Genomic DNA, 56,130 nt, shown 5'->3' with positions numbered 1-56,130 from the left:
TGGCGCTCGCCGCGTACATCGGTGACCCGCAACCGGATTGGGAGGTCGCCGTCGGGCGGCTCGGTCACGTCCTGCGGCACCATCCCGACGCCTTCGTGCCGAAGACGACGTACGCGATGGACTGGTACTACCCGATCCTGGGTGGCGCGGTGCGCGGACCGGAGGCCCGGCGCCGCATCGGCGCTCGGTGGTCCGACTTCGTGGTGGAGGGCCTCGGCATCCGATGCGTCGACGACCGGCCGTGGGTCACCGGAGCCGAGACGTGTGAGTTGGTCCTGACCCTCGATGCGCTCGGTGACGACGCCGCCGCGCTCGAATTGTTCGGCGCCATGCAGCATCTGCGCGACGACGACGGGGCGTACTGGACCGGCCTCGTCTACGCCGACGGCAAGCGATGGCCGGTCGAACGGACCACGTGGACGGCCGGCGCGGTCATCCTGGCCGCGGACGCGCTCGCCCGCGCCACCCCGGCGTCGGGCATCTTCCGCGGCGACGACCTCCCCACTGGGTTGTCCGGGGCGCACCGTCGGTGCGGGTGCGCCGGGGAGTCCTACCCCGCGGGCGTGCCCGGCTGACCCTCGGTGCGCACCAGTACCCGCAGCGACCCGACGGCGCGCACGTCGGTGAACTGCCCACTGGCGCGGGCGCGTTCGTAGATCAGGAACGGCGGGCGTCCGCCGTCGGCGGGGTCGGGGAAGACGTCGTGGATGACGAGGGCTCCGCCCGGCTGCACCCACCGCGCCCAGCCCTCGTAGTCCGCCGACGCGGCGGCCTCGGTGTGGCCGCCGTCGACGAACAGGAACGTCAGTGGCGTGCGCCAGAACGACGCGACGTCGGCCGACCGGCCGACGACGGCCACCACCACGTCTTCGAGATCGGCGTCGGCGACCGTGCGGCGGAAGGCACCGAGCGTGTCGAGCTTGCCCACGGCCGGATCGACCAGGGACCGGTCGTGGTACTCCCACCCCTCCTGATGCTCCTCCGACCCGCGATGGTGGTCCACGGTGACGATGCGTCCGGCCGTCGCGCGGGCCGCCGCGCCCAGATAGATCGTCGACTTGCCGCAGTACGTCCCGATCTCGACACCCACACCGGCGCCGAGGAATTCGCGCGCGGCGGCGTGCAGGGCGAGGCCCTCGTCGTCGGGCATGAAGCCGCGCGCCGCGCGGGCGTGGCGGAGGAGGTCGGACGGCATCTCGGCGTCGGGCGCCGCGGTCGGGGTCACTCGCTCAGCCTATCGATCAGCGCCAGCACCGCGGGCCGGTCCAGCTTCCCGCGCGGTGTCCGGGGGAGCGCGTCGGTCACGACCACTCGGGTCGGTCGCGACGGCACGTCCAACGACTCTCGGAGGTGTCGCCACAGGGCGGCGCGGTCGACCGGTCCGTCCGCGACGACCGCTGCCACCGGAACCGCCCCCATCCGGGGGTGCGGCGCACCCACGCAGGCCGCCTCGACGACCCCGGGGTGCGAGAGCAGCGCCCGTTCGACGTCCGCGGGCTCGACCTTCAGTGCCCCGCGCGAAATGGTGTCGGACACGCGACCGGACAGGAACAGCCAGCCGTCCTCGACGCGTCCGCGGTCGCCGACGTCGAACCACCCGTCGACGGGACCGCCCGCGGGAAGCGACGAGTCGTCGGTGAGATAGCCGTCGAACACCATGTCGCTGCGCACGTGCACCACGCCGTCGGCGACCCGCACGTCGACGCCCGAGACGACCCGACCCGACGACCCGACCGGGACCGCCTCGTCCGAGGCCGCGACCGACACCAAGGACAGCTCGGAGGCCCCGTAGAAGTGCACGATGCGCGCACCGGGTAGTCGTGCGGCGAGCGAGGCGCGCGCCGGTTCCGGCCAGAACGCCCCGGACGACAACACTTCTCGGACCGACCGCAGAGGGCCGCCGAGTCCGGCGACGACGTCGACGGCCAGGGTGGGCACCGTGTAGAGGTGGGTCGGATCGGCGCCCCCGCCGGGGGACAGTGGGCGCAGGTCCACCGCCGCCCCGCGGCCCAGCGCGTGCACCACCCCGTACAGGAAGTGCGTGTGGTCGAGCACGCCGGGCGTCGCGACGCGCGAGGCGGCGTCGATCGTGAATTCCTCGTCGCTGCGGTCGAGCGTCCGCGACCAGGACGACCGTGAGCGCACGAACACCTTCGGCCGACCCGACGTTCCCGACGTCAGCCCCGCCAGCAGCTCCGCGCTCTCCTCGACCGAGGGGAGCGCGGCGCCCCGGCCCCGCGCCGCATCCGACGGCGTCACCAGCGGACCGGCGTACCCGAGCCGTCGCAGACGCGCGTGCAGGCGCCGCGCGGCCACCACCTCCCGCGGCCCACCGACGGACAACACCGAGGCCAGGCGATCCGCGGTCAGGTGCCGGTGCAGCAGCAGGACCGACGACCCGGCCCGGATCGCACCCACCACCGCCGCCACCGACCCGACGTCCGACGACGGCAACACCGCGGTACGCCGGTGGCCGACCCAGCGCGCCGCGAGGCGGCCCGACGCCTCCCACAGCTCGCGGTACGTCGTCGACCCCGCCGCATCCACCACGGCCACCGCGTCGGGCCGGTTCCGCGCCCACCGCCCGATGCGGGCGTCGATCGGCTCACCGATCACCGTTGTCCCCGTCCCCGTCGTCATGGTCGTTCTCGACGCCGTCGTCCACTCCGTCGTCACGGTCGTTATCGACTCCGTCGTCCACGCCGTCGTCCACGCCTCTCGCGACGAGGCTGTCGCCCAGGGCATCGGCCGTCCGCAACGCTCGCACCACGACGGGCGTGGCCAGCGCCGCGATCGACCACTGCAGACCGCGCGCCTTCCGCGCCTCCGACACCTCCCGGACGATGTCGGTGAGCACCGGCACCAGGCGGATGGTCAGCGCGAGCAGCAGCCCGACCCGATCGGGGTCGACGCCGAGTCGGCGCAGCGGCCCGAGCGCTCGGCCGACGGTGTCGAGCATCGCGGTGACCCTCGTGGTGAGCGTCACCAGCCCGGCGGCCCCGACGGTCACCAGGAGGACGCCGCACACGACGGTCGCGCGGGCGGGCGTGGTCAGCCACACCTGGAACGCCGCGATGATCAGGATCATCCACAGCAACGGCCGCAGCTGCGCGAGGAGGACGCGCGGACCGAACCCCGCCACGGCGTACGCGGCGGTCACCCCCGCAAGCGCGACGGCGACGTCGACGGGTCGGCGGACGAGGATCAGGATCACGATCACCGCGGCCATGAGCAACAGCAGTTTGGCCCCAGCGGGCAGGCGGTGCAGGAGAGACGTGCCCGGCCGGTACAGGCCGATCATTCGAGCAGGCCCCGGTACGCCGGTATCGCCTCCGCCGGGGGTCCGTCGAACGCGATGCCCCCGTCGTGCACGACGACGACGCGATCGAAGCCGGCGAGTAGATCCAGGTGATGGGTCACCACGACGAGTTGCAGGTCGAGATCGGCCAGCACGCGGCCCACCAGTCGCGTGTTGCGCAGGTCGAGCAGGGTGGTGGGCTCGTCCGCCACCAGGATCTCCGGGCGCCGGATCACCACGGCGCCGATGGCCAGCATCTGCTTCTGCCCGCCGGAGAGCAGGTGGGCGGGGTGATCGGCGTGTCCGGCCAGGCCGAAACGCTCGAGCGTCTCGGCGACACGCTCGGCAACCTCGGCCTTCGACGCGCCGCTACGGCGCAACGAGAACGCGAGATCCTCCGCGACGGTCGGCATGACGATCTGGTTGTCGGGGTCGGTGAAGACGAAGCCCACCCGTCGTCGTACCGCGGCCCCCTTCTTCGCCACGTCGAGCCCGTCGACCACCACGCGTCCCGACGTCGGTGTCACCAGGCCGTTGATCATGCGGGCGAGCGTCGACTTGCCGGATCCGTTGGAGCCGACGATGCCGATGCGTCGCTCGGTGAGCGTCAGCGACACCTCGCGCAGCACGGACCGGTCGCCGTAGCCGTGCCGGACGTTCTCGAACCGGATCTCGCTCATGCCGTGTCCCGCGTCATGCCGTGTCCCCGTCACGCGTCGATCCTCTCGACGACCATGGCGATGCCCTGGCCGCCGCCGATCGCGCAGGCCGCCAGCCCGAGCGCCGAGGGGAGTCCGTCGCCACGCGTCATACGAGCAGCCAACCGTACGAGCAGCATCGCCCCCGACGCGCCCCACGGATGACCCAGCGCGATCGCGCCGCCGCCCTGACACACGCGGTCCGGATCGAGGCCCGCCCGATCGATCACGGCAAGGGCGACCGAGGCGAAGGCCTCGGTGATCTCGATCGTGCCGACGTCGTCGACCGTGCAGCCGGCCCGTCGCAACGCCGCGTCGATCGCCGGCACCGGCGCCAGGCCGGGAAGCGCCGGGTCCGCACCGGCGACGGCCCACGAGCGCACGGCCAGGCACGGGCCCTCGGCCCGATCGCGCGTCGTCACGGCCAGCACCGCGGCGCCGTCCGAGATCCCGCAGGAGTTGCCCGCCGTCGCCGTCCCGCCCTCGCCGAACGCGGCGGGCAGGCGGGCCAGCCGCTCCGCGGTCAGTCCCGCACGGATGCGGCGGTCCCGCGTCTCGCCGCGCACCGGCACGATCTCGGCGGAGAAATTCGCGGCCGCGGCCAGACTGTGCGAGCGGGCCGCGTACGCGTCCTGCTGCGCGCGGGTGATGCCCAGGACACGGGCCAGATCGTCGGCCGCGGGACCCATGTCGGGGTCGGGCGTTCCGGCCGGGGTGAACGGCGCGCGGGTGTACCGCGTCGGAGGTTCGTCGCCGACCGGCGGTCGGAAGCGCCACGGGGCGGTGCTCGCCGACTCGACGCCGCCGGCGAGAACGAGGTCCGCATCGCCGGCCCGGACCCGTGACGCCGCCTGTCCGACGGCGTCCAGTCCCGATCCGCACTGCCGGTCCACCGTGACTCCCGGGACGCGATGGCCGAGGCCGGCCTGCAGAGCGGCGACGCGGGCGACGTCGCCGCCGGGCCCGAGGCAGTTGCCGAGCACGACGTCGTCGATCGGGCCGAGGTGCGCCACCCGGCCGACCACGTCGTCGATCACCGCCGCGGCCAGATCGGCCGCGGTGACGTCGCGGAACGCGTGACCCGCGATGCCGACGGGGGTGCGACGCGCGGCGAGAAGGACGGGGTCGCTCACACCGCGGTCGTCGTGCGTCGCGGCGCGATCAGACCCGGGTAGGCGCGGTGCACACCCTTGGCGACCACGGTGGCGACGACGACCTTGATCAGGTCGCCGGGGATGTAGGCGCCGGTGGAGGCGATGGCCGCGCCGACGCCGAGATCGGTGCGCAGGAGAAGTCCGAGAACACCGAAGACGTAGATGACGACGATGCCACCGACGGCGTTGACGGCCAGCCCGGCCCACAACGGGTACCGGGGAACGATCAGCCGGGTCGCGGCACCGATGACGAACGCACCGACGACCCAGCCGACGAGATAACCGACCGTCGGCCCGGCGAAGACGCCCAGTCCGCCGCGGCCTCCGGAGAGCAGGGGCAGGCCGAGGGCGACGAGGGCGAGCAGCACGAGGACGGCGCCGGCACCCTTGCGTGCCCCGAGCACCGCGCCGGCGAGGATGACGCCGAGCGTCTGCAGCGTGATCGGGACGCCGCTGATGCCGACGGTGATGGCGCCCGGGAGTCCCAGGGCGGCGATGAGGGCGGCGAACACGGCGATCTGCGCGAGGTCACGGGCGGTCGAGCGGGACGAGGACACCGGGGCTCCTGTGGTGGTCGACGGACGACTTGAACGGTGTTCAAGTCGGCTCAACCTAGCAGGACCCGATCAGAGCGATGCGACGAGTTCGTCCAACGTGGCCTTGGAGGAGTACCGCGGATGCCACCCCAGCTCGCGCTTGGCCTTCGAGGTGTCCATGACCACGGACGTCCGGGCGACGTGAATCCACTCGACCAACGACGGAACGAACGGCAGTCGTCGCAGCGTCGCCGAGGCCGCGGTGCCCAGCACGGCCGGGACCCGGACCGGGATCGCGCCGAGAGCCGAGGCGACCGTCGACAACGTCACCGTCCCGTCGCCGGCGATGTTGAACGCACCCGGCGCGGCATCGGTGGTGACGGTGACGGCGATCGCCGCCGCGACGTCGTCGTGATGCACCAGTTGCAGCGGGTGGCCCGGATCGGGGAAGACGGGCCCCGGGACCTTGCCGACCAGCGTTCCGAGCGGGCCCGGCAGCGCGGATGCGAGCTGCCGCCACGGCATCGAGTCCGCGAGTGCCGGTGCCTTCGGGCCCGCGACGATGCACGGTCGGAGCACGAAGACCTCGAGGTCGGACCCGCCCGTCACCTCGGTGAGCACTCGTTCGAGTTCGGCCTTCTGCTCGGAGTAGTAGTGCTCCGCGGATCCGCGCGTGGGAGTGTCCTCGGTGAGCGGGGTGCGGTTGTCCGGGTGGTAGCCGTACGCGGCCACCGACGAGGTGTAGACCAGGCGCGTCGGGCGCGGCGCCGCCACCGTCGCCTCGAAGACGTTCCGAGTGCCCTCGAGGTTGATGCGGGCGCTCTCGGTACGCGAGCCCATGATGAGGAACGCGAGATGCACGACGACGTCCGCGTCGGCCACGAAGTCCTCGACCGCCGCACGGTCGAGGATGTCGCCCTGGCGGTACTCCGTCTTGGTCCACCCGTGCGCAGCCGGGTCGAACGGTCGACGGGCCATGCCCAGGATCCGCTCGACACCCGGGTCGCGCTCGAGTGCGTCGACGGTCGAGATCCCGATCTCGCCGGTCGGTCCGGTGACGGCCACGGTGATTCCCATGACCGAGACATGCCCCCTCACGAGCCGGTTCAAGCCCGGCCATCCCGAGTGCGAGGATCGCAGTCATGACAGACGTCGCGGAGGTCCTCGCGTCCCTGCGTCGGGCACCCGACGTCGAGGCCGACAATCTGACCGCCGTCGATGCGTCCGATCGCCTGATCCTCACCGAGGCCGACGCGGCGCTCGCCGAGGTGGACGGCGACCGCGTGGCGGTGATCGGCGATCGGTACGGGGCCCTGACCCTCGGCGCCGCGGCCGCACACGGACTCACCGGAATGCGGGTGCATCAGGATCCGATCACCGGCGAGCAGGCGACGGCGCGCAATGCCGCCCGGCTGGGCCTGGCGTCGGCGTACCGCAGTCACGGACTCGACGAGGCGCTGGTGCGGGGTGCACGCGTGGTCCTGCTGCAGTTGCCGCGCAGCCTCGCCGAGCTGACCGAGATCGCGGAAACCGTGGCGCGCTGCGCCGACCCGGCGGTGACGGTGTACTCCGCCGGCCGGCTCAAGCACATGTCGCGGTCGATGAACGACGTGCTCGCGCGCAGCTTCGGCGAGGTGATCGCCACCCGGGCCGCCCAGAAGTCACGCGGACTGATCGCGCGCGGACCGGTGCGCACGGACCCGCCGACGTACCCCGCCCGCACGACGGTGCCCGAACTCGGGCTGACCGTCGTCGCCCACGGCGCCGTCTTCGCCGGCGGCACCCTCGACCTCGGCACCCGCGTGCTCCTGCGACACGTCGATCGCATCGCGCCGGACGCCCGCCGGGTGGTCGACCTCGGCTGCGGCACCGGGCTGCTCGCGATCGCGGCCGCCCGCGCTCGGCCGAACGCGGAGGTGATTGCGAGCGACCGGTCCGCCGCCGCCGTGGCGTCCGCGCGAGCGACCGCCGACCTGGCGGGGGTGACCCTCACCGTGCGACGCGAGGACGCCCTGGCCGACGAACCCGACGCCGGTGTCGACGTGGTGCTGTGCAACCCGCCGTTCCACGAGCACACGGCCGTCCACACCGGCGGCGCGGAGAAACTCGTCCGCGCCGCCGCGCGGGTCCTGCGGCCGGGTGGGGAGATGTGGACCGTTTACAACGGTCACCTGCACTACCGAGGGTTGTTGGCGCGCACCGTCGGTCCGACGGAGATCGTGGACCGAACCCCGAAATTCGTCGTCACGCGGAGCGTGCGGGTGTGACGGTCACGCGCAGCGTGCGGGTGTAACGGTCACGCGCAGCGTGCGGGTGTGACGGGTCACTCGAAGAAGGACCCCGCGTCCTCGGGGGTGCCGTCGATCTGTCCTCGGTGCGACGCCGAGTTCTCCACCACGACGCCGTCGACGATCTCGGCGTCCTTCTCCGGGTCCGCCGCGTCGGTCCCGTCGCCGCCGTCGGCCCCGGCGATGTAGTCGTTCTCGTCGGGACTGTCGACGACGCGGTCGACGAGCTCTTCCGTCAGGTCGTCGTCGGGCGTTGCCGCGACGGGGACGTCGGGTGCGTCCTCGGGTTGGACGTCGGGGACCTCCTCGGCGAGCTTCTGGTCCAGGGACTCGCCCTCGCGCGCCTCGCGTTCCGTGGTGCCGAACTTGTCCGCCTCGGCCCAGGAGTCCGGCGGGGTCACCACGTCGTCGACGTCGTCGGTTCCGCGCACTTCGTCGGAATCCAGGCTCTCGCTCGGATCGAGGGTGTCGCCCGGGCCGTCTTCGATGCCGCCGTCTTCGATACTCATTCCCGTTCTGTTTCCGGTCGGCCGAGGGGCGAAACCCACGCCCCACTCGGGCTTCGACACGCCTCGGCGGGCCACGCCCTAGTACAGTCCGTTTTGTCCGATCGATGTCCGGCCGCCGGGAACTCTCCGGCGGGGCCGGGCGTTGAACGGTTCGACAGGCGACCGACACCGCCGCCGACGGCGAGCGGAGTCGATCCACACACGAAAGGGATGAGACACGGTGCGCACTTCCAGCAACCCGGTGTTCCGCAATCTGCCCAAGCAGACGGGGGGCGGGTACGCCTCCTTCGGTTCGGCCGCCGCCGGTGCCGGAGCGGCCACCCAGCAGTTCGGTCAGCCGGCCCCGCAGCCGTACACCACCGCGGATTCGCAGCGGGCCATGACGATCGACGACGTGGTCACCAAGACCGGTGTCACGCTCGGCGTCCTCACCGTGACGGCGATCATCTCCTACGTCATGGCGAGCAACAATCCGAGTCTGGCCCCGATGTTCGTCATCGGCGGCGGCCTGATCGGGTTCGTCCTGGTCCTCGTGGCCACCTTCGGTCGCAAGATGGACAACCCGGCGATCGTGCTCGCCTACGCGGCCTTCGAGGGCTTCTTCCTCGGTGCGCTGTCGCTGATGTTCACCTCGATCCAGTTCGGCGGCGTCGGAGGCAGCGCACTCATCGCGCAGGCGGTGCTCGGCACGTTCGGTGTGTTCTTCGGCATGCTGGTCGTCTACAAGACCGGTGCCATCCGCGTGACGCCGCGCCTGACCCGTATGGTCGTCGGCGCTCTCATCGGCGTCGTCGTGCTCATGCTCGGCAACCTGATCGCGTCGTTCTTCACCCCCGGCGGCCTCGGCCTGCGCGACGGCGGCACTCTCGCGATCATCTTCAGCCTCGTCTGCATCGGTATCGCCGCGTTCAGCTTCCTGCTGGACTTCGATCAGGCGGACCAGCTCATCCGCGCCCAGGCTCCGGCCAAGGCGGCATGGGGCGTGGCCCTCGGCCTCACCATCACCCTGGTCTGGCTCTACATCGAGATCCTGCGCCTGCTGAGCTACTTCCAGAACGACTAGCTCCACACGCACACCAGCCCCCGACCTCGTGGTCGGGGGCTGGTGTCGTCTCGGGGAGTCGCACGCCGGGCGACGGCGATGCCCGAGCCGTGGGCTCGACTCGCGCACCGGCGCCGGGTGCTAGCGGGGCACCTGAGCCTCACCATTCCCGGTCCCGGAGGCCTTCAACCCTGGTCGGGAACCGGGTGGTGGGACCGGCGCGTCAGCTGAGGCGCTCGAGCACCATCGCCATGCCCTGGCCGCCGCCGACGCACATGGTCTCGAGGCCGAACTGCTTGTCGTGCGCGCGGAGGTTGTTCAGCAGCGTCGCGGTGATCCGCGCGCCCGTCATACCGAACGGGTGACCCAGCGCGATGGCACCGCCGGACACGTTGAGCTTGTCCTCGTCGATCTTCAACTCTCGGGCCGACCCGATGACCTGCACCGCGAACGCCTCGTTGATCTCGACCAGATCGATGTCGTCGATCGTCTTGCCGGCCAACGCCAGTGCCTTCTTCGACGCCTCGATCGGTCCGAGACCCATGATCTCGGGTGACAGGCCGGAGACGCCGGTGGACACGATGCGCGCCAGCGGGGTCAGGCCCAACTCTTTCGCCTTGGTGTCCGACATGATCACGAGCGCGGCGGCGCCGTCGTTCAGCGGGCACGCGTTGCCGGCGGTGATGGTGCCGTCGGGACGGAAGACCGGCTTCAGGCCCGAGATCTTCTCGTACGTGGTGCCCGCACGGGGGCCGTCGTCGGTCGACACGACGGTGCCGTCGGGCAGGGTGACGGGGGTGATCTCGTTCTCGAAGTGACCCCGAGCGATGGCCTCCTCGGCGCGGTTCTGGCTCCGCACGCCCCAGTGGTCCTGCTCCTCGCGGGTGATGCCCGTGATCTGGGCGACGTTCTCCGCCGTCTGGCCCATGGCGATGTAGGCGTCGGGCAGCAGGCCGTCCTCGCGGGGGTCGGACCAGGTCTGTCCACCCTGCGCCAGCTTCTCGGTGCGGGCCTGCGCATCGGCGTAGATGGGGTTGTGGGTGTCGGGGAGGGAGTCCGAGGTGCCCTTGACGAAACGCGACACCGTCTCGACGCCGGCGGAGACGAACACGTCGCCCTCGCCCGCCTTGATGGCGTGCAGGGCCATGCGGGTGGTCTGGAGCGACGACGAGCAGTACCGCGTGATGGTGGTGCCCGGCAGGAAGTCGTATCCCAGCTGGATCGCGACGTTGCGGCCCAGGTTGAAGCCCTGCTCGCCGCCGGGGAGGCCCACACCCATGATCAGGTCGTCGATCTCGGTGGGGTCGAGGGCGGGCACCTGCGCCAGCGCCGCGGCGACCATCTGCGCGGCGAGGTCGTCGGGACGGATGTCCTTGAGCGACCCCTTCATCGCGCGTCCGATGGGGGAGCGGGCGACGGACACGATCACGGCCTCTGGCATGGGATTCCCTTCGTCTTCGAACAACTCGGTGGTGTAACGCGATAGTGGAACACGGTTCTGTTAGTCGAGACTAACCCGTGGCCCCCACCGCAGGACACGTCTGTTGGCCGCGGCGGTCAGACGGGACACCATCCGGCGCTGTTCCGCGACCTCCGACCTGGCCGGCAGCGTCGGCAGGGGACCACCCGACCACTCTCCCAAGGCGGCGGCGAGGACGGGCAGGATCTGACGCGCGGCCAGTTCGTATCCGGCCGCCGACGGGTGGAACCGGTCCGCGGAGAACAGGCGATCCGGGGCGGCCAGGAATTCCGGCGCCAGCAGGTCCGCGAGGGCGACGGGATGTCCGCCCGCGGCAAGGGTCGCCGACGTCTGGGCCCGTGCGAGCCGGTGGCCCCAGGTGCGGACGACGCTGCGCAGCGGCTGCGGGATCGCCGTCACCACCCCGAGATCCGGGCAGGTCCCCACCACGACGACGGTGCCCTCGGCGCGCAGGCGGCGCACCGCCGTCCCCAATCGCGCCGCCGACGCCGCGACGGCGTGCTTCTTGGTGACGTCGTTCGCGCCGATGAAGATCACCGCGGCGTCCGGCGGCCGGCCCGCCACCAGCATCGCGTCGACCTGCCCCTCGAGACCTTTCGACGTCGCGCCGGGAATGGCTTTCGTCGACAAGCGGATTCGCTTCCCGGTCTCGTCCGCCAGACCGCGCGCGACCAGCACGCCCGGGACCTCCTGCGGTGCGGTGCAGCCCATGCCCGCCGCGGTGGAGTCCCCGAAGATCATCAGATGCAGATCCGCGGCCACGCCGGGGCGCCACCGTTCCGGTCGCTCGTCGCCCGGCCCGTACACGCCGTCGGCCTCCGGCGGCTTCGCGGTGGTGCGGCCGATGACGGTGCGCGCGGCGGCGGCCTGGGCCAGTAGATGGCGGTAGGCCGCCCACGAGAGGGTCGTCGCGCCGGAACCGGCGACCACTGTGGCCGCCCCGGCACGCGCCGCCCCGCGCCACCCGCCGGTTCCGCTCCGCCTCGAACGCCCCGCCTGCCCAGTCACGTGTCCGATTCTAGGTGCGCGCCGGAGTCTGGGATGATGGCCACATGCGCATTGCGAACAGCGTCGTCGACCTCATCGGCAACACCCCGCTGGTGAAGCTGAACACCGTCGTGGCCCCGGGATCGGCCCTGCTGGCGGCCAAGATCGAGTATCTCAACCCGGGTGGCAGCTCGAAGGACCGCATCGCGGTGAAGATGATCGACGCCGCCGAGGCGGCCGGCGAGCTGAAGCCCGGCGGCACCATCGTCGAGCCGACGTCGGGCAACACCGGCGTCGGACTCGCTCTGGTCGCGCAGCAACGCGGCTACAAGTGCGTCTTCGTGTGCCCGGACAAGGTCGGCGAGGACAAGCGCAACGTCCTGCGCGCCTACGGCGCCCAGGTGGTCGTGTGCCCGACCGCCGTCGCGCCGGAGGATCCGAACAGCTACTACAGCGTCTCGGATCGCCTGGTGCGCGAGATCGAGGGCGCCTGGAAGCCCAACCAGTACGCCAACCCCGGCGGGCCGCAGAGTCACTACGAGACCACCGGACCCGAGATCTGGGCCGACACGGACGGCAAGATCACGCACTTCGTGGCGGGCGTCGGCACCGGCGGCACCATCACCGGCACCGGTCGCTACCTCAAGGAGATGTCCGGCGGGAAGGTCAAGATCATCGGCGCCGACCCCGAGGGCTCGGTGTACTCGGGCGGCACGGGTCGGCCCTACCTGGTCGAGGGCGTCGGTGAGGACTTCTGGCCGTCGGCGTACGACCCGTCGATTCCCGACGAGATCATCGCCGTCTCCGACGCCGACTCGTTCGAGATGACGCGCCGCCTCGCCCGTGAGGAAGGTCTGCTCGTCGGCGGATCCTGCGGCATGGCGATGGTGGCGGCTCTGCAGGTCGCGGAGCGGGAGGGGCCCGACGCCCTGGTCGTGGTGCTGCTGCCCGACGGTGGCCGCGGCTACCTCGGCAAGATCTTCAACGACAAGTGGATGAGCTCCTACGGCTTCCTGCGCACGCCCCTCGAGGGCGAGAAGGTCGAGCCGACCGTCGGCGACGTGCTGCGCGGCAAGTCCGGCGCGCTGCCGGACCTCGTGCATACCCACCCGTCGGAAACGCTGCGCGACGCCATCGAGATCCTGCGCGAGTACGGCGTCTCGCAGATGCCCGTCGTCGGGGCGGAGCCGCCGGTCATGGCCGGTGAGGTCGCCGGCAGCGTCAGCGAGCGGGATCTGCTCTCGGCCGTGTTCGAGGGTCGCGCGGCCCTCTCCGACGCGGTGTCGGAACACATGAGCGCCCCGTTCCCGTTGATCGGTGCGGGCGAGTCCGTCACCGCGGCCACCAAACAGCTCGGGGACACCGACGCCGTCATGGTCGTCGAGGACGGCAAGCCCGTCGGGGTCATCACCCGACACGATCTGCTCGGGTTCGTCAGCGCGGGCAGCTAGACACGCCACGAGCGACACACGACGAGGGAGAGACGAGATGACCGACAGCAGCGCGTCCACCGATCGGACCGCGTCGACGAACGCGGGGCAGGGATTCGCCACCCGTGCCGTGCACGCCGGATACGAGCCGGATCCCCTGACGGGCGCGGTCAACGTCCCCATCTACGCCTCGAGCACGTTCGCCCAGGACGGCGTCGGCGGAATGCGCAGCGGGTTCGAGTACGCGCGCACCGGTAATCCCACCCGGCGACCGCTCGAGGCGAACCTCGCCGCGCTGGAGGAGGGGCGATACGGACGCGCGTTCTCGTCGGGCATGGCCGCGACGGACTGCGCCCTGCGGACCGTCCTGCGGCCGGGCGATCACCTGGTGATCCCGAACGACGCGTACGGCGGCACCTTCCGCCTCATCGACAAGGTGTTCACGCACTGGAACATCGAGTACTCGGTGGCGCCGGTCTCGGACGTCGACGCCGTGCGCGAGGCCATCCGACCGAACACCAAGCTGGTGTGGGTCGAGACGCCGACCAACCCGCTCCTCAACGTCGGCGACATCGCCGCGCTGTCCGAGGTGGCGCACGGTGCCGGTGCGAAACTGTTGGTGGACAACACCTTCGCCTCGCCGTACCTGCAGCAGCCGCTGACCCTCGGCGCGGACATCGTCCTGCATTCGACCACCAAGTACATCGGTGGCCACTCGGACGTCGTCGGCGGCGCACTCGTCACCGACGACGAGGAGCTCGACGCCGGGTTCGCCTTCCTGCAGAACGGTGCGGGCGGCGTGCCCGGACCGTTCGACGCCTTCCTGACGCTGCGCGGCATCAAGACGCTCGCCCTGCGCATGGAGAAGCACAGCGACAACGCCGAGCGTGTCGTCGAGCTGTTCTCGGGACACCCCGCCGTCGCGTCGGTGATCTACCCGGGCTCGCCGGAGCACCCGTCGCACGACGTCGCCGCGCGCCAGATGCGCCGCTTCGGCGGCATGGTCTCGGTGCGGTTGAAGGGCGGCCGCGAGGCGGCCCTGGACCTGTGCAAGCGCACCGAGGTGTTCACGCTGGCCGAATCACTCGGCGGTGTCGAGTCGCTCATCGAGCATCCCGGCGCGATGACCCACGCCTCGACGGCCGGATCGCTGCTCGAGGTGCCGGACGATCTTGTGCGGCTCTCCGTCGGCATCGAGGACGCGGCGGATCTGGTGGCCGACCTGGAGAACGCGCTGGGCTGACGGCTCTGCAGGTCTCACGGCTCTGCAGGTCTGACGGCTCTAGAGTTCGGGTCATGGAACTGTTGACCCGAGAGGGGCTCGACCGCGCCACCGCGCGGCTGGCCCCCGTCATGCGCCGCACACCCCTGGTGGCCTCCCGTGTCCTGTCCGATCGCACGGGCCGTGAGGTCTGGCTCAAGTGCGAGAACCTCCAACGCACGGGATCGTTCAAGCCGCGCGGCGCGTACAACCGCATCGCCGGCCTGACCGACGCCGAGCGAGCCCGCGGGGTGGTCGCCGCCAGCGCCGGCAACCACGCGCAGGGGGTGGCCTGGGCGGCCGCCGAACTCGGGGCCGCGTCGACGGTGTTCATGCCGGAGGGGGCGCCGCTGCCCAAACTGGTGGCCACCCGCTCCTACGGAGCGCAGATCCATCAGGTCGGCTCCACGGTGGACGACGCGCTGGTGGCGGCACTGGAGTTCGCCGAGGAGACCGGGGCGGTGCTGATCCACCCGTTCGATCACCTCGACGTCGTCGCCGGCCAGGCGACCGTGGGTCGGGAGATCCTGGATCAGATGCCGTCGGTGGGAGCCATCGTCGTCCCCACCGGGGGCGGCGGACTGGTCGCCGGCATCGCGGCCGCCGTCGCGCTCGACGAGCGTACGGTGCCGGTGGTGGGTGTGCAGGCCGCGCAGGCCGCCGCCTGGCCGAGCTCGCTCGCGGCCGGGACGCCCACGCCCGCCGAACGGATGTCCACGATGGCCGACGGCATCGCCGTCGGCCGACCGGGCGACGTTCCGTTCGCGCACGTCTCCGCGCTCGGTGACCGCATGCTCACCGTCAGCGAGGACGCCCTGTCCCGGGCGCTGCTGCTGTGCATGGAGCGCGCGAAACTCATCGTCGAGGCCGCGGGCGCCGCCGCGGTCGCGGCCCTGATGGATCATCCGTCGGAAATTCCGGGTGACGGGCCCGTGGTGGCGGTGCTCTCGGGCGGCAACATCGACCCGCTGCTGCTCACCCATGTGGTGGCGCACGGGCTGCGCGCCGCCGGTCGCTACCTCACGGTGCGCATCGTGATTCCGGACCGGCCCGGCGGACTGCTCGGCGTGCTCGGTGTGGCTCGTGACGCCGCGGCCAGCGTGGTCGACGTCGTCCACGCCCGCACCGCGGGGCGTCTCGCTTTGGACGAGGTGGAGGTCGTGATGACCCTGGAGACGAGAGGACCGGATCACCGGGAAGCCGTGCTCGCGGCCTTCGCCACGGCCGGATTCGAGGTCGCGGTTCAGGAGTGACGGCCGTCCAGGAGTAGGGCGGGCCGAGCCGGGTCAGGCGGCGAAGACCGCGGCCGCCGCCTGCTCCGCCACCCGGCGCGCCACCTCGGCGGCCTCGCGGGTGAGGGCGACGCTGCCCGACGCGAGGGTGACGGCGCGGCGGTCGGTGCCGTCCGCGACGGTGATCTGCCAACCCTGGACAGGCTCGGGCCCGGCGGCGGCGACGTGATCGGCCATCGAGACCAGGACGCCGCACCCGAACCGGCGGGCGACGGTCTCGGCGACCCGCGCCACGGCCACCGCGGGTGCGGTGGCGGTGAGGTCGAGGGTGGCGAATCCGGGGAGACGCACTGCGGTGCCGTCGAATTCGACCTCGCGGAACGAGGCGTCACGGACCGGATCGACGGCGCCGTCGGTGGACTCGGCGGCCTCGAGGGCGATGCGCAGGTGGTCGGCGAGCGCAGCGCCGACGCGGACGGTGCGGCCGAAGGAGCGGTTGAGCCGCTGCAACTCCGACGTGGAACGCTCGGTGCTGAAGACCTCGCAGGCGGCGTCGAGCTCGGCCCGCGCGAACGCGGCGGCGTCGGTGACGCGCGTGGGGTCGGTGACGACCACGCGGACGTGGTGGCCGTCGATGTCGAACCCGGCGAATGCCTTCGTGGCGAGAGTCATGTGTTGTCGCACCTCCACAGATCGCATCGCTTCGGCGGTCACCGAGCGTTACACCGCCCGGGCGACTCGTGACTCGTCACAACCGGACCGTCGTCGTTCGGCGGTGTGCGGCCAGGATGGACCCGATGCCCGGGAAAACCCCGGGAACGCGAACCGGCCCCGTGTCCGACGGACACGGGGCCGGTGAGGCGCTCGATCGGGTGGGGCTCAGGAGTGGTAGGGCTCGGCGCTGACGAGCGTGACCTTCATGGTCTTGCCGTTGGGCAGCGTGTACTCGCGGGTGTCACCGACGGTGGCGTCGATCAAGGCGCCGCCGAGGGGGGAGTTGGGGGAGTAGACCTCGAGCTTGCCGTCACGGGCGCCCTCCTCGCGCGTGGCGATGAGGAAGGTCTCGGTGTCCGACTCGTCGCCGTCGTAGAAGACCTTCACCACGGAACCGGGAAGGGCCACGCCGGACCGCGTGGGCGCCTCGCCGACCTTCGCGTTGTTGAGCAGCTCCTGCAGCTGGCGGATGCGCGCCTCCTGCTGACCCTGCTCCTCGCGCGCGGCGTGGTAGCCACCGTTCTCCTTGAGGTCGCCTTCCTCGCGACGCTCGTTGATCTCGGCGGCGATGACCGGCCGGTTGGCGATGAGCTGGTCGAGTTCGCCCTTGAGCCTGTCGTGCGACTCCTGGGTCAGCCAGGTCACCTGGGTCTCGCTCATCTCGATCACTCCTTCGTTGTCAGACGGTGTCGGCCGGCGCCGGGACGGCGTCGGCGGCCGAGGACCGCCCACACGTGAAAAGCGAGCCCGCGCGTCGCGCGGGCTCGTGGTGACGGGCCCGTCCGGTCCGGTCGGCCGTCCCCGGTCTGTCGAGGACGGTGGCGGTGGGACCCGTCTATGCAGCAATACACGGCTCAACCCGTGAGCCGTGTACGAAACGAACCTACCACGAATCGGACCCGGGAGTTCCGTCGTCGGACACCGGACCGTCGCGTCGTCGTCACCCGCGGGTGAGGTACTCCGGCACCGTCAGGCTGCATCCGTACAGGTCGGCGAGCCCGGGCGGGGCCGACGTGATCACCTCCGTGCGGATGTCCTCGGTGCCGTTCGGCGACGCCGGGATCAGAACCTCGCGCCGCCCGGTCTCGGAGCCGTCGCGCGAACGGGATCGCACGATGCAGACGGCGGGCTCCGACGGGTCGTCGCGGGTGACCGACAGGCGCACGTCCACCCGATCGTCGGACACGATCTCGAAGGACACCAGGGTGCCGTCGACGTCGGGCGTCGTGAATTTCGTGTAGCCGAGGTAGGCGATCCCGACGCCGAGGGCGACGACCAGCAGGGTCAGCGTCACCGCGAGCACCCGCGACGGTGTGCGGCCGCGGTCCTCGGGGTACCGACCCTCGGGAAGGGCTCGACCGGTCGGGGGCGTGGTGCTCATCGACGACGAACCTACCGGCCCCCGCGCCCCGGACGAATCCGGAGGTGGGGAAGTGGGACAATCGGAGTGTGCGCCGGTCGGGGCACGGACGAACCATCGTGCGAAAGAGAGCTGACGTGAGCGGACTGCGATTGATGGCAGTGCACGCGCATCCGGACGACGAGTCCAGCAAGGGTGCGGCCACGATGGCGCGGTACGCGGCCGAGGGACACGAGGTGCTGGTGGTGACGCTCACCGGCGGTGAGCGCGGCGACATTCTCAACCCCGCGATGGACATCCCGGGTGTCCGCGAGCGACTCCCGGAGGTGCGCCGCGAGGAGATGGCCGAGGCCGCCGCCGTTCTCGGGGTGCAGCAGACCTGGCTCGGCTTCGTCGATTCCGGGTTGCCCGAGGGTGACCCGCTGCCGCCGCTTCCCGAGGACTGCTTCGCCCTGGTCCCGCTCGAGGTGTCGACGGAAGCTCTGGTGAGGGTCGTTCGCGAGTTCCGCCCGCACGTGATGACCACCTACGACGAGAAGGGTGGGTACCCGCACCCCGATCACATCCGGTGCCACGAGGTCTCGGTCGCGGCGTACGAGGCCGCCGCCGATCCCGAGCAGTTCCCGGACGCCGGCCCGGCGTGGGAGGTCTCGAAGCTCTACTACTCGCACGGGTTCATCCGTCAGCGCATGCAGCTCTTCCACGACGAACTGCTCGCCCGCGGGGAGGAGAGCCCGTTCGCCGAGTGGCTCGAGCAGTGGTCGAAGGACCGCGACGAGATCATGGGCCGGGTCACCACCCAGGTCGAATGCGCGGACTTCTTCGACGCCCGGGACGACGCGCTGCGCGCACATCGGACGCAGATCGACCCCAACGGCCGGTTCTTCGCCGTCCCCACCGAACTGCAGCGCAAGCTCTGGCCGACGGAGGAGTACGAGCTCGCGCGGACGCGAGTGCGGACCTCCCTGCCCGAGAACGACCTCTTCGCCGGGATCGAGGGCGCGTCGTGACCACCGCTCTGGGGTTCGCGATCCTGGCCCAGAACACCACGGGACCGGAGTTCGGCAAGGCGTCGCCCGTCGGCCTCGTGATCATCGCCCTGCTCCTGGTGGGCACGGCGCTGCTCGTGCGGTCGATGAACGGGCACATGAAGAAGCTGCCGTCGTCGTTCGAGCCGTCCGATCCGACCCCCGACCAGGCGGCCGACGAGGGCACCGACCGCGGCGGCATCGGCCCCGATCCGCGCGGCTGACCGGGTTCGAGGTGTCCGCACGGGGGAACGTCTCCGGCGTGGATCCCCGCGCGCGCAACACGCTGACCGAGTCGACCAGTCCCTACCTCCGCCAGCACGCGGACAATCCGGTGCACTGGCAGCAATGGACCGACGACGCCCTGGCGTGGGCACGCGAGCGGGACGTGCCGGTGTTGCTCTCGATCGGCTACTCCGCCTGCCATTGGTGTCACGTGATGGCCCACGAGTCCTTCGAGGACGAGGCGACGGCGGCCCTGATGAACGAGCACTTCGTCTGCATCAAGGTCGACCGCGAGGAGCGGCCCGACCTCGACGCGGTGTACATGAACGCGACGGTCGCGATGACCGGTCAGGGCGGGTGGCCCATGACCGTGTTCCTGACCCCGGACGGCGAGCCCTTCTACTGCGGGACGTACTTCCCGCCGACGCCCCGGCAGGGCATGCCGTCCTTCCCGCAGCTGCTCACCGCGATCACCGACACCTGGGTGACCCGCCGTGACGAGGTGACCACCGCGTCCGCCTCGATCGTGGCCGAACTGCGGCGCGGATCGACCGGCGTGCCGATGGGTGAGCGCGCCGTGGACGCCGCGCTGCTCGATCACGCCGTCGCCGGGGTTCTCACCGCCGAGGACACCGAGCGTGGCGGGTTCGGCCCGGCGCCGAAGTTTCCGCCGTCGGCCCTGGCGGAGGCGCTGCTTCGGCACGTCGAACGGACGGGATCGGACGCGGCGGAGGCCACGCTCGACCGCACCCTGGCGGCGATGGTGCGCGGCGGGTTGTACGACCAGCTCGCGGGCGGATTCGCCCGCTACTGCGTCGACGCGGACTGGGTGGTTCCCCACTTCGAGAAGATGCTCTACGACAACGGGTTGCTGCTGCGCGTCCTCGCCCACGCGGCCCGACGCGGCGACGCCCTCGCGGCCCGCGCCGCGGTGGAGACGGCGGACTTCCTGATTCGCGATCTCGGAACCGACGACGGGTGCTTCGCGTCGGCGCTCGACGCCGACACCGACGGCGTCGAGGGCCTCACCTACGTGTGGACGCCGGCGCAGCTGCGGGACGCGCTCGGCGATGCCGACGGTGCGGCGGCCGCCGAGCTGTTCGGGGTGACGGACAACGGAACCTTCGAGCACGGCACGTCGGTTCTGCAACTGCGTGCCGATCCGGCCGACGTCGCGTGGTTCGACGACGTGCGTGGACGCCTGGCGGCCGTCCGCGCGACGCGTCCGCAGCCGGGCCGCGACGACAAGGTGGTCACCGCCTGGAACGCCTTCGCCGTCACCGCGCTCGCGGAAGGTGGTGCGGCGCTGGGGGAGTGGACGTGGGTCGAGGCGGCGGCGCGGTGCGCGGAGACGTTGGTCTCGCGTCACGTGGTCGACGGCCGGCTCCGCCGCGCCTCGCTGGGCGGCGAGGTCGGTGCCGCCGCGGCAGTCCTCGAGGACCACGGGGCGCTGGCGACGGCGCTGGCCGCGCTGCACCAGGCCACCGGTGAGCGACGCTGGCTGACGGCCGCGCAGGACGTCCTCGACACGGCGCTGGCGCACTTCGCCGACCGGGAGCGGCCCGGCGCGTGGTTCGACACCGCCGACGACGCGGAGCAGTTGGTGACCCGGCCGTCGGATCCGCTCGACGGGGCGACGCCGTCCGGTGCGGCCCTCGTCACCGAGGCCCTGCTGACGGTGTCCGCGCTGACCGATCCCGAGCGAGCGTCCCGGTACTGCGAGGCGGCGGACCTGTCCCTGGCCCGCGCGTCGATCCTGCTCGAACGGGCTCCGCGGTCGGCCGGGCACTGGCTCGCGGTGGCCGAGGCGGCCGTGGCGGGGCCGCTGCAGGTGGCGGTCGCGACGACCGCCCCGAGCTCGACGCTGGCGGCCCTCGCCCGACAGCAGGCTCCCGGCGGCACGGTGGTGGTGGCGGGCAGCCCGGAGTCCACGCCGCTGCTCGCGGACCGTCCGACCGTCGACGGCCGCGACACCGCCTACGTCTGCCGCGGCTTCGTCTGCGACCGGCCGGTCACCGAGGAGGCGGACCTCACCGCCGCGCTCGGCGCCTGATTCCCGTCAGCGCAGCAGGACCAACCACACCGCGACGTAGTGGCAGATCGCCGCGATCACCGTCGCGGCGTGGAAGAACTCGTGGTGACCGAAGGTGGTGGGCCAGGGGTCCGGCCACTTGGTGGCGTACAGGATGCCGCCGACGCTGTAGAAGATGCCGCCGGCCAGCAGTAGGGCCATCGGCGCGATCCCGACGGCGTCGGTCAGGGTGCCGGCGACGGGCACGATCGCCCAGCCGAGCAGGAGGTAGAGCGGGACGCCGAGCCACCGCGGCGCCGCGGGCCAGATCATCTTGAGGGCGACGCCGGCGACGGCGCCGGCCCACACCACGATCAGCAGCACCTTGCCGGTCGACCAGGGGAGGCCGAGGACGGCGAACGGCGTGTAGCTCCCGGCGATGAACAGGAAGATCATCGAGTGGTCGGCGCGCTTCATCCACACGCGGCTCCGCGGCCTCGCCCACTGCACGCGGTGATAGGTGGCGCTGGTGCCGAACAGCCCGCACGTGGCGAGGGCGTAGACGGCCACGGCCGGGCCCGCGCCGGGGGGTCCCGCGGCGAGGGCCACCGAGACCAACACGATTCCGCAGATCACGGAGACGCCGAAGGCGTAGAGGTGGATCCAGCCCCGCATGCGGGGCTTGACCGGCAGCTCGTCGATCCCGAAAGCAGTCACGAACCTACGCTAGCGTAACTTCGCGAGGCCTGGCCGTGTCTCCGCTCACCGGAGCACCAGGTCGAGCAGGGCCCCGACGGCGCGCCGCCGAACCGCGCCGACCGGACCGGAGTCGGCCAGAGCGGCCTTCGCCGCGGACAGGCCGGGAGCGCCGGACACGCCTCCGCCGGGATGCGCGGACGCGCTCCCGAGGTACAGACGCTGCACCGGCGTCTCGGCGCGCCCCAGGCCCGGCGTTGGGCGGAACACGAGCTGCTGCTGGATCTGCGCCGTGCCACCGTTGACGGCGCCGCCGAACAGGTTGGCGTCGGAGCGGGTGAGGTCCGACGGGCGTTGCACGTGCTTGCCGACGATCGACGCCGCGAAGCCCGGCGCGTGCTCCTCCAGCACGGTGTCCACACGCGCGGCCAGGAGGTCTGCGGACGCGTCGTCGACGACCCCGCGGGGCAGGTGGGTGTAGGCCCACGCGCTCTCGGTGCCCGCCGGGGAGCGCGTGGGATCGGCCGTCGTCATCTGCCCGAACAGCATGAAGGGACGCTCCGGAATCCGGCCGGTCACGAGGTCGGCGTTCCACCGGACCAGGCCGTCGTCGTCGGCACCGACGTGGACCGTGCCCGCGCCGTTCAGGCTGGCCGACCGCCACGGGATCGGCGCGTCGAGCGCGTAGTTGACCTTGACGACGGGGGTGTCCCACTCGAACGTCTCGAGGTCGCGGTGGACACGCGCGGGCACCGCGTCGTGCGGGAGGAGCGAGCCGTAGAGCGCTGGGGCCGACACGTCGGCGATCACGGCGCGCCGCGCACGGTAGTGCTCGCCGCCCGCGGTCCGCACCCCCGTCGCCACCCCGCCGGAGACGTCGACACGCACCACCGGCGCGTCGTACACGACCCGCGCGCCGGGTCGTTCGGCCCGGCGTACCAGGGCGGCCGCCAACTCGCCGGCTCCGCCGACCGGCACGGGATAGCCGACGTCCTGGGCGAGCATGGTGAGCAGGTAGCCGAGGATGCCACTGGCCGGAGCGTCCGTGGGCACGTCGGCGTGCATGGCGTTGCCGAGCAGGAGGCACCGCGCCGCCTCGCTGTGGAACAGCTCGTGCGCCATGGCGCGAGCCGGCAGCAGAGCGAAGCGCAGGAAACGCAGCGTCTCCGCCGTCCCGAGCCGCCGGAACAGCTGGGTCGCCCCGCGCACCGGGGGGAACGCGCTGCCGAACAGCGAGTGCAGCAGCGGGTCGCGGACCCGATTCCACTGCTCGACCACCTGCATCCACGCGTCGCCGTCGCGGGGATCGTGCCGCGCCAGCATGGCCGCGGTGTCCTCCGGGCGGTGATGGATGACGGGCGCGTCCTCGTCGTCGGGCGAGCGCGGGTGCCCGTAGGCGCGCGGTGCGTGCGTCCACCGCAGCCCGACCCGGTCGAGTTCGAGCGCGAGCATCGCCGGCGACGAGACGCCCAGGGGATAGAACGCGCTGTAGAGGTCGCTGACGTAGCCCGGCGTCAGCTCGGCGCTGCGGATGGCGCCGCCCGGTGTCGACGACGCCTCCAGGACGACGACGTCCCACCCGGCGTCCGCGAGCGCCGCGGCCGCGACCAGCCCGTTGTGGCCGGCGCCGATCACGAGGGCGTCGGCGGTGACGACCGGGGTCACCGCGTCGCGCGTTCGGCGAGGAAGGCGAGTCGACGCAGGGCTTCGGTGTTGCGCGGGTACACCGCGAGATGTTGCACGGTATCGGGTACCCAATCGAAGGGCGCCGAGGCGGCGTGTTCGATCATCTCGATCCGGCACCCGGTCGGTGTCGGGTGCAGTCGGAGGATGATCTCCGCCCGCCCTGCCGGCAGGGCCCGCGCCTCCAGGATCAGCTCCCGGCGGTCGATCGTGCGGCGCACCACCGTCACGTCGTCGACCACGAACGGCCAGAGCCCGAACGAATGGTGGATCCGGGACCCGATGTGCGGCCATCGCGGATCGACCGCGCGGATTCGGGAGGCGCCGACGACCCACATGCCGTAGCTCCACCCGTCGGTCAGCACCGACCACACGGCATCGACATCGGCAGTGGTGTCGCGAACGACGGTCATGGGGCTCACTTCCTCGGGTGACGGGGGCGGTCGACGGTGTTCCTTCTCGACGGACCGACTACCCGGGGAGGCCGAGAAGAATCCGGTACGGGCGTAGGGTGATTCCTCGGTCGTGTGCCCCAGGTCGACGAAGACGGTGAGGAGTCGGGTGAAAGCTCGAGGTCTGCTGTACACGCTGTACGAGCGTCGTCTGGTTCGACAGCTCGACGGCGCGCAGCATCCCCGGCACATCGCGGTCATGTGCGACGGCAACCGCCGCTGGGCCCGCGAGAACGGCTTCACCGACGTCAGTCACGGCCACCGCATGGGTGCGCTGAAGATCGCGGAACTGCTCACCTGGTGCGACCTCGCCGGCATCGACATGGCCACCATCTACCTCCTCTCGACGGAAAACCTGCGTCGGGATCCGGAGGAGATCGACTCGCTGCTCGAGATCATCACCGACGTCGTCGAGGAGATTTCCGGGCCGTCGATGAACTGGAGCGTCAAGATCGTCGGCACGCTCGATCTGCTGCCCCCCGAGTCGGCGCGCCGGCTGCAGGAAGCCGCCGCGCGGACCGTCGGCCGGTCGGGCACCCACGTCAACGTCGCGGTCGGGTACGGCGGACGGCAGGAGATCACCGACGCCGTTCGATCCCTCGTCGCGGAGAAGCTCGACGACGGACTGGGCGGTCGGTCGCTGGTGGACTCGATCACCGTCGACGCCATCGATGCCCACCTCTACACGTCGGGCCAGCCCGATCCCGACCTGGTGATCCGGACGTCCGGCGAACAACGGCTGTCGGGGTTCCTGCTGTGGCAGAGCGCCTACTCGGAGATCTGGTTCACCGAGGCCTACTGGCCGGAGTTTCGGCGCGTGGACTTCCTGCGGGCGCTACGGGACTTCGCGCGGCGGCACCGCCGGTTCGGCGTCTGAGGCTCGTCAGAGCTTCCGCAGCCGAAGCCGATTGATCGCGTGATCGGAGTCCTTGCGCAGCACCAGCGTCGCGCGCGGCCGGGTCGGGAGGATGTTCTCCACGAGGTTCGGCCGGTTGATGGACTGCCAGATGTCCGCCGCCGCCATCCGGGCGTGCTCGTCGGACAGCCCCGAATAGTGGTGGAAGTGTGAGGCCGGGTCGGCGAACGACGTCTTGCGCAGCGCCAGGAATCGGCTGATGTACCACTGCTCGATGTCCTCGATGCGGGCGTCGACGTAGATGGAGAAGTCGAACAGGTCCGACACCATGAGCCGGGGTCCGGTCTGGAGGACGTTCAGCCCCTCGATGAGGAGGATGTCGGGCTGGCGCACCTCGGTGAACGCGCCGGGCACGATGTCGTAGGAGACGTGCGAGTACACCGGTGCCCGCGCCGATTCCGCGCCGGACTTCACCTCGGTGACGAAACGCAGCAGCTTGCGTCGGTCGTACGAGTCGGGGAAACCCTTGCGGTGCATGATGCCTCGACGGATGAGCTCGGCCGAGGGATAGAGGAACCCGTCCGTCGTCACGAGGTCGACACGCGGGTGATGCTCCCATCGGGAGAGCAGCGCCTGCAGGACGCGGGCCGTCGTCGACTTGCCGACCGCGACGCTCCCCGCGATGCCGATCACGAAGGGCACCTGGCGGTCCGGCGTCTGCTCGCCCAGGAACGTCGCGGTGGCGGCGAACAGACGTTGACGCGCGGCGACCTGCAGATGGATCAATCGGGACAGCGGCAGGTAGACCTCCGCGACCTCGTCCAGGTCGATCTGCTCGCCCAGGCCGCGCAGCCCGGTCAGCTCGTCCTCGGTCAGCACGAGGGGGGTCGCCTTGCGCAGCGTGCGCCACTGTCGGCGATCGAACTCCACGTACGGACTCGACTCGCTCATCCGGGACACGCTGCCTCCATTCACGAACGGTGCCGAAGGAAATAGTGCCGGGTGGCGGCGGTCGGGCGTAAGCCGGGTGGGCCGACGTAGTGTCGATCACCGTGGACGCCGACGACTTCGTGACCGAGTACCTCACGCTGGGACTGTCCTTCGACCGGCTCGAAGAGGGCTTTGTCGACGCCTTCACCGGTGATCCGGCGCTGCGCCGAGTGGTCGAGAACGCGCCGGCGCCGGACCCGCGCACCCTGGCCCGTCGGGCGACCGACCTGCGTGCCGCACTGCCGTCGGTCGACCTGTCGGCCGACCGCGCGTCGTTCCTCGACGCCCATCTACGGGCGCTCGAGTGCTCCGCGCGGAAACTGGCGGGAGACGAGATCGGGTTCGTCGACGAGGTCCGCGCCTACTTCGACGTCGACATCGCGCTCGGCGACCAGGACGACTACCGGGCCGCCCATCACCGTCTCGACGAGGTGCTGCCCGGAGCGGGCTCGCTGACCGAGCGCATGCGGGCCCACCGCGCGTCGGACGAGATCCCGCCGGAGCGGCTCGCTGCATGCGTGGAGGCGTTCTCGAGCGCCCTGCGGGACGAGGTGCGGCGCCGGTACCCGCTGCCCGACGCCGAGCAGGTCACCTACGAGGTGGTGGGGGACAAGCCGTGGTCCGGCTTCAACTACTACCTCGGCGACTACCGGTCGACGGTGGCGATCAACTCGGATCTGAAGCAACACATGGCGCACCTGCCGCGGCTGATCGCACACGAGTCCTATCCCGGCCACCACACCGAGCACTGCCGCAAGGAGGCCGGGCTGGTGGCGACGGCCGGTCAGCACGAGCAGACGATCTTCCTGGTCAACACCCCGCAGTGCCTCATGGCGGAGGGGCTGGCGGACCTCGCGCTCGAGTCTCTGATCGGGCCCGGGTGGGGAGCGTGGGCGCAGGAGATCTATGCCGACCTCGGCCTGCGGTTCGACGGTGCGCGCGCCGAAGCCGTGCACACCGCGTCTGCGGGTCTGCTCGGCGTCCGGCAGGACGCGGCGTTGATGCTGCACGACCAGCACCGGAGCCACGACGACGTCGCGTCGTTCCTCGAGCGGTGGTCGCTGACGACCTCGGAGCGGGCCAGGCAGTCGTTGCGGTTCCTGACCTCGCCGCTGTGGCGGGCGTACATCTCCACCTACGTCGAGGGCTACCGCTTGCTCGGGGGGTGGCTCGATCGCGCGGACACCGCCGACGAGCGCAGCGCCCGGTTCGCCCGACTTCTCGACGAACCCCTGATCCCGTCCGGATTGCGCTGATCGGCTGCGCCTAGACTGGTCGCACGCCTGCTCGACCCCGATGACCGCTCGTCCTGCTGCTTGGAGAACCGTCGCGATGACCGCTGCACCTGTGAAGTCCACGATCGAGACCGCGTCCCTCGCGGAGCTCGACCCCGAGGTCGCCGCGGCGATGGCCGGCGAACTCGGCCGCCAGCGCGACACCCTCGAGATGATCGCGTCGGAGAACTTCGTGCCGCGCGCGATCCTGCAGGCGCAGGGCAGCGTGCTCACCAACAAGTACGCCGAGGGATACCCCGGCCGCCGCTACTACGGCGGCTGCGAGCACGTCGACGTCGTCGAGGACCTGGCGCGGAACCGCGCGAAGGAGCTCTTCGGCGCGGAATTCGCCAACGTGCAGCCGCATGCCGGCGCCCAGGCCAACGCCGCGGTGCTCATGGCGCTCATCGCGCCCGGCGACAAGATCATGGGTCTCGATCTCGCCCACGGCGGACACCTCACGCACGGCATGAAGCTCAACTTCTCCGGCAAGCTCTACGAGGTCGAGTCGTACGGAGTGAGCAAGGAAGACCACCGCATCGACATGGACGAGGTGCGCAAGCAGGCGCTTCACGCCCGGCCGCAGGTGCTCATCGCGGGCTGGTCCGCCTACCCGCGTCACCAGGATTTCGCCGCGTTCCGCTCGATCGCCGACGAGGTGGGCGCCCTGCTGTGGGTCGACATGGCGCACTTCGCCGGGCTCGTCGCCGCGGGTGTGCACCCGTCGCCCGTCCCGCACGCCGACGTCGTCTCCTCGACCGTCCACAAGACGCTGGGCGGCCCGCGCTCGGGCATCGTCCTGGCCAAGAAGGAGTGGGCGAAGAAGCTCAACTCCGCCGTCTTCCCCGGTCAGCAGGGTGGACCGCTGATGCACGCCGTCGCGGCCAAGGCCGTGGCCTTCAAGATCGCCGGCACCCCCGAGTTCCGGGAGCGTCAGGAGCGCACCCTGCGCGGCGCGTCGATCCTCGCCGAGCGTCTCACCGGCGCCGACGTGGCCGAGCAGGGCATCTCGGTGCTCACCGGCGGCACCGACGTGCACCTCGCCCTGGTGGACCTGCGCAACTCCCGCCTCGACGGGCAGCAGGCGGAGGACCTGCTGCACGAGGTCGGCATCACCGTCAATCGCAACGCCGTGCCCTTCGACCCGCGCCCGCCGATGGTGACCTCGGGTCTGCGGATCGGTACCGCGGCCCTCGCCACCCGCGGCTTCGGCGACACCGAGTTCACCGAGGTGGCCGACATCATCGCGACCGCACTGGTCACCGGCGAGGCCACCGATGCTCTCCGCGGTCGCGTCACCGCGCTGGCACGCAATTTCCCGCTGTACGACGGACTCGAGGACTGGGGCCTGCTGGGCTGACGCCTACCGGTTGCGCAGCGGGAGTCCGGCCTCGGCGAGGAACGCGAGCACGTCCTCCTCGACCTCGTCGCGGTTGGTCTCGTTGAAGATCTCGTGGCGGGCGCCGTCGTACACCTTCTCCTGGAACGACGCGCCCCGGAGCGACGGCATGGCCGCGGCGGTCGGCTCGTAGGGCACCAGCTGGTCGCCGCCGCCGTGCAACCACAGGGTGGGCTGGTCGCCGAGCGTGCCCGACGACGCCACGGTGTCCACGGCCCGGCCGAAGGTCTCGAGCGTCGCGCGGGCGAAGGGACCGTGGTAGACGAGCGGATCGGCCTGATAGGCCGCGCCGACGTCGGGGTCGCGGGAGAGCACCGACGGGTCGATCGGCACGTCGGGAATTTCGTCGAGCTCGAGCAGCGCGGAGAAGACCTCCATCTTCCCCACGAGGGGGCCGGAGAGAACCAACGCGGCCAGCTCGTCGCGATGGGTCTGGGCGTAGCGCGTGGCCAGCAGGCCGCCCATGGAGTGACCGATCAGCACGAGCGGCAGGTCGGGGTAGTCGGCGCGGGCACGCTCGGCCACCGTGTGCAGGTCCGCCACCACGGCGTCGACGTCGGTGACCACGGCGCGGTCCCCGTCGGATCGGCCGTGCCCGTGGTGGTCCGGGGCGAACACGGCCGCACCGGCCGCGACCAGGGTGGAGGCCAGGTGCGCGTAGCGACCCGAATGCTCCCCGTACCCGTGCGCGATCAGCACGAGGAACTGCGGCGGACGCGGCACCGGCCACGCTCGGTACGCCACCGTTCCCTGTGCGCCGTCGAATTCCTGCATCTCCTGGGCGTTCTGCATGACGGCGACGCTAACAGCGTCGGATCGTGTTTCGGGGCGATACCGAATGCGCCGGTTCCGGGGGCAAGTCGTCACACGGTGTTCACCGACACGCCCGACGCCGGATCGGGCCGCGGGTGCGGTGGCGGCAGTAGCGTCGGCAGTGCGGGCGGCGGGGAAGCCGTCCGTGCGGGAGGTCTCCGACATGGTCGAATCCAACGACCCGAGAAGGGACCGGACTCTCGGTCTCGTCGACGTCGGCGGTCGGCATCGGCAGACCCTCCGGTCCAGCGATCGACCACGCCGCGCCCGCGCGGCGTTCGAGGAGTCCGAAGTGACTGCAACTCGCTCCGCCACCACCCGCACGTACGTCCTCGACACCTCGGTGTTGCTCTCCGATCCGTGGGCCGTGACCCGGTTCGCCGAGCACGCCGTCGTGTTGCCCCTCGTGGTCATCGGTGAGCTCGAGGGCAAACGCCACCATCACGAACTGGGATGGTTCGCCCGGGAGTCGTTGCGGATGTTGGACGATCTGCGCATCGAGCACGGTCGTCTCGATCAGCCGGTTCCGATCGGGGTCGACGGCGGCACGCTGCAGGTGGAGCTGAACCACACCGACCCGACCGTGCTGCCGGTCGGGTTCCGCACCGACACCAACGACGCGCGGATTCTCGCCTGCGCGCTCAACCTCGCCGCCGAGGGCCGGGACGTGGTGCTGGTCAGCAAGGACATCCCGCTGCGGGTCAAGGCGGGTGCGGTGGGCCTGCCGGCCGACGAGTACCACGCTCACGACGTCGTGCCCTCCGGGTGGACGGGAATGGCGGAGCTCGAGGTGTCGCGGGAGGTCGTCGACACGCTGTTCGCGCACGGTGTCGTCGATCTGGACGAGGCGCGAGATCTACCCTGCCACACCGGCGTTCGTCTGCTCGGTGGGTCGTCCAGTGCACTCGGGCGCGTCACGCCGGACAAGCAGGTCCTTCTGGTGCGCGGTGAGCGGGAGGCCTTCGGACTGCACGGCCGATCGGCGGAGCAGCGCGTCGCGCTGGACCTGCTGCTCGACGAGTCCATCGGCATCGTCTCCCTCGGCGGCAAGGCCGGCACCGGCAAGTCGGCGTTGGCCCTGACGGCCGGACTCGAGGCGGTGCTCGAACGTCGGACCCACCGCAAGGTGGTGGTGTTCCGTCCGCTGTACGCCGTCGGCGGCCAGGAGCTCGGCTACCTGCCGGGCAGCGAGAGCGACAAGATGGGCCCGTGGGCGCAGGCGGTGTTCGACACCCTCGACGGCCTCGCGAGCCCGGAGGTCATCGAGGAGGTCACCGCGCGCGGAATGCTGGAGGTGCTGCCCCTGACGCACGTTCGCGGGCGCTCGCTGCACGACTCGTTCGTCATCGTCGACGAGGCGCAGTCCCTCGAGCGCAACGTCCTGCTCACCGTGCTCTCCCGCCTGGGGTCCGGATCGCGGGTCGTCCTCACGCACGACGTCGCCCAGCGCGACAACCTGCGGGTGGGTCGGCACGACGGCGTGGCCGCGGTCATCGAGAAGCTCAAGGGTCATCCACTCTTCGCCCACGTGACGCTGACGCGGTCCGAGCGGTCGCCGATCGCCGCCCTGGTGACGGACATGCTCGAGGAGTTCGGACCGGCCTGATCTCGGGCCGGCTCGATCTCGGGCCGGCGGACGAGGACGTGCCGGGGCCCCGGTCACCGCGGATGGTGTGACCGGGGCCAGAACCTGGCGCCCGTCGACTGGGAGTCACCCAAAGACGGGGGGAGGGGCGTCAGGATTCCGAGCCGGGCTGGTCCGGCCGTTATTCTCTGGGGCATGGACACCAGCGACCACGACGTGTTGACCGCCCTGGAATCGGACGCCGCACGAGTCCTCGAGGCTCACATCGAGGTGGCCGACGGGTGGCAACCGCACGATTACGTGCCGTGGGACGCGGGCCGGAACTTCGCGTTCCTGGGCGGCGAGGACTGGGCGCCGGACCAGGTGTCGCTGTCCGACGTCGAGGTGCTCGCGGCCACCGTCGGCGTGCTCTTGGCGGACAACCTGCCGGAGTACCACCGGGACCTCGCGTTCGCGCTGCGGGCGAACGACACCTGGTGGAAGCTCATCGGTCGCTGGACGGCCGAGGAGAACCGGCACGCGATCGTGCTGCGCAACTACCTCATGACCACGCGCGCCGTGGACCCCGTCGAGCTCGAACGCATTCGCGTGGAGCACATGACCACGGGGTACCGGTCGCCGTCGCTGCACGCCGTCCACATCCTGGCCAAGTTCGCGCTCGACGAGCAGGCCGCGACCGTCCGCCACCGTCGCAGTGCCGACGTCAGCGAGGACGCCCTGCTGTCGGCCATCTTCGATCGCATCGCCACCGACGACGCGCTGCAGGCCGAGTTGTTCGCCTCGCTGGTCGCCGCGGCCCTCCGGCACGATGCGGACGGCACCGTGCTCGCCGTCGCGGACGCCGTCGACTCGTTCTCCCTGCCGTCGGTGGATCTGCCCGGACGCGGCAACAGCACGGCCCTGCTGGCCGAGGCCGGTCTCTACGACGAGACCGTGCAGACCGAGCAGGTCATCCGGCCGCTGCTCGAGACGTGGGGCATTTTCGACCTCGACGGCCTCGGCGACGACGCCGCGGCTGCGCGCGATCGGCTCCGCTCCGCAGTCGGCGTCGCCTGAGCGGTCACCGCCCGCGCGCTCACCGCGCTCACCGTGTGAGCGTGAATCCGCCGATCGGCGCGGCGCCGCCGAAGCCGACGAAGTAGACCGTGCCGGTGTACCGATTCGGGTTCGCCGGGTCCACGGTCATCTCGTCGTGCACCAGAGCGCCCAGTGCGGGCGAGAGGCGACCGTAGTCGACGTGGATCACGTCGGCGCCCGTGGCGATGGACGGGGCGCTGTACACGTCCGCCGGCAGGATGTCGGCACCCAGCACACGGTTGGTGGCCGCGGTGCCTCCGCCGGTGATGGTCTTGCCCTGCCAGAACGGGACCGGGGCGCCGGACGGATCCGTCCCCGCGTAGACCCCGTCCGGGGGAAGAGGCGCCGCGGACGCCACTGCCGGTGCCGCGAGGGCGGCACCGGCAGCGGTGAGGACGAGCAGGGTGGCAGCGGCCGTTCGCTTCATGAGGTGTCCTCACGTCGAATGTGATCAGTCACATACGACTGTCCTCTTTCGGCGCTTCTCACACCACCGCGTGGACGATCAGTCGCGCACCTTCGCCATCGCGAGCACGTCCAGGCGGGAGTCCAGTTCGGCCTCGGACAGCTTGTCCGGGACCAGCCCACGCTCGATGACGACCTCGCGGATGGTCTTCTTCTCCTTCAGCGCCTGCTTGGCGACGGCCGCGGCCTCCTCGTAGCCGATCGCGCTGTTCAGCGGGGTGACGATCGACGGGGAGGACTCGGCGAGCTGCTTGAGGTGTTCGTCGTTGGCCTCGAGGCCGGCCACGCACTTGTCGACGAACAGCCGGGAGACGTTGGCCAGCAGCTTGAGCGACTCGAGAAGATTGCGAGCCATCATCGGGATGTAGACGTTCAGCTCGAACGCGCCGGCGGCGCCGCCCCACGCGATGGCCGCGTCGTTGCCGACGATCTGCGCCGCGACCTGCGTCGCGGCCTCCGGCAGCACCGGGTTGACCTTGCCCGGCATGATCGAGCTGCCCGGCTGCAGGTCGGGCAGACGGATCTCGCCGAGTCCGGTGAGCGGGCCCGATCCCATCCAGCGGATGTCGTTGGCGATCTTGGTCAGCGAGACCGCGATGGTGCGCAGGGCGCCCGACGCCTCGACGAGGCCGTCGCGTGCGGCCTGGGCCTCGAACGAGTCCTTCGCCGGGGTCAGCGCGTCGACACCCGTCGACTTCACGAGCTCGGCCACCACCTTCGGGCCGAAGCCGTCGGGGGCGTTGAGGCCGGTTCCGACGGCGGTGCCACCGATGGGCAGTTCGCCGAGGCGGGGGAGGACCGACTGCACGCGCTCGATGCCGGCCTCGATCTGGCGGGCGTAGCCGCCGAACTCCTGGCCGAGGGTGACCGGGACGGCATCCATGAGGTGGGTGCGACCGGACTTGACGACGGTCTTCCACTCGGTGGCCTTCGCCGCGAGCGCCTTGTGGAGGTACTGCAGCGCCGGGATGAGATCGGTGACCGCGGCCTCGGTGGCGGCGACGTGCGTGGCCGTGGGGAAGGTGTCGTTGGACGACTGCGACATGTTGACGTGGTCGTTGGGGTGGACCTCGACGCCGTTGTTCTTGGCGATGCTCGCGATGACCTCGTTGGCGTTCATGTTGGAGCTGGTGCCCGAGCCGGTCTGGAACACGTCGATGGGGAATTCCCCGTCGTGCTTGCCGTCGGCGATCTCGGTCGCGGCGGCCACGATGGCGTCGGCCTTCTCCGCGTCGAGCAGCCCGAGGTCCTTGTTGACCTGCGCGCACGCGGCCTTGAGCAGACCCATCGCACGGATCTGCGTCCGTTCGAGGGGACGTCCCGAGATGGGGAAGTTCTCGACGGCGCGCTGGGTCTGGGCACGCCAGAGTGCGTTCACGGGAACGCGGACCTCGCCCATGGTGTCGTGCTCGATGCGGAACTGGTCGGAATCAGTCATGAACCTTTGCCTCGTCGGTTGCGGGTCGGTTGCGGAACAGCTGCGGATCGGATCAGAAGGACGGGACGGCGCCGGAATCGCCGTCGAAGTCGACGGACGAGTACTCCCGGAGCTTGTCCAGGCGGTGGTAGGCGTCGATCATGCGCACGGTGCCGGACTTCGATCGCATGACGATCGACTGCGTGTGGGCGCCGCCGCCGGAGTAGCGCACACCTTGCAGCAGGTCGCCGTCGGTGACCCCGGTCGCGGTGAAGAAGACGTTCTCGCCCGACACCAGGTCCTCGGTGACCAAGACGCGATCGAGGTCGTGACCGGCGTCGATCGCCTTCTGGCGCTCGGCGTCGTCGGTCGGCGCGAGGGCTCCCTGCAGGGTGCCGCCGAGGCACCGCATGGCCGCCGCCGCGATGATGCCCTCGGGCGTGCCGCCGGTGCCGAGCAGGATGTCGATGGGGGAGTTCGGGCGGGCGGCCGCGATGGCGCCGGCCACGTCGCCGTCGGAGATGAGCCGGATGCGGGCGCCGGTGTCGCGGACCTGCTGGATGAGCTCGGCGTGGCGGGGGCGGTCGAGGATGCAGACCGTGACGTCGGTGGTCGACCCCTTCTTGACCCGCGCGATGCGCTCGATGTTCTCCCGCACGGGAGCGGTGATGTCGACGACCTCGGCGTAGTCCGGGCCGACGGCGAGCTTGCGCATGTAGAACACGGCCGACGGGTCGAACATCGCGCCGCGCTCGGCGACCGCGAGGACCGAGATCGCGTTCGGCATGCCCTTCGCCATCAGGGTGGTGCCGTCGACCGGGTCGACGGCGAAGTCGACCTCGGGACCGTTGCCGTTGCCCACCTGCTCGCCGTTGTAGAGCATCGGGGCTTCGTCCTTCTCGCCCTCGCCGATGACCACCACGCCGCGCATGGACACCGAGGACACCAGCTGCCGCATGGCGTCTACGGCCGCACCGTCGCCGCCCTCCTTGTCGCCGCGGCCGACCCAGCGTCCGCTGGCCAGGGCCCCCGCCTCGGTGACACGCACCAGTTCGAGAGCCAGGTTGCGGTCCGGTGCCATCGGGGTGGAGCTGTCGGTGCTGGCCGTCATGTGCGCGGTGCCTCCTCGGGCGGGGATACGTGCCGTGATTGTCGCATCACACCCTGCGCGGCGGCGTCGGCAGGTCGGCAGGTGGGATAGTGGACTCCGTGGCCGAGAAGAAACCCAGGATCCTCCAGAACAACAAGGACATGGCGTGGTCACTGATCCCGCTGCTTCTCGCCTGCGTGGTGATCGCGGCCATCGCCGGGCAGTGCTCGCTCCGCGTCGGCGGCCCTGAGGCCGGACAGGTCCCCCGCATCGATCTGGGCGCCACGCTGCAGGCGGACGCCGACTCGGTCGACTTCCCGATCCGCCGCCCCGAGGTGCCCGCGGACTGGATCCCCAATTCGGCGTCGCGCCCGTCGATCCCCGGGTCGGACTCGCCGGTCAGCACCGTCGGCTTCGTCACGCCGTCGGGAAGCTACCTCGGCCTGACGCAGAGCGACGCGAGCGAGGAGGACCTGCTGCGCTTCCGCACGGACGGCGCGCGAACCGAGGGGCAGGGCGTCGAGTCCGTGGCCGGGACCGACTGGGTGGTCTACCGCGGCGAGAACACCGAGCCGTTCTGGGTCGCCGACCTCGGAAGGAGCCGCGCGTTGATCACCGGGTCCGGTAACCAGGACGAGTTCCTCGCCCTGGCGTCGGCCGTCGTCTCGGCACCGGTGCTCGACCCGCGCTGACCGCGTCGTCGGGCGAGGCGGGCGAGGCGGGCGTCGGGCGAGGCGCGTCGGTCGAGGCGCGTCAGTCGTCGTCGCGACCGGCGAGCGCGTCCTCGATGCGGGCGCGGGCTCCGGCGAGATGCTGCTCGCATCGTGCGGCGAGCGCCTCGCCGCGCTCCCACAGCGCCAACGACGCGTCCAGGTCCAGGCCGCCCTGCTCGAGCACCTTCACCACGTCCACCAGCTCGTCGCGGGCGGCCTCGTAACCGAGTTCGTCGACCGGGGTCTCGCTCATGGGTCCATCCTCTCCGACGCGTTGCTCGGCGCGGCGACCCGGCCCATCCCGACCGCGGTGACGGACCCGTCGGCCACCCGGATGCGCAGTTGGGTGCCCGGCGGCGCGTCCGCGACGCTGCGCAGAACCTCGGGATCGTCACCCGGCACCACTCGCTGCACGACGGCGTAGCCGCGGGCGAGCGTCGCGGCCGGCCCCAAAGTCACCAATCGGGCTCGGAGGTGGTCGACGGCGGTGCTCTCGGAGGCGACGGCGCGGCGCACGTCGCGGCGGACGACGCGGCGCATCTCCGCGATTTCCTCGCCGCGGCGATCGAGTCCCGACATCGGATCCGCGAGAACGGGCCGGTGCCGGAGCGCGTCGAGTCCGCGGGCCTCGCGGGCGACCCACCCCCGTAGAGCCGCGGAACTCCGGGCGCGGAGCTCCGCCACCAGGGCCAGCTCCGCCTCGGCGTCGGGAACCACTCGCTTCGCCGCATCGGTGGGCGTCGCGGCGCGCACGTCCGCGACGTGGTCGCTCAGCGGGCTGTCCGGTTCGTGACCGATCGCGCTGACGATCGGCGTTCGGGCCGCGACGACGGCGCGACAGAGAGCTTCGTCGGAGAACGGGAGAAGATCCTCCACGCTGCCGCCGCCGCGCGCGAGAACGATCACGTCGACGTCGGGATGCTCGTCGAGTTCGGCGATCGCACGCAGGATGCCGGGCACCGCCGACGGGCCCTGCACCGGGGTGTTGCGGACCTCGAACCGCACGGCCGGCCACCGTCGTCGGGCGACCGACAGCACGTCCTTCTCGGCGGCGCTCGCACGTGCGGTGACCAGTCCTACGGCGCGGGGGAGGAACGGCAAGGGGCGCTTGAGGCGTGGATCGAACAGGCCCTCCGCAGCGAGCATGCCGCGCAGACGCTCGATCCGGGCGAGCAGCTCGCCCACGCCGATCGCGCGAATTTCGGTGGCACGCAACGAGATGGTGCCGCGCCCGGTGAAGAAGGAGAGCTTGCCGTACAGCACCACGCGCGCGCCCTCGACCACCGGCACGGGGGAGGACTGGATGAGCATCGGCGAACACGTGACCGACAGCGACATGTCGGCCGCCGGATCTCGCAGCGTGAGAAACGCCGTGCGCGTGCCCTGCCGCACCGACACCTGGGTCAGCTGACCTTCCACCCAGATGCTGCCCAGCCGGTCGATCCACCCGGCGACCTTGGTGGCGACGCTGCGGACGGGGAGAGGATTCTCCGGCGAACTGACCGGTGGGGACGTCACTTGGCGCGTGCGGTGGTGATGCGGTTCTCGAGCATGGTCCGGTAGGGGGCGCGATTCTTGGCGGCCGTCTCGTAGTCGAGCAGCTCCGTGAGGTCGTCGACGGACAACGACCGCAGGCGGGCGCGCAGCTGAGCGAGGGTCAGCGCGTCGTAGTCCAGGTACTCCGCGATCTCGGGCCGGGCGTCGGCGGCGGTGAGCGTCGGGGCGGCCACGTGATCGGCGGGCTGCACCTCGGACGGCGGGGTCGAGTACAGCGCGAAGCGGCCGGACGTCGGGGCGTCGCCGTCGGACGTGTCGGTGGCCGAGGATGCGCTCCCGGTGGCTGTCCGGGACGGGGCGTCGACGGCGACGTCGGTGTAGCGGCCGGGCGTCGGGCCGGCGTCGGCGGGAGGTGCCGGGTCGTCATCGAGTTGACGCGCCGCGTCGTCATCGAGTTGACGCGCCGCGTCGTCGTCGAACGTCGCCCACTCCGGCTGCTCCTCGGGCCGACCGCCGAGCAGGGAGAACACCTGGTCGCCCTTGATCGCGAGCTCGGTGACCGTCTGCTGGAAGCGCATCGCGGTCTGCAGCACCTCGCTCACGGCGGTCATCGGCAGCGAGAACGCCGTGGTGGGGAGTCTCCGCGCCTCTTCCACCACCGTGACGGCGATGCCCAGCGCGACTCGGGCTGCGAAGGGAGGACGAATCATGATGCACAGAGTGCCCGACGACGCGCCGTTTTCCCAGTCGGGTCGCCGCGCGAGCGGGTGGCGGTCGGGGAGGCCACGTATCCTGGAGCCATGTCCTCGGCTGTGCCCAGTACCCCGTCCACCTCGGTGCCTTCGGCGACGTCGGAGCCGTCGGCGCCCATCGCTCTCGACCTCGGCATCGCCCGGCGGGCGACGACGGAGGGGGAGTACACCGGACCCAAGCGCGTGCTGCTGGCCGAGCCCCGCGGGTACTGCGCTGGTGTCGACCGCGCCGTGGAGACCGTGGAGAAGGCGCTCGAGAAGCACGGCGCCCCCATCTACGTGCGCAAGGAGATCGTGCACAACCGCCACGTCGTGGAGACGCTGACGGATCAGGGCGTGGTCTTCGTCGACGAGACGGACGAGGTTCCCGAGGGCGCGCTGCTCGTGTTCTCCGCCCACGGGGTGTCCCCGGCGGTGCACGCCTCGGCCGCCGAGCGGAACCTGCGCACCATCGACGCCACGTGCCCGCTGGTCACCAAGGTCCATCAGGAGGCCAAGCGCTTCGCGCGGGACGACTTCGACATCCTGCTCATCGGCCACGAGGGGCACGAGGAGGTCGAGGGCACCGCGGGCGAGGCGCCGGACCGCGTGCAGGTGGTCGACGGACCCGAGAGCGTCGACGCCGTCACCGTGCGGGACGAGAGCAAGGTCATCTGGCTGTCGCAGACCACGCTCAGCGTCGACGAGACCATGGACACGGTCGCGCGGCTGCGGGAGAAGTTCCCACTGCTCCAGGACCCGCCCAGCGACGACATCTGCTACGCCACGCAGAACCGCCAGGTGGCGGTCAAGGCGATGGCGCCCGAGTGCGACCTGGTGATCGTGGTCGGCTCGCGGAACTCCTCGAACTCCGTGCGGCTGGTCGAGGTCGCCCTGGCCGCGGGTGCCCGGGCGAGCTACCTCGTCGACTACGCCAAGGAGGTCGACACCGCGTGGCTCGAGGGCGTGCGGACGGTCGGCATCACCTCCGGCGCCTCGGTGCCCGAAGTGCTGGTGCGGGGCGTGCTCGATCTGCTCGCCGACCACGGCTTCGGCTCCGTCGAGCCGGTCACCACGGCCAACGAGACCCTCGTCTTCGCTCTGCCGCGAGAGCTGCGGACCAGCGCTTGAGTTTGACGCTCCGGGACACCGACCTGGTCCGCGGTCGGTGTCCCCGGGTCGATCTAGTGGTCTCGGTCCCGGTAGCGCACCCGCGGCGTCGGATGCGGCGTGACGTTCTCCGCCCCCGTTCGGCGCTCGGGGTAGGACCGCGCTTCCGGGTACGGCCGGGCTTCGGGGTACGGCCGGGGCTCCGAGTAGGGCCGGGGTTCGGAGTAGCGCCTCGGTTCCGCCTGCCGTCTCGATTCCGCCTGGCGTCGTGGCTCCCGTTCGCGTCGACGCTCGCCGTCCACGCGCGGTCGACGGCCGGTCTCCGGGGCGGAGTGCGCCTGCTCGTCGTCGCGCGGCGCCCCTCGCATCCGGCGTGACGCCGGTGCGTCGGCACGAGCACGACGGGTTTCCGCACGGCCGCCCGAACGGCGGCCGGTGGTGTCGGGCCGCGGGTCGGTCTTCTCGGGTCGCCGTGCGCGAGTCTTCTCCGGGGAGCGGGGCTCGGTTTTGCGGGGCTCGGTTTTGCGGGGCTCGGTCTTGCGGGGGGCGGTGCTGCGGGTGCGGGCGGGGTGCGGGCGGTCGAGGAGGAGTCGGGCCGCGCCGATGCCGAGCACGAGCATCGTGGTGAGGAACATCAGGGGAAAGCGATCGACGAGCGGGACCGCGACGGTCAGGACGAGGTCCTTGAGCGAGCTGCCGGCGTCGTCCCCGGTGGTCTGATAGGCGACGGGGACGGCGACGATCATCAGCAGCGGCGGCTGCACCATCGCGGCGAAGAGACCCTTGCGGCGCACGGCCACCACGGCGAGGGCGCAGCCCAGAACGTAGAGGACGGCGAAGGTGGCGCCGGGTTCTCCGGCTCGCATCGCGTCGAGGGCGAAGCCGAGGACACACGCGCCGGCCGCCAGCGCCACGGCACCCCAGGCGGGGATTCCGGGCACGGTGGGGAGGGCCGAGCGGTGATCGAGTGGCACTCCCGAGCGCGCGTGTTGGGTGGTCGACACACACCGAGGTTAGCGTCGATCTACCCGGAGGCCTCGGCGGCGTGCCCGTGACGCGACGGCGCAGTGGTGTGCGTCGCGGACCGGACGACGCCGCGTGGACGGACGTCGACGGTGCTCGCGGTGGGCGGATCCCCGTCGAATCGGGACATCTCGTGCAATCGGCGCGCGGTCACGAACACGCGATTGTCCAGCGAGCCGACCGCGCTGTTGAACGCGTCGACGGCCTTGCCGAGATGGCTGCCCACCTTGTCGACGTGGTCGCCGACCGTCCCCAGGCGCTCGTAGAGCTCCCGGCCGAGCGCGACGACGGCGGCGGCGTCCTCCGCCAGGCTCTCCTGGCGCCAGGTGAAGGCGACGGTCCGCAGCAGCGCGACGAGGGTGGTCGGCGTCGCGAGCACCACGTTGCGGGTGAACGCGTGCTCGAGCAGGCCCCGGTCGCGGGTGAGCGCGGCGTCGAGGAAGGGATCCCCCGGCACGAACAGCACCACGAATTCCGGCGACGGGTCGAAGGCGCGCCAGTACTTCTTGTCCGCGAGCGCGTCGACGTGGGTGCGTAGGTGCCGTGCGTGGCGCTCGAGGTGCCGGTCGACGGTCTCCGGATCGGTTTCCGCGGCCGCGTCGAGGAAGGCCACCAGCGGCACCTTCGCGTCGACCACGACCGAGCGGCCGCCGGCGAGGCGGACCACGAGGTCCGGCCGGACGCCGTCGCCGACCACCTGGGTGTCGAAATCGCAGTGCTTCGTCATCCCGGCGAGTTCGACCACCCGCTCGAGCTGCATCTCGCCCCACCGCCCACGGATCTGGGGCGCCCTGAGCGCGGTGACCAGCTGATCGGTCTGCGACGCGAGATGCCGGGACGCCCGGTGCATCCCGGCCACCTGCTCGGTCAGTCCCGCGTAGGCGCTCGCCCGGTCCCGCTCGGCCACCCGCACGTGATTCTCGAGGGCGTCCACGGCGTCCCGCAGCGGGTCGACCACCCGCGCGATGCTCTCCCCGATCGCTCCGGAGTGTCGGCGGGCCGCGTCCTCGTTGAGCAGCGCGAGCGAGCGTCGGACGGCGTCCTCGCCGGCCGCGGCGGCGGCCAGGCGCTCGCCGGCGCGGGCGAGTTCGACGTCGCCCCGCGCGCTGCGGAGCCACCAGCCCAGCGCCATCCCCACGGCGAGGGCGACGAGGACGACGAGTGCGGTCACGGCGGTCATGGCGCACAGCATGGCCGACACCACCGACACGGCGACCGGTGACCGAGGTCGCGCTCGCGGCCGTCCGTGCGTCGACCGGGATCTGTCGTACCCCTCCGTTAGCGTCGATCGTATGAAGATCCTGCACACCTCGGACTGGCACATCGGGCGCACCTTCCACGGTGTCGACCTGCTGGCCGATCAGCGGCGTGCGCTGGACGCGGTGGCGGACATCGTGCGTGATCACGGTGTCGACGTCGTGGTCGTTCCGGGCGACGTCTACGACCGTGCGGTGCCCAGCGCCGACGCGGTTCGCCTGTGCACCAGTGCTTTCGAGCGCATCCGGGCGGCCGGTGCCCGCATCGTCGTCACGTCGGGCAATCACGATTCGCCCGCGCGTCTCGGCGCCGGCGCCTCGTTCGCCGCGGCCGGCGGCCTGCACGTGTTCACCACGGTGGCCGCGGTGGGGGAGCCCGTGGTCGTGGCCGACGAGCACGGCGACGTCGCGTTCTACGGCATCCCCTACCTCGAACCGGACGCCACCGCACGGGAACTCGGGGTGGCGGGCGGCCGGTCGCACGCGAGCGTCCTGGCGGCGGCGATGGGTCGCGTGCGGGCCGATCTGCAGGACCGGCCGGCATCGACACGCTCGGTGGTTCTCGCGCACGCCTTCGTGGTCGGCGGCGAGGCGACGGGATCGGAGCGGTCCATCTCGGTCGGCGGTGTGGAGACCGTCGCCGCGGGCGCGTTCGCCGGGGTCGACTACGTGGCGTTGGGGCACCTGCATTCCCCGCAGGAAGTGGAGCCGCATGTGCGGTATTCCGGTTCCCCCGTGCCGTATTCGTTCGGCGAGCGTTCGCACCGCAAGGCGGTGTGGCTGATCGATCTCGACGCGCAGGGTCTCGCCGACGTGACGCGCATCGATCTCCCGGTCGTGCGCGAACTGTCCGTGCTCGAGGGCACGCTCGACGAGTTGGTGTCCGACGCGCGGTTCGCCGCGGCCGAGGAGCACTACGTGTCGGCGGTGCTCACCGATGCAGTGCGGCCGCTGGACGCCATGCGCGCTCTGCGTCAGCGGTTTCCGTTCGCGGTGCATCTCGAGTGGCATCGGCCCGTGGGCTCCGACCTCGGCCGGTACCGAGACAAGGTGATCGGCCGGACGGACGCCGCCATCGTGCGCAGTTTCGTCACCGACATGCGGAGCGCACCGTCGGACAGCGAGTGCGCGCTGCTCGACGCCGCGGTGGAAGCGGCCGTGGCGCAGCAGGATTCGTCGACCGCGACGGCGGAGGACCGGTCGGTGGCGATGTCGGCGTGAGGCTCCACGCACTGTCGGTGACGGCGTTCGGTCCGTTCGGCGGATCGGTCGACGTCGACTTCGACCGGCTCGGCGCGGACGGGCTGTTCCTGCTGCACGGCCCCACGGGTGCGGGCAAGACCTCGGTGCTCGATGCCGTCGCGTTCGCCCTCTACGGGGTGCTCCCCGGGTCCCGTCGGGAGAACCGGCGGTTGCTCTCCGACCACGCCGAGGCGGGTGTCGCGCCGCGGGTCGTGCTCGAGGCCACCCTGGGCGGCCGCCGCGTCACCCTCTCCCGCACCCCGGAATACCTGCGGCCCAAGCGTCGAGGCGACGGCGTGACCAAGCAGAACGCGTCCGCCTCGCTCGTGTGGGAGGACGGGGACGGCGAGAACCTCACGCGCATCGACGAGGTGGCGCGCGAGGTCGAGCGGCTGCTCGGCATGCGCGTCGACCAGTTCTTCCAGGTGGTGATGCTGCCGCAGGGCGAGTTCGCGCGGTTCCTGCGCGCGCGCACCGAGGATCGCGGCGCTCTGCTCGAGCAACTCTTCGACACCGACCGATTCTCGTCCGTCGAGCAGTGGTTCGCCGAGCGCCGGCGGGCCGGGGCCGACGCGTTGGCCGGCCGGACGGACGCTCTCGACCGCCTCGCGGCTCAGGTGGCCACCGCGGCGGGAGTCGAGCACGCCGTCGGTGACGACGTCGTCGACTGGGCCACCGGTCTGGCGGAGGACGCCCGTGACCGGGTCGTCGTCGAGCAGGCGAGGTTGGCCGCTGCGCGCGCGGACCACGACGCCGCCCGCATCGCGGCCGCGGACGCGCACCGTCGTGCCGACGCGCGTCGCCGCGGCGAGGCGGCACAGGCGGCCCTGGCCGTGCTGTCCGCCGGTCGTGCCGACCGGGAGCGTCGCGCCGAGGAGCTCGACGCCGCCGGTCGCGCCGAGGCCGTGATCGGTCGCCTCGCGGCGTACGACGCGGCCCGCCGGCGTGCCGACCGCGCCGAGACGGCGATGACGGCGGGGGTCGACACGGCCGCGAGGACTCGCGCCGCCGACGTCGTGGCGGCGTTGTCGTGGCCGCCGTCCGAGGACGACGCGGCGCGGCTCGACGCAGCCGTGCAGGACTGGAGCGGGGAGATCGCCGTTCTCGACGGCGTCGCCGAGGTCGAGCGGCACCGCGCGAGTGCCGACCGTGACCGTCGTACGGCGCTCGACCGCGTGCGGGAGCTGACGGAGACGCTCGCGGACGCACGGGCTCGCCTCGATGCCGTGCCGGCCGACCGCCTGCGCTTGGACGCCGAGCTCGCCGACTGTATCGATGCCGCGGCCGCTCTGGGGTCGGCCGAGTCGCGTCGGGCGGAGGCCGCCGCCGCGGTCGATGCGCGACTGGAGCGTCGACGGATCGAGCGTCGACTAGCGGAGGCCGTCGAGACGGCCGACGCTGCGCGTCGCAACTGCGACGAGCTGCGCGCGCGGTGGCTGGACGTGCGCGAACGGCGACTCGACTCCATGTCGGCGGAACTCGCGGCGCGGCTGACAGCGGGCGAGCCGTGCACCGTGTGCGGTGCGACCGAACACCCGAGGCCGGCCGTGCGCCGGGAGGATCACGTCGATCTCCGGGACGAGCGCGAGGCCGAGGCGCGCAAGAGTGCGGCCGAGGCCGACGAGGTGTCCGCGCGGGCACGGGTGGAGCACCTGCGGGAGACCCTGGCAGCCCTGGGTCCCGACGACGCGGCCGACTCCGCGGCGCTCGCCGAGCGTCTCGACGCCGCCACGGCCGAGGTGGTGCGGCTGCAGGAGCGGGCGGTCCGACGCGAGGCGGTCGCGTCCGCGCGGGCGGCCCTCGACCGCGAGGCCGACAAGACCGCGGCTCGCATCACCGCCGTGTCGGCCGAGCTGGCGTCCACGCACGAGCGACTCACCGCGCTCGAGACCCGGATCGCCGAGGACACCGCGCGGGTCGAGTCGGCGATCGGACCCTCGGCGTCGGTGGCGGACCGTCGCCGGGGTGTCGAGGAGGCCATCGACGCGGCACTCGCCGTGCGCGACACCCGGACCGCCGCCGCCGCGGCACGCACCGCGGCGGACCGGGCGAACGCGGACGCGGACGACGCGGTCACGGAGGCCGGGTTCGCCGGACGAGCCGAGGCGATCGCCGCCGCACGCACGGCGGAGGCCCGGGAACGGCTGCGCGCCGACCTCGCCCGCGCCGAGCGTGAGGAGGCCGCCGCGGGCGCCGCACTCGCCGATGCCGACGTCGCCGCAGCGATGATAGACGGCCCGGTGGACACCGATGCCGTCGACGCGGTGGACGTCGCCACCCGCGAGGCGTTGGACCGAGCCGTGGCGAGCGCCGACGAGGCCGAGCGCCGGTCGCGTCAACTCGCGGACCTGACGGCTCAGCTGTGGTCGGTGGCGGACGCGATCGGGCCGCTGCAGCAGCGGCAGCAGGAACTCGAAGCCCTGGCCGACGTCGTTGCCGGTCGCGGCGCCAACGCCCGCAAGATGTCGCTTCGGTCCTATGTCCTCGCCGCGCGTCTGGAGGAGGTCGCTGCGGCCGCGTCGTTGCGGTTCCGGCGCATGTCCGAGGGGCGCTTCGAGTTCGTGCATTCCGACGAGGCCGGGCCGCGCGGCACTCGCGGCGGCTTGGGCCTGGACATCAGGGACGACTACACCGGAGTCGTTCGACCGGCGGGCACGCTCTCGGGTGGGGAGGCGTTCTGCGCGTCACTTTCCCTCGCTCTCGGGCTCGCGGACGTCGTCGCGGCTGAGGCCGGGGGCGTCACCCTCGACACGATGTTCGTCGACGAGGGCTTCGGCACCCTCGACGCCGAGTCGCTCGACGCCGTGATGGGCGTGCTCGACGACCTGCGGTCCGGCGGTCGCACGGTCGGCATCGTCAGTCACGTCAGCGAACTGCGCGACCGCGTCCCCAGTCGACTCGAGGTGATGCGGGGGCGGACCGGATCGACCGTGCGGGTGCACGCCCCGGCGATCTGACGATCAGCTGTCCGTCGTGCGGTTCGTGTCCTCGGACGGGCCCGGATCCGGGGCGAAGCGGGTCCCGTGCTCGTGCACGACGACGGGCGCGTCGTCCCCCTCGGTCCCGAGATCGTCGTGCACCTTCTCGGCGATCACGTTGGCGGGCGGGTGCTCGTCCGACCGGAGCTCGATCTGCTCGTTGACGTACCGGACCAGGACGGCCGCCGCGGCGGCGACGGGAACGGCGAGGAATGCGCCGATGATGCCGAAGACGGAACCGCCGGCGGTGACGGCGAGCAAGACGACGGCCGCGTGCAGCTTCATCGACTTGCTCTGCAGGATCGGCTGCAGCACGTTGCCCTCGATCTGCTGCACCGCGAGGATGATGACGAGGACGATCACCGCGGTGGTGAAACCGTTGGCCACCAATGCCACCAACACGGCCAGGGCGCCGGCGACGAACGCACCGACGATCGGGATGAAGCCACCGAGGAACGTCAGCGTCATCAGGACCGGGGTCAGCGGCACGCCGAGGATCAGCAGTCCGATACCGATGAAGATCGCGTCGATGGCGCTCACGACCGCCTGGGTGCGGATGAACCCGCCGAGCGTGTCCCAGATGCGGCTGAGCACCTCGGCGATGTGCCCGCCCGCCTTGCGTCCGGCGAGACCGTGCAGCCAGGGGAGGAAGCGCGGGCCGTCCTTGATGAAGAAGAAGCTCAGCACCAGCACCAGGCCGAGCGTCACCAGGATCGACCCGGCGGTCGCGACGCCGGAGAACACGCCGGACGCGATCATCGCCCCGCTGTCCTGCAGCTGATTGCCCAAAGCCTGCACGGCGCTGTCGATCTGCTGGTCGTCGAGGTTCACCGGCGGGCCCTCGAGCCACGTCTGAACCTGGTTGATGCCCTCCTGGGCGCTGTCCGCCAGTTCCGGGGCCTGGTCCATGACGGACGGCACGATGAAGGCGACCACGCCGGCCAGCACGGCCAGGAACCCGAGCAACGACGTCACCGCGGCGAGCGCGGGTGGGGCTCCGATGCGCCGCAGCCACCGAGTGGGCGGCCAGAGCACGGTGGCGACGATCAGCGCGAGCAGGACCGGCAACACGATGACCCAGAGCTGACCGATCAGCCAGCCGCCGACCCACAACGCTCCGGCGATGACCAGGAGCATCGCCGACCACTTGGCGAGCCACGCACCGCCGCTGCCGAAGAGTGCGGATCGGTCGCGGCGCGGGCGGCCGGCCTCGGTGTCGGTCGTGGTGTCGGCCGCGACGCCGGCGGCGGACGAGGTTGCGTCGTTCTCTCCCACGGTGGGGTGTTCCTTCCCGTTGGGGGTGGTCACGAACCGACCCGAGGAGAAAGGTCGCCTGCGTCCTGCACTGTACCCGGGCGGCACCTTCTCATCCCTCACCCCGTCGCGGCCGGATAGGCCCCCCGGTCGAGCAGAGCCACCCGCCACAGGTGCATCGAGGCCGACGAGCGCCACGGTGACCAACGCCCCGACTCGCGGAGATCCACCCCCAGCAGCGCAGCGCCCTGCCGCACGACGAGGTCGGTGTCGAGCAGCACGTCGGGATCCCCCTGGACACGCATGGACACGTACCTGGCCGTCCACGGTCCGACGCCGCGGAGCGCGAGCAGGTCGGCCTCCTGTTCCGTCGCCGGGCGCCCGCGGTGCAGTTCGACCGCGCCGTCGGCGAGTCGTCGCGCCGTCTCGGCGATGGCGGTGACCCGCCGCGCCGGCCCGGTCAGGACGGTCGCGCCCTTGTCGGCCACGGCAGCGGGGGTGGGGAAGAGGCGGACGATGCCGTGCTCGGCAGCCCCGGCGTCGTCACCGACCGGGTCGCCGAGCGCCGCGACCAGCCGCGCGGTGTGGGTGGCCGCGGCGCCGAGGGAGATCTGCTGCCCGATCATGGTGCGCAGCAGAGTCTCCGACGGATCCACGGATCCGGGGACCCTGATACCGGGCGCCTCCGCGACCGACGGCGCGAGGGCCGGATCCGCCGCGAGCACCGCGTCGGCGTCGGCGGAGTCGACGTCGGTGCCGTACAGCAGGCGCACCCGGTCCAGAGCGTCCGGGACGTTCCGCTCGTCCGCGGTACGGACGGCGACGTGCAGGACCGTCCCACCCCGGCGCCGGTCGAGCCGACACGACACCACGGCCGGGCCGTGGGCCAGACGCAGCGAGCGCCGGTAGGTCCCGTCGACCACCGTCTCCATGCCCGGAACGGCGTGACCGGCGAGGAACCAGCTCATCCACTGGACGTCGTACGGCTCGGTGACGTCGAGGTCGGCCTCGGTGGTGGTCCAGCGCGGTGCGGTCACCACCTCATGGTGTCAGCGGCGGCGTCAGCAGCATCGGGCTCCCGGGTTGGCGTCGGCCTCCGCGTGACGACGACGCCAGTACTCCCGTTCGGAGGGAACGGGCGCGCCGGGGTGTCGTCGCTGCAGATGGTCGACGTAGCGGGCGTAGTCGTGGTCTCCCATGACGGAGGTGATCCACCAGTGCACGCCGCGCAGGGAGCGGAGAACGACGTCCACGCTCAGTGCCCGCCGTGCTTGGTGCCGGGACGGTCCACCACCCCGGACTCGATGAGGCGGTCCCACTCGGCCTGCACCGTCTTCTCCGCCTCGGTGGGGACGAACCCGCTGGGGGCGAACATCTTCGACGGCACGTCGGGCTCTTCGGTACTGGGCAGACCGCCCTGCCGAATCGCCTTGATGCACACCATCGCCCCGGCCGCGGCGACCACCAGCACCAGCCCGGCGAACACGATGGACAACGTGCCCTGGATGAAGGTGTTGCGGATGACGGCGTCGATCGCCTCCGGTGTGGCGGCGGTGCGGAACTCGGTGAGCCCCTGCGCCTTCGCCTCCTTGAAGTCGCTGTGCTGCGCCCAGTATCCGATGGCCGGGACCGAGGAGAAGATCTTCTGGTAGGAGGCCGTCATGGTGACCACCAGGTCGAACACCAACGGCACACCCGGGATCCAGGCCCACTTGAAGAGGCCCTTCTTCATCACGACGGTGAGCACCACGGTGAGAGCGATCGCGGCCAGCAGCTGGTTCGCGATGCCGAAGAGCGGGAAGAGGGTGTTGATGCCGCCGAGCGGGTCGGTGACGCCCATCAGCAGGATGGCGCCCCAGGCGCCGACCACGACGATCGAGCAGATCCAAGCGCCCACGCGCCAGGAGGGGTCGCGGAACTTCTTGGCCGGGCCACCGAGGTTGCCCAGCGAGTCCGAGAGCATGAATCGCGCGACGCGGGTGCCGGCGTCGACGGTGGTGAGGATGAAGAGCGCCTCGAACATGATCGCGAAGTGGTACCAGAAGGACTTGAGGCTCTCGCCGCCGAAGACCTGGTGCAGCACCTCGGACATGCCGAAGGCCAGGGTGGGGGCACCGCCGGTGCGCGAGATGATCGACTCCTCGCCCACGTCGGCCGCGGCCTGCGACAACTCGGCAGGCGTGATGTCGCCGCCGGACAGTCCGAGGCCGTTGACGTACTCCGCGGCGGTGTCCGGGGTGCCGCCGGTGAGCGCGGTGGGCGCGTTGAGGGCGAAGTAGATGTGCTGGTCGAGGATGCACGCGGTGACCAGCGCCATGATCGCGACGAACGATTCGGTGAGCATGCCGCCGTAGCCGATCATCCGCATCTGCTTCTCCTTCTCGAGAAGCTTCGGCGTGGTGCCGGACGAGATCAGGGCGTGGAACCCGGAGAGCGCGCCGCACGCGATGGTGATGAAGAGGAACGGGAAGAGCGAGCCCGCGAACGCCGGGCCGTTGCCGGTGCTGGCGAAGGACGTGGTGTCGGGCATCTGCAGGACCGGACGCGCGATGAGGATGCCGACCGCCAGCAGGACGATGGTGCCGATCTTCATGAACGTCGACAGGTAGTCGCGCGGGGCCAGCAGCAGCCACACCGGAAGGACCGACGCGGCGAGGCCGTAGGCGATGAGCAGCCAGGCGACGGTGACCTTGGAGAGCGTGAACCAGTCCGAGCCCCAGTCGGTTTCGGCGACCCAACCACCCGCGACGATGGCGAGGAGCAGCAGCACCACACCGATGAGCGAGACCTCGGAGACCTTGCCCGGGCGCAGGTAGCGCAGGTAGACCCCCATGAACAGTGCGATGGGGATGGTCAGCGCGATCGAGAAGACGCCCCAGGGACTTTCGGCGAGGGCGTTCACGACCACCAGGGCCAGCACCGCGATGAGGATGATCATGATGACGAACACGGCGACGATGGCGGCGGTGCCGCCGACCACGCCGAGCTCCTCGCGGGCCATCTGGCCGAGGCTGCGGCCGCGGCGGCGCGTGGACAACCACAGCACCAGGTAGTCCTGCACCGCGCCGGCGAAGACGACGCCCACGATGATCCACAGGGTGCCGGGCAGGTAGCCCATCTGCGCGGCGAGGACGGGGCCGACCAGGGGGCCGGCGCCGGCGATGGCCGCGAAATGGTGGCCGAAGAGCACGCGTCGATCGGTCGGCAGGTAGTCCTTGCCGTTCTCGAGGATCTCCGCCGGAGTCGCACGATCGTCCCGCGGCCGCACGACGCGGTTCTCGATCAGGCGGGCGTAGAACCGGAACGCAAAAATGTAGGTGCACACGGCGGCGATGACGAACCACACCGCGTTGGGGTTCTCCCCGCGCACGATGGCGACGATGGTCCAGGCGACACCGCCCAGAATGCCGATGAGGACGAACATGATGCGCTTGGCCGCGGACATCGGAGTCCGATCGACCACCGCGACCGGGGGCAGATCGTCGTCGTTCTTGACGAACTCGACGTGGGGGTTGTCTCTGTCGGAAACGACGGTCATCTACGGAGCTCCTGCGTCGGAAGGGCGATCATCGTGTGATCGGGGACACTGTAAGCAGGGGCACCGACATTTCGTGGCGGTCTTCGCGCGCGCCCGTGTCACGACCTGACAACGCCGCCTGTCTCGCCGCGTCGTCCGCCCGCGGGACGGCCTACGATGCTTTTCGTGTCCGATCACCCCGAGTACAAGCCCAACCCCGAGTACCGAGCCGACGGCGGCGCGCCGGGCACGGGGTCGACCGCCGGTGTCGGCACCGGGTCCTTCGGGCAGGCGGGCTACCAGCAGGCGCCGTCGTTCCCGAACCCCGAGCAGCAGCAGCCCGCGTACCCGCAGCAGCCGTACGGCCCGCCGCCGCTGCCTCCCACCAACGCCGGGTGGGCCGTCGCCGCACTCGTCTTCTTCTGGCCGCTCGCGTTCTCGGCGTTCAACCACTCGAGTTCCGTCTTCCCGCGGTGGTCGCTCGGCGACTACCAGGGCGCGCACTACGCGTCGGAACGCACGAAGCAGCTGGGCAAGTACTCGCTCTACATCTTCGGGGCGCTCTTCGCGCTGTTCATCCTGTTCTACGTCGTGATCATCGCGGTCGCGGTGTCGGCCGGATCGAGCTACACCTACTGACCGTTAGACTCTTCTCCCTGTGAGCCTCACTCTCGGAATCGTCGGTCTGCCCAACGTCGGCAAGTCCACCCTGTTCAACGCACTGACGCGGAACGACGTCCTCGCGGCGAACTACCCCTTCGCCACCATCGAGCCCAACGAGGGTGTCGTGCCGTTGCCGGACCCGCGGCTGAACGAGCTGGCGAAGATCTTCGGTTCCGAGCGCATCCTGCCCGCGCCGGTCACGTTCGTCGACATCGCGGGAATCGTGAAGGGCGCGTCCGAAGGGGCGGGTCTCGGCAACAAGTTCCTTGCCAACATCCGTGAGGCCGATGCCATTTGCCAGGTGGTGCGCGTGTTCGCCGACGACGACGTGGTGCACGTCGACGGCCGTGTCGACCCCGCCGCCGACATCGAGGTCATCGAGACCGAGCTGATCATCGCGGACATGCAGACCCTGGAGAAGGCCGTGCCGCGGCTCGAGAAGGAAGCGCGGACGCAGAAGGACCGAGCGCCGATGGTGGCCGCGGCCAAGGAAGCGCAGAGCATCCTCGACAGCGGTAAGACCCTGTACTCGGTGAAGGACACGTTCGACGCGTCGCTGCTCCGCGAGCTCAATCTGCTCACCACCAAGCCGTTCCTCTACGTCTTCAACGCCGACGAGTCGGTGCTGACCGACGAGTCCAAGGTGGCCGAGCTGCGTGCCGCCGTCGCCCCGGCCGACGCCGTGTTCCTCGACGCCAAGATCGAGTCCGAGCTCATCGAGCTCGACGACGAGTCCGCCATGGAGCTGCTCGAGAGCATCGGGCAGTCGGAGCCGGGGCTGCACGCGTTGGCGCGCGCCGGTTTCCACACCCTCGGTCTGCAGACCTACCTCACTGCGGGGCCGAAAGAGTCGCGGGCGTGGACCATCCACCGAGGCGACACCGCTCCCCAGGCCGCGGGCGTGATTCACACCGACTTCGAGAAGGGCTTCATCAAGGCTGAAGTGGTGTCCTACGACGACCTCATCGCCGCCGGATCCATGGCCGCGGCCAAGGCCGCCGGCAAGGTGCGCATGGAGGGCAAGGACTACGTCATGGCCGACGGGGACGTGGTGGAGTTCCGCTTCAACGTGTGACGGGCAGAATCAGTTGATGATCTCGGCGCGCTCGTCTCGCATGACGGCGATGCGATCGCGCCACTCCTGCAACGCTTCCGGCGCGAGACGCGGCCAGTCGTGGATCTCCTCGACGACGCGCAGCGGGTCCCGGCTGCGGCAGGAGCGGGTCGGATTGCCGGGGAACTTCTTGTCGGTGACGTTGGGATCGTTCTCCCACTCGCCCGTCGGCTCGACCCGGTAGACGTGGGGGTTGCCGTCGCCTGCGGCCAATTCGGCGGCCAGGCCGGCGCCGCCGATCAGGGCCGTGAAGTAGATGTGGTTCATGACGACCTCGGGCCGATAGTTCGACCGTCGACCGGCGGTGAGCAGATCGCCGGGAGTCAGATCGGCCTTGGTGCCGTGGTAGAACGGGCCGTCGTCGAGCGCCATCGTGACAGGGTACGACGGGTGGGTGCCGCGTGGGACGATCGCGGGATGCCGTCACCGCAAACGCTGTCCGACGACGATCGACGCGTCCTGGCGCGGTGGGCTGCGGACTGCGCGGGTCGAGTGGTCGACCTGTTCGTCGCCGACGACGACTCGGTGGGGGTGGTGCGGAATGCTCTCGACCGCACGCGCGCCTACGCCCGGGGCGAGAGCACCGCGGCCCTCGAGATCGCTCGGCGGATGGAGCCGGTGACGGCGGCACGATCCGCGACGACGCCCGCCGGTGCGGCCGCTGCGCGGGCCGTCGCCCAGGCGTCGGCGGTGGCGCACATGGGCGCTCACGCGTTGGGGGCCGCCGGATACGCGGCCAAGGCGGTGGCCCTGGCGCGTCCCGACGACCCCCACGCGGTCTCGCAGGAGACGCGGTGGCAACTCGACCGGCTGAAGGACGACGAACGCCGTGCCCTGGCGCGGCTGCCCGCCCTCGGAACGAGCACGTCCGGTCCCCTGGGAGCGGGTCTGCTCACCCGGGGTGTCCCGGGCGACGTGATCCGGGCGATTCAGTGGGACGTCGGAACGGCCTGACTCACCGCCAGCCGAGCTCCGGGGCCACGTGCGTCAGGATCGACTCCAGCAGGTGGGCGTTGTAGTCGACTCCGAGCTGGTTGGGGACGGTGAGCAGCAGCGTGTCGGCGGCGGCGATCGCCTCGTCCTGGGCGAGCTGCTCGATCAGCCGATCCGGTGTGCCGGCGTAGGTCTTGCCGAAGCGAGCCTTCCCGCCGTCGAGATAGCCCACCTGATCGCCACTGCCACCTTCGCGGCCGAAGTACATGCGGTCGGTCTCGTTCACGATCGGAAAGATGCTGCGGCTGACGGACACTCGCGGCTCGAACGGGTGACCGGCGTCGGACCACGTCTTGCGGAACCGCTCGATTTGCTCGGCCTGCAGCTCGTGGAACGGCACACCAGTGTCCTCGCTCAACAGCGTCGAACTCATGAGGTTCATGCCTTGCTGGGCGGTCCACTCGGCGGTCGCCCGCGTCCCGGCTCCCCACCAGATGCGCTGGCGCAGTCCCTCGGAGTGCGGTTCGAGACGCAACAGGCCGGGCGGGTTGGGGAACATGGGCGACGGGTTCGGCTGGGCGAAGCCCTTGCCCTCCAACAGGTCCAGGAAGATGCGGGTGTGATCACGGGCCATGTCGCCGTGATCCTTGCCCTCCGCGGGGGCGTACCCGAAGTAGCGGTAGCCCTCGATGACCTGCTCGGGCGATCCTCGGCTGACGCCGAGCTGCAGGCGGCCACCCGCGATGAGGTCCGTCGACCCTGCGTCCTCGACCATGTAGAACGGGTTCTCGTACCGCATGTCGATGACGCCGGTGCCGATCTCGATCCGGCTGGTCTTGGCACCCACGGCGGCCAGCAACGGGAACGGTGACGCGAGTTGGTTCGCGAAGTGGTGCACCCGGTAGTAGGCGCCGTCCGCACCGAGTTCTTCGGCCGCGACGGCAAGGTCGATCGACTGGTGCAGGACGTCCGCCGCGCTTCGAGTCTGCGAATGCGGCGAGTCGGACCAGTGACCGAACGAGAGGAACCCGATCTTCTTCATGGAAGCTTCAACCTCGTTGTCGAAGGAACTATTCCTGTTGGACACTGGGACCGTGAGTTCCACCGTCTTTGCCCTTCGCCCGCTCCCGGCCGCTGCTCTGGACGACGCCGCGGCGCTGCTCGCGACCGCGTTCGAGGGCTACCCGTGGACACAGTGGGGCGTTCCCGCGCAGGACCACGCGGTCCGGCTGACCCGGTTGCAGCGTCTCTACCTGCGGTACGCGCGTGAGCACGGGATCGTCCTGGCCGATTCGGACGTCACCGGTGTGGTGGCGCTGCTCCCGCCTGATCCGCCGGAGCCGCCGACGAGCATGCAACATGACGTGGTGGCCCTGCACGGTGATCGGTGGGAGGCGGTCGCCGGGGCGGTGACGCCGCCGCCGCCGACCGGGTCGTGGACCCTGGAAACTCTGGGCGTGGACCCGCGCTGTCGCGGACGCGGCCTCGGTGCCTCCTTGGTGCGCGCAGCCCTCGACGCCGTACCGGCCGATATTCCTGTCGCGCTGGAAACCTCAGACCCGCGCAACGTCCGCCTGTACGAGCGGTGCGGTTTCGGTCTCACCGCGACGACACACATTCCCGACGGCCCGACGGTCGTCTCGATGGTGCATCCCGCCGCGACCTGAACGCCCGAGGTCAGAACGGGGGTGGGGTGTCGTCCGGTGTGATGACCCTGCGGAGTCGGTTGCGGTTTCGCTCCTGTCGTCGGCGGGCGTGTTTCTGCTCGGTGCGTGGAGCGGGTCGTTGGCGCTCGGCCGGAGCCCGTTTCGGGGGCGGTTTCGGTGTGCCTGCGATGGGTGGGTCGCCGAAGACGATGGCGTCGAGTCCGGGGTGGATGTCGTGTCCGGTGAACGCCGGTCCGAGGACGGTGCGCCCGTCGGGGATGGTGATGGTGCGGATCAGCCGGCTCGGGTCGGTGGGGTCGGGGTACTGGTCGTCGACGAAGTCGGCGAACGTCTTCAGTAGGTGGTGGAAGCGGCATTTGGCGCCGAGTCCGGTCGCGCTGGTACGCCCGCCCCGCTCGGGGTGGGTGTGGTCGTATTCGGTGATGTGGTCGAGGTCCCCGTCCCACGCGGGTCGGTTGCAGCCGGGCCAGGTGCAGAACAGATCTCGGGCACGGATGTACGCATCCAGGGCTGCGGAGGGCCGGTAGGGGTTCGACGGTTGCGTTGCCGGCAGTGGGGTGTCGGTGCCGTCACCCAACGGCCGGATGATCGTGCCGGGGTCGGCGGCGAGGTCGCGGACGTGGGCGCCGGAGATGATGCCGATGCCGGGGAGGAACCCGACACCGTCGACCATGTCGAGGCCGATGGGCTCCTCGCACCCCCTCGTGTGGTCCACCGCAGCGTCACTGGCGGCCGCATCACGGTCCGCAGAGACGTCGACGCGATCCGGTGACACCGACTGTGCCGCAGCCGTTTCCGACGCAACGGGCTCAGTAGCAACGGTTCCCAGTGCAACGGTCTCCGGCGCAACAGGTTCCGTGGCAGCAGGCTCCGACGCAACGGGTTCCGCCGCGGACGGTTCGGTCGTCACCGACGCGGAGGTGTCCACGGCCAGATCCGGTCGGGGGAGGTGCTGCGGTGACCGGCAGACGCGCTCGTTCTCGGGGGCGGGGACGGGGCCGGTGAGGGTGGTGGTGTCGGTGACGAGGTGGATCACGATGCGGGGCGGTCGCCGCGAACTTGGTCAGGTCGATGCTCTTGTAGCGGCAGTCGGTGATGGGGCGGTCACAGTTGCAGCCGAATCCGGTTTGAGTGATCAACGCGTAATGCGCATCGGACGCCCGCGCGGCCTTGGAGCGGGTGACCTTCGGGCACACCTGCGCAGCCAACCTCGTCACGGACGCGTGGAGAGCAACGATGTCCTCCGCCGGCCGGGTGTCCGTCGCCGACGCCAAACCGTCACGGCCCATCTCGACGGTGAACTCCCGATTCCGCTTCGCCTTCTCCCGCCGGGCGCGGACGGCATCGGGATCACGGCGGTCGACCATCATGTCGACCATGGC

General features: G+C 71.1%; 55 protein-coding genes and 1 pseudogene (1 of these 56 only partly in view). 22 read left to right on the top strand and 34 right to left on the bottom strand.

Annotated elements, in window-relative coordinates; all coding sequences use genetic code 11:
- Positions 1-575 carry the 3' portion of a prenyltransferase/squalene oxidase repeat-containing protein gene (locus BMZ18_RS15660; protein WP_068363151.1) on the top strand. The gene continues 523 nt to the left of window position 1, outside the view, so only the last 575 of its 1,098 coding nucleotides appear in the window; its start codon lies off the left edge, out of view; the stop codon is at positions 573-575.
- Here the strand turns inward: BMZ18_RS15660 and BMZ18_RS15655 are convergent.
- From BMZ18_RS15655 to BMZ18_RS15625, 7 genes are all read right to left on the bottom strand, one after another.
- Positions 551-1,195, bottom strand: a complete 645-nt coding sequence (locus tag BMZ18_RS15655) for a class I SAM-dependent methyltransferase (RefSeq protein ID WP_074922298.1) — start codon at positions 1,193-1,195, stop codon at positions 551-553. The genes BMZ18_RS15660 and BMZ18_RS15655 overlap by 25 nt on opposite strands.
- A gap of 26 nt (positions 1,196-1,221) precedes the next feature.
- A complete protein-coding gene (locus tag BMZ18_RS15650; protein WP_169817721.1) occupies positions 1,222-2,640 on the bottom strand; it encodes an AMP-binding protein in 1,419 nt (472 codons plus the stop codon).
- Complete coding sequence (locus BMZ18_RS15645; protein ID WP_068363154.1) at positions 2,606-3,301, bottom strand: energy-coupling factor transporter transmembrane component T family protein; 696 nt, start codon at positions 3,299-3,301, stop codon at positions 2,606-2,608. Before BMZ18_RS15645 ends, BMZ18_RS15650 begins: the two co-directional genes overlap by 35 nt.
- A complete protein-coding gene (locus tag BMZ18_RS15640; RefSeq protein ID WP_068363215.1) occupies positions 3,298-3,978 on the bottom strand; it encodes an energy-coupling factor ABC transporter ATP-binding protein in 681 nt (226 codons plus the stop codon). Before BMZ18_RS15640 ends, BMZ18_RS15645 begins: the two co-directional genes overlap by 4 nt.
- Positions 3,979-4,007: 29 nt before the next feature.
- Positions 4,008-5,129, bottom strand: coding sequence for a thiolase family protein (locus tag BMZ18_RS15635; protein WP_068363157.1), 1,122 nt, complete (start codon positions 5,127-5,129; stop codon positions 4,008-4,010).
- Positions 5,126-5,707: a biotin transporter BioY gene (locus BMZ18_RS15630; RefSeq protein ID WP_068102448.1), complete on the bottom strand. Its 582-nt coding sequence runs from the start codon at positions 5,705-5,707 to the stop codon at positions 5,126-5,128. Before BMZ18_RS15630 ends, BMZ18_RS15635 begins: the two co-directional genes overlap by 4 nt.
- 69 nt (positions 5,708-5,776) lie before the next feature.
- Positions 5,777-6,763, bottom strand: a complete 987-nt coding sequence (locus BMZ18_RS15625) for an NAD-dependent epimerase/dehydratase family protein (RefSeq protein ID WP_068363160.1) — start codon at positions 6,761-6,763, stop codon at positions 5,777-5,779.
- Positions 6,764-6,828: 65 nt separating this feature from the next.
- On the opposite strand from BMZ18_RS15625, the gene BMZ18_RS15620 reads away from it, so the two are divergent.
- Positions 6,829-7,953 carry a class I SAM-dependent methyltransferase gene (locus BMZ18_RS15620; RefSeq protein ID WP_068363163.1) on the top strand — a complete coding sequence of 375 codons (1,125 nt, stop codon included), beginning with the start codon at positions 6,829-6,831 and terminating at the stop codon, positions 7,951-7,953.
- A 56-nt stretch (positions 7,954-8,009) separates the two neighbouring features.
- Here the strand turns inward: BMZ18_RS15620 and BMZ18_RS15615 are convergent, their stop codons facing one another.
- Complete coding sequence (locus BMZ18_RS15615; protein ID WP_068363166.1) at positions 8,010-8,483, bottom strand: hypothetical protein; 474 nt, start codon at positions 8,481-8,483, stop codon at positions 8,010-8,012.
- A gap of 220 nt (positions 8,484-8,703) precedes the next feature.
- On the opposite strand from BMZ18_RS15615, the gene BMZ18_RS15610 reads away from it, so the two are divergent.
- A complete protein-coding gene (locus BMZ18_RS15610; RefSeq protein ID WP_068102441.1) occupies positions 8,704-9,546 on the top strand; it encodes a Bax inhibitor-1/YccA family protein in 843 nt (280 codons plus the stop codon).
- Between the two features lie 202 nt (positions 9,547-9,748).
- Here BMZ18_RS15610 and BMZ18_RS15605 read toward each other — a convergent pair whose 3' ends face one another.
- Together BMZ18_RS15605 and BMZ18_RS15600 are read right to left on the bottom strand one after the other, a co-directional pair.
- Positions 9,749-10,966 carry an acetyl-CoA C-acetyltransferase gene (locus BMZ18_RS15605; protein WP_068102439.1) on the bottom strand — a complete coding sequence of 406 codons (1,218 nt, stop codon included), beginning with the start codon at positions 10,964-10,966 and terminating at the stop codon, positions 9,749-9,751.
- A gap of 60 nt (positions 10,967-11,026) precedes the next feature.
- On the bottom strand, positions 11,027-12,013 hold the full coding sequence (locus BMZ18_RS15600) for an SGNH/GDSL hydrolase family protein (protein ID WP_068363169.1): 987 nt from the start codon (positions 12,011-12,013) through the stop codon (positions 11,027-11,029).
- 44 nt (positions 12,014-12,057) lie between these two features.
- Here BMZ18_RS15600 and BMZ18_RS15595 point away from each other — a divergent pair, with 44 nt between their 5' ends.
- Genes BMZ18_RS15595 through ilvA form a run of 3 tightly spaced genes read left to right on the top strand, consistent with a single transcriptional unit; the run spans position 12,058 to position 15,936 of the window.
- Positions 12,058-13,443: a cystathionine beta-synthase gene (locus BMZ18_RS15595; protein WP_068102435.1), complete on the top strand. Its 1,386-nt coding sequence runs from the start codon at positions 12,058-12,060 to the stop codon at positions 13,441-13,443.
- A gap of 37 nt (positions 13,444-13,480) precedes the next feature.
- Entirely contained in the window at positions 13,481-14,665 is a 1,185-nt protein-coding gene (locus tag BMZ18_RS15590) for a cystathionine gamma-synthase (RefSeq protein ID WP_068363172.1), read from the top strand.
- Between the two features lie 53 nt (positions 14,666-14,718).
- Complete coding sequence (ilvA, locus tag BMZ18_RS15585) at positions 14,719-15,936, top strand: threonine ammonia-lyase (RefSeq protein WP_068363175.1); 1,218 nt, start codon at positions 14,719-14,721, stop codon at positions 15,934-15,936.
- Positions 15,937-15,969: 33 nt separating this feature from the next.
- Here ilvA and BMZ18_RS15580 read toward each other — a convergent pair whose 3' ends face one another.
- From BMZ18_RS15580 to BMZ18_RS15570, 3 genes are all read right to left on the bottom strand, one after another.
- The gene (locus tag BMZ18_RS15580) at positions 15,970-16,587 is read right to left on the bottom strand and encodes an FAD:protein FMN transferase (RefSeq protein WP_068363178.1); all 618 of its coding nucleotides are present in this window, start codon (positions 16,585-16,587) and stop codon (positions 15,970-15,972) included.
- A 207-nt stretch (positions 16,588-16,794) separates the two neighbouring features.
- A complete protein-coding gene (greA, locus tag BMZ18_RS15575; RefSeq protein ID WP_068106064.1) occupies positions 16,795-17,289 on the bottom strand; it encodes a transcription elongation factor GreA in 495 nt (164 codons plus the stop codon).
- A gap of 280 nt (positions 17,290-17,569) precedes the next feature.
- On the bottom strand, positions 17,570-18,010 hold the full coding sequence (locus tag BMZ18_RS15570) for a DUF4307 domain-containing protein (RefSeq protein WP_068363181.1): 441 nt from the start codon (positions 18,008-18,010) through the stop codon (positions 17,570-17,572).
- Positions 18,011-18,126: 116 nt separating this feature from the next.
- Between BMZ18_RS15570 and mca the strand changes: the two genes are divergently transcribed.
- From mca to BMZ18_RS15555, 3 genes are read left to right on the top strand one after another with little or no spacing between them, the layout of a single operon-like run.
- Positions 18,127-18,999 (top strand): mycothiol conjugate amidase Mca, encoded by an 873-nt coding sequence (gene mca / locus BMZ18_RS15565; protein ID WP_244516564.1) that lies wholly within the window; start codon positions 18,127-18,129, stop codon positions 18,997-18,999.
- Positions 18,996-19,241 (top strand): hypothetical protein, encoded by a 246-nt coding sequence (locus tag BMZ18_RS15560; protein WP_244516563.1) that lies wholly within the window; start codon positions 18,996-18,998, stop codon positions 19,239-19,241. Before mca ends, BMZ18_RS15560 begins: the two co-directional genes overlap by 4 nt.
- Positions 19,242-19,279: 38 nt before the next feature.
- Positions 19,280-21,295, top strand: coding sequence for a thioredoxin domain-containing protein (locus BMZ18_RS15555; RefSeq protein WP_074922296.1), 2,016 nt, complete (start codon positions 19,280-19,282; stop codon positions 21,293-21,295).
- A 6-nt stretch (positions 21,296-21,301) separates the two neighbouring features.
- Here BMZ18_RS15555 and trhA read toward each other — a convergent pair whose 3' ends face one another.
- From trhA to BMZ18_RS15540, 3 genes are read right to left on the bottom strand one after another with little or no spacing between them, the layout of a single operon-like run.
- Entirely contained in the window at positions 21,302-21,970 is a 669-nt protein-coding gene (gene trhA, locus BMZ18_RS15550; RefSeq protein ID WP_068363184.1) for a PAQR family membrane homeostasis protein TrhA, read from the bottom strand.
- 45 nt (positions 21,971-22,015) lie between these two features.
- Entirely contained in the window at positions 22,016-23,614 is a 1,599-nt protein-coding gene (locus tag BMZ18_RS15545; RefSeq protein WP_068363187.1) for a phytoene desaturase family protein, read from the bottom strand.
- The gene (locus tag BMZ18_RS15540; RefSeq protein WP_068363190.1) at positions 23,611-24,045 is read right to left on the bottom strand and encodes an SRPBCC family protein; all 435 of its coding nucleotides are present in this window, start codon (positions 24,043-24,045) and stop codon (positions 23,611-23,613) included. Before BMZ18_RS15540 ends, BMZ18_RS15545 begins: the two co-directional genes overlap by 4 nt.
- Before the next feature lie 148 nt (positions 24,046-24,193).
- On the opposite strand from BMZ18_RS15540, the gene BMZ18_RS15535 reads away from it, so the two are divergent.
- A complete protein-coding gene (locus BMZ18_RS15535; RefSeq protein ID WP_068363193.1) occupies positions 24,194-24,961 on the top strand; it encodes an isoprenyl transferase in 768 nt (255 codons plus the stop codon).
- A gap of 6 nt (positions 24,962-24,967) precedes the next feature.
- Here BMZ18_RS15535 and coaA read toward each other — a convergent pair whose 3' ends face one another.
- Complete coding sequence (coaA, locus tag BMZ18_RS15530) at positions 24,968-25,900, bottom strand: type I pantothenate kinase (RefSeq protein WP_068102416.1); 933 nt, start codon at positions 25,898-25,900, stop codon at positions 24,968-24,970.
- Positions 25,901-25,992: 92 nt separating this feature from the next.
- Here coaA and BMZ18_RS15525 point away from each other — a divergent pair, with 92 nt between their 5' ends.
- Both BMZ18_RS15525 and glyA read left to right on the top strand, forming a co-directional pair.
- Positions 25,993-27,186 carry a DUF885 domain-containing protein gene (locus BMZ18_RS15525; protein WP_068363225.1) on the top strand — a complete coding sequence of 398 codons (1,194 nt, stop codon included), beginning with the start codon at positions 25,993-25,995 and terminating at the stop codon, positions 27,184-27,186.
- Positions 27,187-27,262: 76 nt separating this feature from the next.
- Complete coding sequence (glyA, locus tag BMZ18_RS15520) at positions 27,263-28,564, top strand: serine hydroxymethyltransferase (protein ID WP_068102413.1); 1,302 nt, start codon at positions 27,263-27,265, stop codon at positions 28,562-28,564.
- Positions 28,565-28,567: 3 nt separating this feature from the next.
- On the opposite strand, the gene BMZ18_RS15515 is transcribed toward glyA, so the two are convergent.
- A complete protein-coding gene (locus BMZ18_RS15515) occupies positions 28,568-29,395 on the bottom strand; it encodes an alpha/beta hydrolase (protein WP_068363196.1) in 828 nt (275 codons plus the stop codon).
- 313 nt (positions 29,396-29,708) lie between these two features.
- Here BMZ18_RS15515 and phoH2 point away from each other — a divergent pair, with 313 nt between their 5' ends.
- A complete protein-coding gene (phoH2, locus tag BMZ18_RS15510; protein WP_068363226.1) occupies positions 29,709-31,022 on the top strand; it encodes an RNA 5'-3' helicase PhoH2 in 1,314 nt (437 codons plus the stop codon).
- Between the two features lie 174 nt (positions 31,023-31,196).
- On the top strand, positions 31,197-32,057 hold the full coding sequence (locus BMZ18_RS15505) for an acyl-ACP desaturase (RefSeq protein WP_068363199.1): 861 nt from the start codon (positions 31,197-31,199) through the stop codon (positions 32,055-32,057).
- Positions 32,058-32,085: 28 nt separating this feature from the next.
- Here the strand turns inward: BMZ18_RS15505 and BMZ18_RS15500 are convergent, their stop codons facing one another.
- From BMZ18_RS15500 to glpX, 3 genes are all read right to left on the bottom strand, one after another.
- Positions 32,086-32,505 carry a hypothetical protein gene (locus BMZ18_RS15500; RefSeq protein ID WP_068363201.1) on the bottom strand — a complete coding sequence of 140 codons (420 nt, stop codon included), beginning with the start codon at positions 32,503-32,505 and terminating at the stop codon, positions 32,086-32,088.
- Between the two features lie 78 nt (positions 32,506-32,583).
- Positions 32,584-33,981 (bottom strand): class II fumarate hydratase, encoded by a 1,398-nt coding sequence (locus tag BMZ18_RS15495; protein ID WP_068363204.1) that lies wholly within the window; start codon positions 33,979-33,981, stop codon positions 32,584-32,586.
- 52 nt (positions 33,982-34,033) lie between these two features.
- Positions 34,034-35,071, bottom strand: a complete 1,038-nt coding sequence (glpX, locus tag BMZ18_RS15490; RefSeq protein WP_068147738.1) for a class II fructose-bisphosphatase — start codon at positions 35,069-35,071, stop codon at positions 34,034-34,036.
- Between the two features lie 98 nt (positions 35,072-35,169).
- On the opposite strand from glpX, the gene BMZ18_RS15485 reads away from it, so the two are divergent.
- Complete coding sequence (locus BMZ18_RS15485; protein WP_074922295.1) at positions 35,170-35,742, top strand: DUF4245 domain-containing protein; 573 nt, start codon at positions 35,170-35,172, stop codon at positions 35,740-35,742.
- A 61-nt stretch (positions 35,743-35,803) separates the two neighbouring features.
- Here BMZ18_RS15485 and BMZ18_RS15480 read toward each other — a convergent pair whose 3' ends face one another.
- From BMZ18_RS15480 to BMZ18_RS15470, 3 genes are read right to left on the bottom strand one after another with little or no spacing between them, the layout of a single operon-like run.
- On the bottom strand, positions 35,804-36,016 hold the full coding sequence (locus BMZ18_RS15480; protein WP_068102404.1) for an exodeoxyribonuclease VII small subunit: 213 nt from the start codon (positions 36,014-36,016) through the stop codon (positions 35,804-35,806).
- Positions 36,013-37,281: an exodeoxyribonuclease VII large subunit gene (gene xseA, locus BMZ18_RS15475; RefSeq protein WP_068102403.1), complete on the bottom strand. Its 1,269-nt coding sequence runs from the start codon at positions 37,279-37,281 to the stop codon at positions 36,013-36,015. Before xseA ends, BMZ18_RS15480 begins: the two co-directional genes overlap by 4 nt.
- A complete protein-coding gene (locus tag BMZ18_RS15470; protein ID WP_068363206.1) occupies positions 37,278-37,970 on the bottom strand; it encodes a lipid droplet-associated protein in 693 nt (230 codons plus the stop codon). Before BMZ18_RS15470 ends, xseA begins: the two co-directional genes overlap by 4 nt.
- 90 nt (positions 37,971-38,060) lie before the next feature.
- Here BMZ18_RS15470 and BMZ18_RS15465 point away from each other — a divergent pair, with 90 nt between their 5' ends.
- Positions 38,061-39,122: a 4-hydroxy-3-methylbut-2-enyl diphosphate reductase gene (locus BMZ18_RS15465; protein WP_068363207.1), complete on the top strand. Its 1,062-nt coding sequence runs from the start codon at positions 38,061-38,063 to the stop codon at positions 39,120-39,122.
- Between the two features lie 53 nt (positions 39,123-39,175).
- On the opposite strand, the gene BMZ18_RS15460 is transcribed toward BMZ18_RS15465, so the two are convergent.
- Positions 39,176-40,105 (bottom strand): DUF6542 domain-containing protein, encoded by a 930-nt coding sequence (locus BMZ18_RS15460; RefSeq protein ID WP_074922285.1) that lies wholly within the window; start codon positions 40,103-40,105, stop codon positions 39,176-39,178.
- A gap of 20 nt (positions 40,106-40,125) precedes the next feature.
- A complete protein-coding gene (locus BMZ18_RS15455; protein ID WP_068106048.1) occupies positions 40,126-41,304 on the bottom strand; it encodes a DNA recombination protein RmuC in 1,179 nt (392 codons plus the stop codon).
- A gap of 112 nt (positions 41,305-41,416) precedes the next feature.
- Between BMZ18_RS15455 and BMZ18_RS15450 the strand changes: the two genes are divergently transcribed.
- Positions 41,417-42,601 carry an exonuclease SbcCD subunit D gene (locus BMZ18_RS15450; RefSeq protein ID WP_068365434.1) on the top strand — a complete coding sequence of 395 codons (1,185 nt, stop codon included), beginning with the start codon at positions 41,417-41,419 and terminating at the stop codon, positions 42,599-42,601.
- Positions 42,598-45,579, top strand: coding sequence for an AAA family ATPase (locus tag BMZ18_RS15445; protein ID WP_074922293.1), 2,982 nt, complete (start codon positions 42,598-42,600; stop codon positions 45,577-45,579). The genes BMZ18_RS15450 and BMZ18_RS15445 overlap by 4 nt, the downstream gene beginning before the upstream one ends.
- A gap of 3 nt (positions 45,580-45,582) precedes the next feature.
- Here BMZ18_RS15445 and BMZ18_RS15440 read toward each other — a convergent pair whose 3' ends face one another.
- From BMZ18_RS15440 to BMZ18_RS15425, 4 genes are all read right to left on the bottom strand, one after another.
- Entirely contained in the window at positions 45,583-46,908 is a 1,326-nt protein-coding gene (locus BMZ18_RS15440) for an AI-2E family transporter (RefSeq protein WP_371828510.1), read from the bottom strand.
- A gap of 65 nt (positions 46,909-46,973) precedes the next feature.
- Positions 46,974-47,891, bottom strand: coding sequence for a DNA-3-methyladenine glycosylase family protein (locus tag BMZ18_RS15435; protein WP_244516562.1), 918 nt, complete (start codon positions 47,889-47,891; stop codon positions 46,974-46,976).
- A gap of 24 nt (positions 47,892-47,915) precedes the next feature.
- Positions 47,916-48,107, bottom strand: a complete 192-nt coding sequence (locus BMZ18_RS15430; RefSeq protein WP_068102391.1) for a YbdD/YjiX family protein — start codon at positions 48,105-48,107, stop codon at positions 47,916-47,918.
- A gap of 2 nt (positions 48,108-48,109) precedes the next feature.
- The gene (locus BMZ18_RS15425; RefSeq protein ID WP_068102389.1) at positions 48,110-50,392 is read right to left on the bottom strand and encodes a carbon starvation CstA family protein; all 2,283 of its coding nucleotides are present in this window, start codon (positions 50,390-50,392) and stop codon (positions 48,110-48,112) included.
- 165 nt (positions 50,393-50,557) lie between these two features.
- Here BMZ18_RS15425 and BMZ18_RS15420 point away from each other — a divergent pair, with 165 nt between their 5' ends.
- Together BMZ18_RS15420 and ychF are read left to right on the top strand one after the other, a co-directional pair.
- Positions 50,558-51,010, top strand: coding sequence for a CD225/dispanin family protein (locus tag BMZ18_RS15420; RefSeq protein ID WP_074922288.1), 453 nt, complete (start codon positions 50,558-50,560; stop codon positions 51,008-51,010).
- A gap of 19 nt (positions 51,011-51,029) precedes the next feature.
- Positions 51,030-52,109, top strand: coding sequence for a redox-regulated ATPase YchF (gene ychF, locus BMZ18_RS15415; RefSeq protein ID WP_068365429.1), 1,080 nt, complete (start codon positions 51,030-51,032; stop codon positions 52,107-52,109).
- A gap of 9 nt (positions 52,110-52,118) precedes the next feature.
- Here the strand turns inward: ychF and arr are convergent, their stop codons facing one another.
- On the bottom strand, positions 52,119-52,520 hold the full coding sequence (gene arr / locus BMZ18_RS15410) for an NAD(+)--rifampin ADP-ribosyltransferase (protein ID WP_068365430.1): 402 nt from the start codon (positions 52,518-52,520) through the stop codon (positions 52,119-52,121).
- 45 nt (positions 52,521-52,565) lie between these two features.
- Between arr and BMZ18_RS15405 the strand changes: the two genes are divergently transcribed.
- Positions 52,566-53,102, top strand: a complete 537-nt coding sequence (locus tag BMZ18_RS15405) for a putative immunity protein (RefSeq protein WP_068365435.1) — start codon at positions 52,566-52,568, stop codon at positions 53,100-53,102.
- Between the two features lies 1 nt (position 53,103).
- Here BMZ18_RS15405 and BMZ18_RS15400 read toward each other — a convergent pair whose 3' ends face one another.
- Positions 53,104-54,123, bottom strand: a complete 1,020-nt coding sequence (locus BMZ18_RS15400; RefSeq protein ID WP_068365431.1) for an LLM class flavin-dependent oxidoreductase — start codon at positions 54,121-54,123, stop codon at positions 53,104-53,106.
- Positions 54,124-54,175: 52 nt separating this feature from the next.
- Between BMZ18_RS15400 and BMZ18_RS15395 the strand changes: the two genes are divergently transcribed.
- On the top strand, positions 54,176-54,748 hold the full coding sequence (locus tag BMZ18_RS15395) for a GNAT family N-acetyltransferase (protein ID WP_068365432.1): 573 nt from the start codon (positions 54,176-54,178) through the stop codon (positions 54,746-54,748).
- Positions 54,749-54,758: 10 nt separating this feature from the next.
- On the opposite strand, the gene BMZ18_RS15390 is transcribed toward BMZ18_RS15395, so the two are convergent.
- Complete coding sequence (locus tag BMZ18_RS15390) at positions 54,759-55,784, bottom strand: HNH endonuclease signature motif containing protein (protein WP_244516561.1); 1,026 nt, start codon at positions 55,782-55,784, stop codon at positions 54,759-54,761.
- Between the two features lie 76 nt (positions 55,785-55,860).
- A pseudogene (locus tag BMZ18_RS20335) lies at positions 55,861-56,115 on the bottom strand (DUF222 domain-containing protein); the annotation flags it as partial.
- Positions 56,116-56,130: the final 15 nt, after the last annotated feature.

This window comes from Rhodococcoides kroppenstedtii (genome assembly GCF_900111805.1).
Taxonomy (GTDB): Bacteria; Actinomycetota; Actinomycetes; order Mycobacteriales; family Mycobacteriaceae; genus Rhodococcoides; species Rhodococcoides kroppenstedtii.
The sequence above is the reverse complement of the archived record's forward strand: the minus strand, read 5'-3'. Positions and strand labels throughout refer to the sequence as shown.

What these genes read in the sequence shown, in the direction of transcription:
- BMZ18_RS15655 (WP_074922298.1), bottom strand. Translation starts at nt 1,195, where the DNA reads ATGCCGTCCGACCTCCTCCGCCACGCCCGCGCGGCGCGCGGCTTCATG.
- BMZ18_RS15650 (WP_169817721.1), bottom strand. Translation starts at nt 2,640, where the DNA reads ATGACGACGGGGACGGGGACAACGGTGATCGGTGAGCCGATCGACGCC.
- BMZ18_RS15645 (WP_068363154.1), bottom strand. Translation starts at nt 3,301, where the DNA reads ATGATCGGCCTGTACCGGCCGGGCACGTCTCTCCTGCACCGCCTGCCC.
- BMZ18_RS15640 (WP_068363215.1), bottom strand. Translation starts at nt 3,978, where the DNA reads ATGAGCGAGATCCGGTTCGAGAACGTCCGGCACGGCTACGGCGACCGG.
- BMZ18_RS15625 (WP_068363160.1), bottom strand. Translation starts at nt 6,763, where the DNA reads ATGGGAATCACCGTGGCCGTCACCGGACCGACCGGCGAGATCGGGATC.
- BMZ18_RS15620 (WP_068363163.1), top strand. Translation starts at nt 6,829, where the DNA reads ATGACAGACGTCGCGGAGGTCCTCGCGTCCCTGCGTCGGGCACCCGAC.
- BMZ18_RS15615 (WP_068363166.1), bottom strand. Translation starts at nt 8,483, where the DNA reads ATGAGTATCGAAGACGGCGGCATCGAAGACGGCCCGGGCGACACCCTC.
- BMZ18_RS15605 (WP_068102439.1), bottom strand. Translation starts at nt 10,966, where the DNA reads ATGCCAGAGGCCGTGATCGTGTCCGTCGCCCGCTCCCCCATCGGACGC.
- BMZ18_RS15595 (WP_068102435.1), top strand. Translation starts at nt 12,058, where the DNA reads ATGCGCATTGCGAACAGCGTCGTCGACCTCATCGGCAACACCCCGCTG.
- BMZ18_RS15590 (WP_068363172.1), top strand. Translation starts at nt 13,481, where the DNA reads ATGACCGACAGCAGCGCGTCCACCGATCGGACCGCGTCGACGAACGCG.
- ilvA (WP_068363175.1), top strand. Translation starts at nt 14,719, where the DNA reads ATGGAACTGTTGACCCGAGAGGGGCTCGACCGCGCCACCGCGCGGCTG.
- BMZ18_RS15580 (WP_068363178.1), bottom strand. Translation starts at nt 16,587, where the DNA reads ATGACTCTCGCCACGAAGGCATTCGCCGGGTTCGACATCGACGGCCAC.
- greA (WP_068106064.1), bottom strand. Translation starts at nt 17,289, where the DNA reads ATGAGCGAGACCCAGGTGACCTGGCTGACCCAGGAGTCGCACGACAGG.
- BMZ18_RS15570 (WP_068363181.1), bottom strand. Translation starts at nt 18,010, where the DNA reads ATGAGCACCACGCCCCCGACCGGTCGAGCCCTTCCCGAGGGTCGGTAC.
- BMZ18_RS15540 (WP_068363190.1), bottom strand. Translation starts at nt 24,045, where the DNA reads ATGACCGTCGTTCGCGACACCACTGCCGATGTCGATGCCGTGTGGTCG.
- glyA (WP_068102413.1), top strand. Translation starts at nt 27,263, where the DNA reads ATGACCGCTGCACCTGTGAAGTCCACGATCGAGACCGCGTCCCTCGCG.
- BMZ18_RS15515 (WP_068363196.1), bottom strand. Translation starts at nt 29,395, where the DNA reads ATGCAGAACGCCCAGGAGATGCAGGAATTCGACGGCGCACAGGGAACG.
- BMZ18_RS15505 (WP_068363199.1), top strand. Translation starts at nt 31,197, where the DNA reads ATGGACACCAGCGACCACGACGTGTTGACCGCCCTGGAATCGGACGCC.
- BMZ18_RS15500 (WP_068363201.1), bottom strand. Translation starts at nt 32,505, where the DNA reads ATGAAGCGAACGGCCGCTGCCACCCTGCTCGTCCTCACCGCTGCCGGT.
- BMZ18_RS15495 (WP_068363204.1), bottom strand. Translation starts at nt 33,981, where the DNA reads ATGACTGATTCCGACCAGTTCCGCATCGAGCACGACACCATGGGCGAG.
- glpX (WP_068147738.1), bottom strand. Translation starts at nt 35,071, where the DNA reads ATGACGGCCAGCACCGACAGCTCCACCCCGATGGCACCGGACCGCAAC.
- BMZ18_RS15480 (WP_068102404.1), bottom strand. Translation starts at nt 36,016, where the DNA reads ATGAGCGAGACCCCGGTCGACGAACTCGGTTACGAGGCCGCCCGCGAC.
- BMZ18_RS15470 (WP_068363206.1), bottom strand. Translation starts at nt 37,970, where the DNA reads ATGATTCGTCCTCCCTTCGCAGCCCGAGTCGCGCTGGGCATCGCCGTC.
- BMZ18_RS15465 (WP_068363207.1), top strand. Translation starts at nt 38,061, where the DNA reads ATGTCCTCGGCTGTGCCCAGTACCCCGTCCACCTCGGTGCCTTCGGCG.
- BMZ18_RS15455 (WP_068106048.1), bottom strand. Translation starts at nt 41,304, where the DNA reads ATGACCGCCGTGACCGCACTCGTCGTCCTCGTCGCCCTCGCCGTGGGG.
- BMZ18_RS15450 (WP_068365434.1), top strand. Translation starts at nt 41,417, where the DNA reads ATGAAGATCCTGCACACCTCGGACTGGCACATCGGGCGCACCTTCCAC.
- BMZ18_RS15425 (WP_068102389.1), bottom strand. Translation starts at nt 50,392, where the DNA reads ATGACCGTCGTTTCCGACAGAGACAACCCCCACGTCGAGTTCGTCAAG.
- arr (WP_068365430.1), bottom strand. Translation starts at nt 52,520, where the DNA reads ATGGCGCTCGACGACGGCCCGTTCTACCACGGCACCAAGGCCGATCTG.
- BMZ18_RS15405 (WP_068365435.1), top strand. Translation starts at nt 52,566, where the DNA reads ATGCCGTCACCGCAAACGCTGTCCGACGACGATCGACGCGTCCTGGCG.
- BMZ18_RS15400 (WP_068365431.1), bottom strand. Translation starts at nt 54,123, where the DNA reads ATGAAGAAGATCGGGTTCCTCTCGTTCGGTCACTGGTCCGACTCGCCG.